Below are 53,717 nucleotides of genomic sequence, written 5' to 3'. Positions count from 1 at the left end.
GATGCTCTGATCGACCTCCTCCACTCCCAGCGGGCAGGCTCATCTATGGTGGCCCCCTGGATGAGGCGGAGTGGCGTTTCTGACAAAATCCACCCGGGCTATGATCGCGACAGGGAAGAGGTGGGAGCATACGGAAGTGGCGGGATTTCAGGGGGCATTCGATGGCGGGATGCGGGGGGACGAGGGAAGCGCCCGTTGATTTTGCAAATTTCCATTGCTTAATAACAACAAATAAAGACCACGTCGCGATGCACGCCCAGATCTGCCTGGTTGCCCCGTTCGTCCAGCTTGCGGAGATTGCCGGAACCGTCCGCAGCACCTGCGGAATAAACTTCGACATCGAGACGGCCAATCTCGAGGAGGCCGTGGCGCTGCTGCCGCGGCTGGAAGCCCGGCACTACCAGGTGCTGATCAGCCGCGGCAGGACCGCCGAGTTGCTGCGCCAGCACAGCGTGCTGCCGGTCATCGACATCACCATCAGCAGCTATGACATCCTGGAGGTGCTGGCCGACCTGGCGGGGCAGCCCTGCCGCGTCGGCATCGTCGGCCATGCCGGCATCATGCGCGACTGCGCGAAAGTCGCCGCCATGCTGGGGATTTCCTTCTACTGCATTCTGTTCGAACAGGCCGACGCGGGGGAATACGCGATGTTGCGCAACCAGGTGCGCGAACGGGTCGCGCGCGAGCCGATCGACGTGATGGTCGGCGACACCATCCCGCAAAGCCGCTTTGGCGAATTGTGCGGGAATTTCCGTCTGATCTCCTCGGGGCCGGAAAGCGTTCGGCAGGCGGTCGAAAGCGCCCAGGCCTTCCTGAACGTCCTGCAGCTTGAACGGGTCACCCGCGACCACCTCTCCACTGTCCTTGACATGTTCGAAAAAGCGGTATTCTCGCTCGACCGGGGCGGGTGCATCACCCACGCCAACCGCACCGCAGCGATGGTCTTCCAGATGAATCGTGCGGAGATGCTGGGTAAGCCCATCGAGGCCGTCGATCCGGCCCTGGCCGTCGCGCGGCAGACCATCGCCGATGGCATCTGGGAAGTGGGCCAGGTGGTGGAAACGCGGCACGGCCGCATGGTCTGCTACCTTTATCCCATCAACGGTAACGGGGCATCCCACAGCATCGTCTTCGCCCTGGAACGGGTGGAACGGCTCTATACGATCGAGCGGCGGGTCCGTTACCAGGAACAGCAAAAGAGCAAGTTCACCGCGACCTACCGGCTGGATGATTACGTCACCTACGACACGGCGATGCAGGCGCGGCTGGAACTGCTGAACCGCTACGCCGGAACCGACGCGACGGTGCTGATCATCGGCGAGAGCGGCACCGGCAAGGAATTGCTGGCGCAGGGCATCCATAACGCGAGCCGGCGTGCCGGGGGGCCCTTCGTCGCGGTGAACTGCGGCGCATTGCCGCCCACTTTGCTGGAAAGCGAGTTGTTCGGCTATGTGGACGGTGCCTTCACCGGTGCGTCGCGCAAGGGCAAGAAGGGGCTGTTCGAACTGGCCGATAAAGGCACGCTGTTCCTCGATGAGATCGGCGAGCTGGACAAGACGCTGCAGACCCGCCTGCTGCGGGTGATCCAGGAGCGCCAGCTGATGCGGCTGGGAGCCGAGCAGGCCATTCCGGTGGATATCCGCATCGTCGCCGCGACCAACCAGAACCTGGAGGAGATGGTGGTCGCCGGAACCTTCCGCCAGGACCTGTTCTTCCGGCTGAATGTCCTGAAGTTCGAAACGCTTCCCCTGCGGATGCGGCGCCGGGATATCATCCCCAGCGCGGTGTTGCTGCTGCGCCGGCATGCGCGCGCCTACAAGACCGACGTGGTCGATCTCGATGCCGGGTTGCGCCAGGCACTGCTGCAATATGGCTGGCCCGGCAATTTCCGGCAGTTGAGCAACATCATGGAGCGCATTGCCATCACCGCCCCGGATCCGGTGGTGCGCCTCGACACCGTCGAGCCCGCGCTAAGCGATTTGCGCAGGCCGCCCGGCAAGCCGCCTGCGCAGTGCGCGGCGTGTGAATTCGCCCAGGACGATCTGGAAGCCGTCCGCCTGCGGATCGTCGCCAAGGTCATGGCCGAGGAAAGCAACTGCAAGAGCCAGGCGGCGCGCCGCCTGGGGATCGATCGGGGCACGCTGAACCGCTGGCTCAAGGAACTGGACGGCAAAGCCCGGCATTAGAGCGACATCGGCCGCACCGGCGACAGCCCGCCGGGCGCTCCAGGGCCTGCTCGGGCCGCATGGGGCGGCCTTACGCTGCCTCGTAATCCCTGGCCGGGCAGCCTGCGGTAAAATACCGCAGGCTGTGTTGCAATTTACCGCAAGGGCCAGAGCGGCGCTGCCGGCCGGGCCGCAGGAATCAGCTATCGGGCGACCTGTCGAGATCTGGCATATCGCTTGCATATTCAGAGGCTGACAATAATCCAGCCGCCGGGTCGCAGAAGGAAAGCCGGAACGCCACGTCACACCACAAATCGTTCGGAAAGATCGCCGTTCCAGATACAGGCGAGCGCCGTTTCTTGACGATTCTTCTAACATCGTACTGCAGTTGTTGCTTCTTAATTCCAAGATTGTGCGACTGTTATACGAATAATAATAAAGATAATTGTTGAAACGGCGGCATATACTGAAAAAATCGAGGAGTACGTTTGTGAAGCAAGTGCCGATCAAGAAGATGATCGAGGCCGTGCCGGGCGGGATGATGGTGGTGCCGTTGCTGACCGGTGCCATCATCAATACGTTCTTCCCTGATACGCCGAAATTCTTTGGCTCGTTCACGGGGGCCTTGTTCACCGGCGGCATGCCGATCCTGGCCGCGTTTTTCGTGTGCATGGGCGCCAGCATCGACGTGCAGGCGACGCCCTATGTGCTCAAGAAGGGCGGATCGCTGTTCCTGACCAAGATCGCGATCGGCGCCGTCTTCGGGGTCATCCTCGGTCATTTCCTGGGAGAGGCGCCGATTTCCGGCGGCATGTTCGCCGGGATTTCGACCCTGGCCATCGTTGCCGCCATGAACGACACCAATGGTGGCCTCTATTGCGCCCTGATGGGCCAGTACGGCCGCTCGCGCGATGTCGGCGCCTATTCCATCATGTCGCTGGAATCCGGCCCCTTCCTGACCATGGTGACACTGGGCCTGGCCGGCCTGTCCGCCTTCCCCTGGCAGACCATGCTGGGCGCCATCCTGCCGCTGCTGATCGGCATGGTGCTGGGCAACCTGGACCGCGAGATGCGGCTGTTCCTGGGCAAGATCGCACCCGGGCTGATCCCGTTCTTCGCCTTCGGCCTGGGCGCCGCGCTTGACCTCAGCAAGGTCTGGACCGCCGGGCTGCTCGGCCTGGGGGTGGGTGTCGCCGTCGTGGCGGTCACCGGCACCGCCCTGTTCATCGTCGACCGCCTGACCGGCGGCAGCGGCGTGGCGGGGGTGGCCGCGGCCTCGACAGCCGGCAATGCGGCGGCGGTTCCCGCCATCATCGCCGCGTCCAATCCGGTTTATGCCGACGCGGCGAAAAGCGCCACCATCCTGGTGGCCGCCTCGGTGGTCGTCACCGCCGTGCTGGTCCCGCTTGTCACCGCCTTCGTCGCCGCCAAATTCGGAACACCGAAAGAGGAAGCGGGGGAGGAGGCGGTCGGCGTGCCAGAGATCGTGCACCCGTGAGCGCTTGCCGGCGACAGGGGCGTGCCCGTCGCCGGCTTCCCTTTGCAAGTACAGCGGCGCAATGCCGGACCAAGGAGGCGCGTTGATGGACAGCACGGTCGAAATCGCCTTTGGGCGCAGCCAGTTGCCGGTGCGGTTGCCGGCCGGGGCCGAACCGACGATCATCCGCAAGGTCGCCCTGGCGAAGCTGCCGGACCAGGCGCTGGCCGTCCGCCATGCCCTGGCGCGGCCGGTCGCGGCCAGACCCTTTGCTGAACTGGCCCAGGGGCGCCGCAGCGCCTGCATCCTGATCTGCGACATCACCCGGCCGGTGCCCAACAGGCTGTTCCTGCGCCCGATGATCGAGGGGTTGATGGCGGCCGGCCTGCCGCCGGAGCGCATTTGCGTGGTGGTGGCGACCGGCCTGCACCGCCCCAATGAAGGCGCCGAACTGGCGGAACTGGTCGGCGACCCCTGGGTGCTGGAGACGGTGCGGGTGGAAAACCACTTCGCCCGCAACGACGCCGACCATGTGGACCTGGGTGCCACCTTGCGCGGCACCCCGGTCAGGATCGACCGGCGCTTCGTCGAGGCCGATCTGCGCATCGTCTCCGGCTTGATCGAGCCGCATTTCATGGCCGGCTGGTCCGGCGGCCGCAAGGTGATCGCCCCCGGCGTGGCGCACCATGAAACCATCCGCACCTTCCACTCGGCGCGGTTCATGGAGGATCCGCTCGCCGTCCAGTGCAATCTCGTGGGCAACCCGCTGCACGAGGAGCAGCTGGAGATCGTCCGCAAGATCGGCGATGTCTATGCCATCAACACGGTTCTCGATGAGGACCGCGACCTGGTCTACGTGAATTTCGGCGAGGTCGTCGCCAGCCATCTGGAAGCGGTCGGGTTCATCAGCGAGGCGACGAAGATCGGGATCGGCCGGCGGTTCAGGACGGTGGTCACCTCCTCGGCCGGCTATCCGCTCGACAAGACCTACTACCAGACGGTCAAGGGCATGGTCACGCCCATGGACATCCTGGCGCCGGGCGGAACGCTGATCATTGCATCGGAATGCTCCGAGGGTTTCGGCTCCGCCGAGTTCCGCGATGCCCAGGCGAGGATGGTCGAACTGGGCCCGGAGCGCTTCCTGGCGACGCTGAAGGCCAAGACCTTTGCGGAAATCGACGAATGGCAGACGGAGATGCAGCTCAAGCCGATGCGAGTCGGGCGCATCCAGCTTTTCACCACCGGGCTGAGCGCGGAGGAACGCCGCATCACCGGGGTGGAGCTGATCACCTCGGTGGAACAGGCCGTGCGCGACAGCATCGAGCGTCATGGCGATCCGGCGGTGGCGGTGATCCCCGAGGGCCCCTATGTGGTGCCGGTGTTCGTCGGCAATGGCTGAGCGCTTGCACATCCATCTCGATGCGGTCGGCGGCGTGGCCGGCGATATGTTCGTGGCCGCCATGCTCGACGCCCGGCCGGATCTTCGCCCGCTGGTGTTCGCTGACCTGGCGGCGGTGATGCCCGCGGATTGCGGGCAGCCGACGCTGACCGAAGGGACCACCAACGGTATCGCCGTCCACCGTTTCACCCTGGCCGGGGCAGGGGGCGGTGCGGCGGCCGGGCGAGGCGGTCACGAACACGGCCACAAGCATGATCATGCGCCTGCTCATGCTCACGCCCATCATCCTGACGCGCACGGCCCCGGCCATGCCCATCAGGATCATCACCATCACGGCGCGGCGTCCGGGTGCGATTTTTCCGCGCTGGTCCAGCGGATTTCCGCGGCATCGCTGAGCCCGGGTAGCGCCGGGCAGGCCATCGCCATTCTGCGCGTGCTGGCCGAGGCCGAAAGCCGGGTGCATCGCCAACCCGTGGAGGAGGTGCATTTCCACGAGGTCGGCGACTGGGATTCGCTGATGGATGTGATCGCCGCCGGCAGCATCATCGCCGCCCTCGGTGATGTCAGCTGGAGCGTTTCGGAACTGCCCAGGGGGCATGGCCTGGTCCGGACACGGCATGGCCTGCTTCCGGTGCCGGCGCCGGCAACGGTGGAAATCCTCAAGGGCATAGGTTTATGCTGGCGCGATGATGGCATCGGAGGGGAACGCGTCACCCCCACCGGGGCCGCCATCCTGGCGCATCTGCTGCGCGATATGGCATGCCGAACGCCCGGCGGTCCCCTGGTGGCCACCGGGACCGGCGCGGGCACGCGGGAGATGGCCGGCATGCCCAATATTCTGCGCGCCCTGCTGTTCGCCGCCCGGCAACCGCCGCAGGATGCCCAGGGGCAGGCGGAGGAGGTCGTGGTCCTGTCCTTCGACGTCGACGACATGACGGGCGAGGAGATCGGCATCGCCGCCGATCGCCTGCGTGCGGCGTGCGGCGTCCTTGATCTCAGCCTCGGCAGCCGGATGGGAAAGAAGGCACGTCCGACCAGCGATTTCCGGCTGCTGGTCCGGCCGGAATGCCTAGCCTCCGTCAGCGAGCGATGCTTCGTCGAAACCTCAACGATCGGGCTGCGCTGGCGGCGGGAGCAACGGGTCTGCCTGCCGCGCATGGCCGAGAGCCTCATCATCGAAGGGCAGAGCCTGCGACGCAAACGCGTGGTGCGGCCCGGGGGGCAGAGTTCCTGCAAGGTGGAAAGTGACGACGTGGCCGGTTTCGAGGGGTTGGTCCGGCGGCGCCGGGTGAAGCGGTTGGGCGAGAACACAGGGGAAAAATGATGACGCTTGCAGACCGGCAGGCTGATCTTGTCTCGGCACTCGACCGCCACGCCGCCCTGGCGATCGCCGTCAGCGGCGGCGTCGACAGCATGGTCCTGACCTACCTTGCTTCCCGCTTTTCCCGGGCCTCCGTCACCGCCGTGCATGCGGTCTCACCGGCGGTCCCGGCGCTGGCGACGGCGCGGGTCGAGGCACATGCGCGGCGGCATGCATGGGCGCTGCGTCTGGTTGACGCGCGGGAGCTGGAGGATCCGTCCTACCGGGCCAATCCGGTCAATCGCTGCTTTCACTGCAAGACCAATCTTTATGCCTGCATCCGCAAGGTGACCAGCGGGCCGATCGCCTCGGGAACGAATATTGACGACCTGGGCGATTACCGGCCAGGACTGGAGGCGGCACGCCAGTACGGTGTCGTGCATCCTTTTGTCGAGGCCGGGCTGCACAAGGCGGACATCTATGCCCTGGCGCGGGCGCACGGGCTTGACGACCTGGCGGCCCTGCCGGCCCAACCCTGTCTGGCCAGCCGCATCGAAACCGGCATTGGCGTCGACGCGACATCCCTGCGCTTCATCGAGGCGACGGAGAACGAATTGGGCGCGCTGCTGCCCGCGACGAGCGCCATAAGATGCCGGATCATCGCGGGCGGGATCTGCGTTGAATGCGCGCCGCTGCCGCAGGACGATGCGCGCGCTCGCATCGAGCAACGCATGCATGAGCTGTGCCGCGCCGATGGCCGGCGGTTCATCGGGATGCGTCCCTATCGGCGCGGTTCTGCCTTCCTGAGGGATGCCGCGGAATGACCGACTTCGTGATCGACTGGGAGCGTGAGAGGCGCACCGGCGTGGCCGAGGCGTTGCTGTGCGCGGGCAAGACGGCGGCGCAGATCGGGGCGATCCTGACTTCCGCCGGTGGCCGCCGCCTGCTGCTGACCCGGTTGAGCGAGGAAAAGTTGGCCGCATTGCCGGCGGCAATGCGCGGCGCCCTCGATTATGATCCGCTGTCATCTACTGCATTTTTCGGCGACAGCATCGTGCCGGACAGCGTGGGGCCGGGCATCGTCTGCGCCGGCACATCGGATCTGACAGTCGCGCGGGAGGCTGCCCGCAGCCTTGCCTTTGCCGGCTATCGGGCACCGGTGATCGCGGATGTCGGCGTCGCCGGGCTGTGGCGGCTGATGCAGCGGCTGGAGGAGATCCGCGGCTTCGCCGTGGTGATCGCGGTCGCCGGAATGGAAGGCGCGCTGTTCAGCGTGCTGGCCGGGTTGGTGGATGCCCCGGTCATCGCCGTGCCCAGCTCGGTTGGCTATGGCGTGGCGGCGGGCGGGCGGGCGGCGTTGCACGGCGCCCTGGCCTCCTGCGCGCCCGGCCTGGTAACCGTCAATATCGACAACGGCTTCGGCGGCGCCTGTGCCGCTATCCGCATGCTGCGGCGCATGGCGCCGGGCGGAGCGCCTTCAGGCTGACTATCAACGGTCAGCCTACAAAAGCGATGGCACAGGCACCCGCGCCCAGGAGGACAACGCCATGAAGATCGTGATCGCTCCGGACTCGTTCAAGGAAAGCCTCTCGGCCATGGAGGTGGCCACCGAGATCGAGGCGGGTTTTCGCGAGGTCTTTCCGCAGGCGAGCTATGTCAGGCTTCCCGTCGCCGATGGCGGCGAAGGCACGGTCGAGGCCATGGTGGCGGCCACCGGCGGCCGACGTGTCGAGCTGGCGGTGACCGGGCCGCTGGGCGAGCCGGTGCCGGCCTTCTATGGCCTGACCGGCGATGGCCGGATCGCCGTCATCGAAATGGCGGCGGCCAGCGGCCTGATGCTGGTGGCGGCCGCCCGGCGTGACCCGCTGCGGACGACCACCTATGGTGTCGGGGAGTTGATCATCGCGGCGCTGGACCAGGGGGCGCGGCGCTTCATCATCGGCATTGGCGGCAGCGCCACCAATGACGGCGGTGCGGGAATGCTACAGGCGCTAGGCGTGCGGCTGATCGACCGTGACGGCCGCGACATTGGCTTCGGGGGCGCGGCGCTGGAAGGTCTCGACCGCATCGACATCAGCGGGATGGATGCGCGGATCAAGGCGTGCCGGATCGAGGTCGCCTGCGATGTCGACAACCCGCTGATCGGTCCGAAGGGGGCGTCCGCCATTTTCGGCCCGCAGAAGGGGGCCACGGCGGAGATGGTGGCGCGGCTTGATGCCAATCTCGCCCATTACGCCCGGTTGATCCGGGGGCAGTTGGGCGTCGACGTGGCGACGCTGCCGGGAGGCGGGGCCGCCGGCGGCCTGGGGGCGGCGCTGCATGGGTTCCTCGGCGCGGAACTGCGCCCTGGCGTGGAGATCGTGACCAATGCCGTGGGGCTGGAGGCGATGCTTGCCGACGCCGATCTGGTCATCACCGGAGAAGGTCGCATCGACAGCCAAAGCATCCATGGCAAGACCCCCATCGGCGTCGCCCGCGTCGCTCGGCGCCATGGCAAGCCGGTCATCGGCATCGCCGGGTGCCTGAGTGACGATGCCGCCGTGGTGCACGACCACGGGATCGCGGCGGTGTTCAGCGTCCTGCACAAGACCTGCTCGGTGGAGGAGGCGCTTGCTGCGGCAGCCGGCAACCTGCGACGCAGCGCGCGAAATGTGGCGCAGGTGCTGCGGTTGGGAATGGGGATTGTCTCATGATGGGGGGCAGGCCGCGAGAGGTGAACCCCGCGCTCAGCCAAGCTGGTGAGCAATTATACCAACCCGCCTAAAGATTCTGTGGTTTCCAGGCAACGTTCCTCCTTCGTGGCGCCCGATCGGAGCCACGTGACCGGAACGACGAGAGCCGACTTGGATGACTACGCGGCTTTGGTGGCGAACGGCGCTGACGATCCGCTGGCATTGTCAAGTTGTCGGCCTATGGACGCGTTTGGTCGCGCCACACGACGTTCCTCGTGTTCACGCTGCGATCTGGACGCACGTCTCCTGTCGTCACACCCGGAAGGCCTCGGCGCGTACACGCCGGTATTGAGCGGCGGTCATCAGATGGCGCCGCGGCCGGAAGTGGCCGTAGATCATGGCGTGCGATGACAGGAAATGCTGAGCCTGCTTCGATGACTTGAACCGCTGCATCTGCCGCTCTCGACGTCGCGTCGGTCGATGTGAGTTCTCCGCTCTGTTGTTCAGGTACCGGCTGCTCCGGTGTTTCACCTCGGGCAGGATCTCGCGGTGCGCGACGCCATAGCTGCGTAGACCATCGGTGATGAGGCGCTTCGGTTTGTACCTGAGCCCAGCGAGCAGGCGCTTGAAGAAGCGCTTCGCCGCGGCCGCATTCCGGCGCCCCTGCACCAGGATGTCGAGCACGACGCCGTGCTGGTCCACCGCGCGCCAGAGATAGTGCAGCTCGCCGTTGATCCGCAGGAAAACCTCATCAAGGTGCCAGGTGTCGCCCGGCTTTGGCCGTCGTCTCCGCAGCTTGCGGGCGAAGTCGGCGCCGAACTTGTGGCACCACTGTCGAATGCTCTCGTGGCTGACGGTGACGCCCCGCTCGGCGAGGAGCAGTTCCACCTCTCGGAAGCTCAGGCCGAAGACATGGTAGAGCCAGACCGCGTAGCTGATGATTTCGGCTGGGAAGCGGTATCCCGGGTAGGTGGCGGGCTCGGAGCTCATCTCGGCAGAATGCCCCAGCCGCATCGTTCCGGCCAGAGGCCGCGAACTTGACAATGCCACCGAAGCGCCTCATCACCGATGGTCTACGCAGCTATGGCGTCGCGCACCGCGAGATCCTGCCCGAGGTGAAACACCGGAGCAGCCGGTACCTGAACAACAGAGCGGAGAACTCATACCGCCCTGCCTATGAACTGATCTCTTTGAGCCACGGATAGGCGGTGAGCGACCTGAGCGTGTCGGGGGTGAGCGCGCACCAAGCGTCAGCGCAAGCCTGGACAATGTCGTCGTAGGTGGCGAACACGCAATGCGAGAGAAATCGTTCTCGCAGATAGAGCCACACACGCTCGACCGGGTTTAGTTCGGGCGCGTATGGAGGCAACATCACCAGGCTGACCCGGTCAGGCACTACAAGATCGCTGGAGGCATGCCAACCCGCACCGTCGAGCACCAGTACGGCCTGCGCATCGGCGGCAAGGCGTGCCGCGAACTCGTCGAGGAAAATCTGCATGGTCTCGGTCGAGACGGGGGACTGTCTCATGATTGGGGGTCAGGCCGCGAGGGCTGCTGGCGGATGCTGATCGTTGGCGATCTGGAAGCGGTTCCTGAAGCCGGGACCGAAGGCACCGTTGTAGACAGCGCAGCGAATTTGCAGCAGAAGATCGGCACCGCGTCGGCTCCAGCGCATCTGCTGCGATTTGTTCATTCGGCGATTCACCAGGAAATTGGCGGTCCCTTCGGTAATGGCCGTCCCAACCCGCAAGCCGGCACGGTGACGTTCGGCGTAATTGACCATCCACTCAGCTTGGCCGACCAGATAGCCGTCCAGCGCCAATAACGCTGCCCACAGCTTGCGCGATGACGGCACGCGTGACGTCCGTTCCGTCGCCTCACTCTGGAAAGCGTGCATGACCTTGCGGATGCGCCCGATGCTGACCTGGGCATCCTTGGCCTTGCCGTTCCACAGACGCCAACGCAGCCGGTCGACCTCCGTCACGATCACGGCCTTTGCCTCTCGCCGTGCCGGTGTGTCGGTCGACAAAGCGCCAGCGGTTTGCTCCAGGTGTTGCAGCCGCATCGCGATGTGAAACCAATCGAGGATGGGGAGCTCGGCGACGCCGCTGGCGACCAGGATCGAGCGCAGACCGGCACAGCCGTCGGTGAAGCCGGTCAGTGTCGTGGCGTCGGTTCGACCGACGCTGTCCAGCCTTTGGCCGATCAGCGTCACAAGATCCGTCTCCGCTCCGGCTACGGATCCGAACACCTGTCGATTGCCCGCGTCGGTCTCAACGTTGCCGACCCTGACTTCCAGATGCCGCTCGGTCTTCTCGCAGCTGCGGATGAACGTCGAGTCCACGCTGATGGAAATCGCCGTCGCTGGCGTTACGGACGGGGCCACCGGGCGATGCCGCAACTGCTCGCCAAGCATCATCGTATGGCGACGCAGGGTCTCGTGAGTCTTGCCAGCCTCAATCGGGAACATCTGCTCCAACACGCCGGTCGCCACGCGGTAGGTCATCAGCGCCGAAAGATGGGCCTGCAGGCGATCGAGTTCAGGAGCCGATCGGCAATGCGACGGCCAGTCAACACCGCCCTCGACCCCGCCACAGCCGCCGCAGCGGAACCGCGGCAGCCGTACGATCACCTGGCCGAACAGGGTTGCAATCCGATGCTGGCGGTAGTCCTTCATGTGACAAGCGCCGCCGCAGGATCGGCAAGTCGGCCGCCGTACAGCATGTTCCCTGGTCTGGGCAGCGACCACCGCGCGCTGGATGGCGGTCAGCAGTTCCTTTGCCTCAGCCAAGTTCAGTGTCTGTCCGCGAGGATCTTGAATTTAGATAATGAGTTACCAGTTTCCTCGTATGTGGACCAAGGAGAACCGAGCCCGCTACGATCGTAGCGGTCTGCGCTATGAGAGCGACCTGACCGACGCTGAATGGGCGTTGGTGGCACCGTTAATTCCGCCGGCCAAGCATGGTGGTGCGACACGCAGTGTCGACGAGCGGGAGATCGTCAACGGGTTGATGTACATCCTGAGCACCGGTTGCCAATGGCGGGCGATCCCGAAGGACCTGCCACCGCGCAGCACGCTGTGGGGCTATTTCGACCGCTGGGAATGGGACGGCACGCTGAAGCGCATCCATCATGCGCTCTACGTGCAATGCCGCGAACAGGCTGGACGTGAGGCCAGCCCGACGGCCGCGATCATCGACAGCCAGAGCGTGAAAAGCGCCGAAAAAGGGGGGAGTCGATCGATCCGCCTGGGTACGATTCGGGCAAGAAGATCAGGGGCAAGAAGCGCCATATTCTCGTAGATACCGAGGGCTTCGTGCTGGAGGCGATCGTGCATGCCGCCGACCTGCAGGATCGCGACGGCGGCGTCCTGCTGTTGGCCACCCTGTTCGGCCTGTTCCCGTTCCTGCGCAGGCTCTACGCTGATGCGGCCTACCAAGGCCCCAAGTTCGAGGCGGCGGTGAAGCGTCTCCTGCGGCAGGTCAAACTGGAGATCGTCCGTCGGGCCGATGCCGCCAACGGCTTTGTGGTGTTGCCGAAACGCTGGATCGTCGAGCGCACGATCGGCTGGCTCAACCGTTGCCGCCGACTCGCCAAGGACTGGGAGAACCTGAACCGCAAGGCGCTCGCATTCCTGCGGCTCGCCTCAATTCGCCTGATGGTCCGAAGGCTCTGCCAAACCGCATGAACTTCTCGGACAGACACTCAGACCCAGATTGGCGATGTCGCGAAGATCAGCCGGCTTCGCAATCTCCATCACGTCCGTGCCCTGGCCATCGCTATCAGCACCGGTCTCCACCAGCCGTACAATCCATGCCACCCGCGCCATCCCACCGAGAGAATAGCGCCATAGATTATCACCTATTTGTTCCCACCCCCAATCATGAGACAGTCCCGCTGGACCTACCTGTATCGTGCGGTCGACAGCCGCGGCCAGACCATCGACTGAGGTGGACCCCGGATCCCGGACAGTCGGATAAGCTTAGTCCGACCGGATATGGAACGACTTGAGATGAGTGGGGAACGAAAGCGCTACTCGGCGGATTTCAAGGCGAAAGTGGCTTTGGAGGCGATCCGGGGGGAGCTGACAGTGTCGCAGCTGGTGAGCAAGCACGGGGTGCACCAGACGCTGATCAACGGCTGGAAGAAGGTAAGCGTAAGCTGATGACCGCCTACCGTGCATTCCCGTAATCGGGGATGGTCTCGCCCACGCGGACGACCAAGCGAGTGTCCATTACCGGTGCAAGTGGACACTTGCGGGAGCGAGGGAGGTTTGGCGAGGATGGTGAAAGAGGCAGCGGGAGCGACGGGTCGAACGGCGACAAGCAGCGGCCGGCGGAAACGGCGGTCGTACTCGGAGGAGGAGAAGCGCCGGATCGTCGCCGAGGCGAACCAGCCCGGTGCGTCGGTCGCGGACATTGCTCGGCGCTATGGAATCAACGCGAACCTGCTGTTCAATTGGAGGCGGCTGTCACGGGAGGTGGCACCGGCCGAAGCTGGGGCGAGCGGGTTGTCGCAGCATCAGCAGCCCAACGGCGTCACCACGGCAACCGAGCCGCCGGCTTTCATTCCGATCGGCATGTTCGGACAGGCTGAGGACGAAGGTCCTGCGCTGATGGCTGCGCCAGGAGCTGTGACTGGCGCTGACGTTCCGTCGCGAGGTCGGACGCCGGCACGGCCGGTGTTGGACGATCGGCCGGGAATGATCGAGATTGACCTGGTGGATGGCACGCGCCTGCGAGTGGACGCTTTCGTCAACGAGCGATCGCTGCGACGCGTGCTCACGGTGTTGAGGGCGACATCGTGATTTCTATCGCACCCGGGACGAAGGTTTACCTGGCCTGCCGTCCGGTCAGCATGCGCTATGGCTTCGACGGGCTGGCGGCACAGGTGAAGCAGGTGCTGGAGGCTGACCCCTTCTCGGGGCATCTGTTCCTATTCCGCAGCAAGCGGGCCGATTACCTGAAGATTTTGCATTACGACGGAACTGGCCTGTGCCTGTTCGCCAAGCGGCTGGAGAGCGGCAAGTTCGTGTGGCCGCCGATCGTGGATGGCGGCATGGTTCTTACGCCTGCGCAACTCGCTTTGCTGCTCGAGGCGATCGACTGGCGGCGGACAGTGGCGCCAGACCTCCCGCGCCGCCCTGTGGCGGTCTGAGGGGCAGAGACAGCAAGAAGCGCTGTACTTCCAGGGCAGGCCGTGGCACCCTCTGGGCATGTCATTGGCCGATTGCCCGCTGCCGACCGACCCGGAGGCGCTGCGCAGCCTCGCTGCCGACCTGCAGGCTGAACTCGCGCGCAAGGAACGCGAGATCGCCGCCAATGCCGCTGAGATTTATGCCAAGACGCTGCACATCGAAAAGCTCAAGATGCAGCTGGCGGCGCTGCGGCGGGCCCGGTTCGGTCGCTCCTCGGAAAAGCTCGACCATGACATCGAGCAGCTCGAACTGCTGATCGGCGAACTCGAGGAGAACGTCGCAGCGGACGAGGCGCGGGCCAAGACGCCCGGTCCGGCCACCGGCAACGCCAACCCCGTGCAGCCGCGGCCGCGTCGCCAGCCGGTGCGCACGCCGCTGCCCCCGCACTTGCCGCGCCAGACCGTCGTCCATGAGCCGGCCTGCACCTGCCCCGGCTGCGGCGGCACCACCTTCAGCCGCATCGGCGACGACGAACGCGAAGTGCTCGAATACGTCCCGGCCAGCTTCAAGGTGATCAAGCATGTCCGCCCGAAGCTGAGCTGCCGCGCCTGCGAGACCGTCATGCAGGCGCCTATGCCGACGCTGCCGATCGAGCGCGGACGGCCGGGGCCGGGCCTGATCGCCCATGTCCTGGTCTCGAAGTTCTGCGACCATGTGCCGCTGCACCGCCAATCGGTCATCTACGCCCGCGAAGGCGTCGAGCTCGGTCGCACCACCCTCGCCGACTGGGTCGGCCAGGCCGAGTTCCTGCTCTCACCGCTCGCCGAGGCGATCGGCTGCCATGTCCGCGCCGGCTCTGTCCTCCACGCCGACGACACCACCGTCCCGGTGCTGGCGCCTGGCCGCGGCAAAACAAAGACCGGTCGATTGTGGACGGTCGTGCGCGATGAAAGGCCGTGGGGATCGGACATGCCGCCGGCAGCATTCTATCTCTACTCGCCCGACCGCAAAGGCATCCGCGCCGAAGAACTGTTGGGCAACTGCAGCGGCTTCCTGCATGCCGACGGCTACACAGGTTTCGACCGACTCTACCGCCCGACCACACCCGGTGGCGACGCGCCGCTGATCGAAGTCGCCTGCTGGAGCCACGCGAGACGCGGCTTCTACGAGGTGCACCACGCCACCGCCTCGCCGATCGCCCTAGAGGCGCTCGAACGCATCGCCGCGCTGTTCGCCATCGAGAGCGCCATTCGCGGCCAACCGCCGGAACGGCGGGTGGCAGTGCGACAGGAGCACGCGACCCCGCTGCTGGAACAACTGAAGGTCTTCCTCGAGACTTCGCTCCGCCAGGTGAGCGGCAAGAGCGAACTGGCCAAAGCGATCCGCTACGCCCTGTCGCGGTGGAAGGCGCTGGCCCGCTACGTCAGCAACGGGCGACTGGAGATGAGCAACAACGCGGCCGAAAGAGCCATGCGTTCCCCGGTCCTCGGCAGGCGCAACTACCTCTTCTGCGGCTCCGACGCCGGCGGCCGTCGCGCCGCCTGCATCTACACCATCATCGAGACCTGCAAGCTGAACAGCATCGACCCGCAGGCCTACCTCACCGATATCCTCGGCCGCATCGCCGATCATCCCATCCAGCGCATCAGCGAACTGCTCCCCTGGCACTGGAAAAAGTAGCCCAGCACCCGCTCGGCGCCGAGGGCGAATACCGCGGTCATCGGCTGACGCTTACCGCCCTCCGTGCGAGGGCGTGGATCGAAACACCGTGATCGCCGGCACGTCGAGCACCTCGGCGATCGTCGCCCTCCGTGCGAGGGCGTGGATCGAAACTTCACCGCGTCCGGTGAGATGCCGGCCGGCTGCGGTCGCCCTCCGTGCGAGGGCGTGGATCGAAACACGCAGCTCTGCGTCTTGCCGACACGGGCGCTGCAGTCGCCCTCCGTGCGAGGGCGTGGATCGAAACCGCTGGGTCAGCAAGGCATGGCACGCCGTTCGCAGGTCGCCCTCCGTGCGAGGGCGTGGATCGAAACATGATCACAGACATCTCTGATGGGGGATACCCAAGTCGCCCTCCGTGCGAGGGCGTGGATCGAAACTGGACAGTTTCGAGATTCGGCCATTAGGATTCGAGTCGCCCTCCGTGCGAGGGCGTGGATCGAAACGGATGCAATGGCGAAACCAGAGTCATCCCTAAGGGGTCGCCCTCCGTGCGAGGGCGTGGATCGAAACTTCGAACAAGGGGCGGCCCCCCTTACAGCCGATGGTCGCCCTCCGTGCGAGGGCGTGGATCGAAACTTCTGATTGGAGTTGTTATCGTAACTCCATCCAAGGTCGCCCTCCGTGCGAGGGCGTGGATCGAAACAGCAGGTAATCCGCAAGCCTCGCACCGTTATCGGGTCGCCCTCCGTGCGAGGGCGTGGATCGAAACAATGATGATGTCATGGTCAATTCGCTCCGGTCGCAGGTCGCCCTCCGTGCGAGGGCGTGGATCGAAACTCGCTGATCACCGGCCCCTCCACGATTTCGGGCCGGTCGCCCTCCGTGCGAGGGCGTGGATCGAAACACGCTCATGCGCTCCGCAGATCCGGGCGCCGGGGCGTCGCCCTCCGTGCGAGGGCGTGGATCGAAACTGCAGCCCCGGCGGGATCGCAGCGGCGCCGGCGGCAAGGTCGCCCTCCGTGCGAGGGCGTGGATCGAAACAGTTCGTCGATCATGTCTTGGAACAGCTCGTCATGTCGCCCTCCGTGCGAGGGCGTGGATCGAAACCCCAGCCCTGGCAGCTCGCCGAGGGCGCGCTGACGTCGCCCTCCGTGCGAGGGCGTGGATCGAAACTCGTGCTACGCCCTCTGAAGGATTCCGTCCTGAAGTCGCCCTCCGTGCGAGGGCGTGGATCGAAACTCGTTGACCCTCTGCTTGATCAACAGTGCATCTGGTCGCCCTCCGTGCGAGGGCGTGGATCGAAACGACTTCCGGGATAACGGATGGGGCTACTCTAACGGCGTCGCCCTCCGTGCGAGGGCGTGGATCGAAACTCGTCAGGACCGACCTGAGCCATGTAGGTCTTATGTCGCCCTCCGTGCGAGGGCGTGGATCGAAACTCTAGTGGCCGAATTCACCTGTTCGATCATTTCGGTCGCCCTCCGTGCGAGGGCGTGGATCGAAACTGGTCAACCACAACCGCCACCTGTGCCGCCATGCTGTCGCCCTCCGTGCGAGGGCGTGGATCGAAACCTGCATCGGCGAACGAGCCCCACGGACATCCATGGTCGCCCTCCGTGCGAGGGCGTGGATCGAAACTCTGCGACAACCTTTATGGATGATCGCAAGCAGCGTCGCCCTCCGTGCGAGGGCGTGGATCGAAACCACTCTGTCATCGAAGGGCGATGAAGGCGAACACGTCGCCCTCCGTGCGAGGGCGTGGATCGAAACCACTCTGTCATCGAAGGGCGATGAAGGCGAACACGTCGCCCTCCGTGCGAGGGCGTGGATCGAAACCACCTGATTGACACTGTAGATTTGGTGCATGGACGTCGCCCTCCGTGCGAGGGCGTGGATCGAAACGCGTCTTGTGCGTCTGCCGTGCATGGAAGCAACGTCGCCCTCCGTGCGAGGGCGTGGATCGAAACTTCCGCATCAAGGAAGACAGTGACAAGCCGCCGCTGTCGCCCTCCGTGCGAGGGCGTGGATCGAAACTTGATCCCGCCGGCGCCGGAGCCCATCCATGCCGGAGGTCGCCCTCCGTGCGAGGGCGTGGATCGAAACAGCAGCCCCGCGCGCACCCCGGATGGTTTCGCGGATGTCGCCCTCCGTGCGAGGGCGTGGATCGAAACTCCGTGCCAGTGTCGACGAGCGCGCCGTAGGTCGTCGCCCTCCGTGCGAGGGCGTGGATCGAAACCGCCGGAAGGCGTTGCCGAAGATTCAGTTGTCGAGTCGCCCTCCGTGCGAGGGCGTGGATCGAAACCACGCCTGCTTGCGGATCATCTGGATGCATCGGCGTCGCCCTCCGTGCGAGGGCGTGGATCGAAACTATGTGACGGTGCGGGTCAGGTTCACCTTGATCAGGTCGCCCTCCGTGCGAGGGCGTGGATCGAAACACGGACGCAAACGGCAACCCGCTCGCTGCAGGGCGTCGCCCTCCGTGCGAGGGCGTGGATCGAAACCGGCCTGGCAAACCGCCTGGGCGTGGCGATCCCGTCGCCCTCCGTGCGAGGGCGTGGATCGAAACTGTTCGGCCGCAGCGAGGTTGCCCACGTCCACGCGTCGCCCTCCGTGCGAGGGCGTGGATCGAAACTCGGCCTGCGCCTGGCGCGCATCAATGCCACCCGGTCGCCCTCCGTGCGAGGGCGTGGATCGAAACGTCAGTTCGTGCTCATCCGGATCGGCAGGATCGAGTCGCCCTCCGTGCGAGGGCGTGGATCGAAACCGTGGGACGATGCGCGCGTGATTGCCCGGTGCCAGTCGCCCTCCGTGCGAGGGCGTGGATCGAAACATCATGACCACGACGTGGGCGAATGCGCTGCGGCACGTCGCCCTCCGTGCGAGGGCGTGGATCGAAACGCCTCATTGGCCTGCTTGTTCGCCTCGAAGCGATGTCGCCCTCCGTGCGAGGGCGTGGATCGAAACTCCTATATGGATTCTCTTATACCAGCCCGCTTAAAGATTGACACACGCCCACTCGCGAGTGCCGATGGAGCGGATGCGATCCGGGTCGTTGACGAGGAAGTCCCAGGCCTGCTTACACGCCTGAACGATCGCCTGGTAGCTGTTCCAGACCAGGCTGCATAGTTTGTTGCTGCGGAGGTAATCCCAGACGTTCTCCATCGGGTTCAATTCCGGCGCGTAGGCTGGCAGGGGAAGCAAGGTGATGTTGGCGGGTACCCGCAGGCCCTTGCTGGTGGCGTGCCACCCGGCGCGATCGCAGACCAGGAGAGCGTGTGCGCCAGGAGCCACCTGTGTGCTGATTTCCTGCAAATGGGCGTTCATGGCTTCGGTATTGACCGCAGGCATGATGACGGCGGCGCCGACGGCTCGATCCGGGCAGATGGCGCCAAACAAGTAGACGGACTCACGGCGGCTGTCGCGCACCATCGGTGGCCGCGACCCGACCGGCGCCCAAACATAGGTCAGCGTCCCCTTTTGGCCGACCCTGGCTTCGTCCTGAAACCAGATTTCTATCGGTGTACCAGCAGTGGTTCCGAGCAGCGCTTCTTTGGCTAAATCACTGAAGCTTTTTTAAAAACGTCCTGCGCCTCCGGGTCCCTCTTGGGATGGAACGGGCGCGGCTTCAGCGGCGTCAACTCAACTCGACTTTGGCCCTTTCGAGGGACATCAAGCCGCATAGGACATCAGCTCGGCCAAGCGCTGCTGCAGGGGTCTTGGATTTTCCGCGGTTCGTGCGCGCGCCCGCCAAGTCGGATAATCGTCCCGCCACAGGATGGGGTTCACTGCCTCCTCTGCCCACAGCACGCGTCTAACGGCGGCGAGGCAATCCGCGAACGTTGGGTCCGGCTTTCTGTACCAGGCAGCGCCGAGCACCGCGAGTTGGCCGGTCCGCGCGGCCATGTCGGCGGCCCACAGCGTCACCAGCGAGAACAGGCTGAGCAGCAACGGCGTGCTTCGGTGGATCGCCCGATCCGACCACTGGCGCTGGGTCTCGAACCCGAGGTGGCGCCGGGCCTCTTGGAAAGTAGGCTCGACCGCCCAGCGCATCGCGTACCATGTCAGGATCTGCAACGCTGACTGCTCCGGATCGGAGCAGACGAAGGCGCGCGTCTCGGCGCGTCCAGCCGGGTCCCTGGTCAGGACCCAGCGCACCGGCATGGTCTTGCCGTGCGCGCTCCACAGCGCCGTGCCGGTCGCGACATCGACCTCCCGCTCCGCCTTCCCATCCTTCGTCCGCCACCCCGGCACGGTCATGCGCTCCCACTTCGTGGCCTTCCGCACCGCCCGCGTGCGCGGCGTCAGTTGCCGGGTGCCGACGACGCGCGACCTGCCTTTCTGGCCTTTCCGGCGTGGCGGCGGCGGGTTGAAGAAGCGTGCGTCCATGCGGCAGCGCGCCACGCACACCGCGCAGTCGCGCAGTGTCCAGAAGAGGTCCAGGCTGGCGTAGGCGCCGTCGCCTACCATCACCAGCCGTCGGCCCGGGCACCAGCGGGCGACCAGCCGCATGGCCCAGGTCGCCTTCTCCGGCAGCGTCTGGTGTCGGCGCTGCCGCCTGACATCGGCCCGTTCCGAGCGGCTCAGAACCGTCAGGAACGGCAACCCCAGTACGCCTGGCGAAGCCGGGCCTGGTCACCACCTGCAGTGACAGCCACCGCAGGCCCGCAACCTTGACGAAGAAGCCGCGGCTCGACCGCACGGCATCGCGGTAGATGCCTTTGTCGCGGATCATGGCGCCGCGCCGACGTTCGACCGAATCGTCCACGGCGATCACCAGTGGCTCGCCCTCCGGCACGAACGCCGTCTGCAGCAGACCAAGCAGGATCCTGGCACCTTGCAGGCCCGACCAGTCCGCCCGCGAGAGGAAGCGGTGGAAGCGGCTGAACCCCTTGTCGGCGGCGCCATCCACCGCCCGCAGGGCCGCGCACACCGTCCGCCGGTTCAGGCACAGCAGCGCTCCCGTCGCCAGCGCCCCCGCGTTCAGCCACGACGGCTGCGTGAACATCGCCGCGAACGGCAGCAGCCACATCTCCATAACCCGGACGTTGCCGGACGCGTCGATCTTCGCCATGACGCTCTCCCCCGTGAGGCCATGCTGTGCCTCTCCTCGGGAGGGAGGATGGGAAATGGTCGGATCGTCAGCAGGGCCGCTGCGCCGCTGGCTCTCTCGTCTGCCCTCGCGACAGCCCCCTGCCAGCCCGGCGTCAGCGCCAGGGTCGCCACCGATGATCCGCTCCGGGGTCCTCGCTCGCTACCGCCGCCTGCGTCAGATCAGCAAGGAACAGCACGCAGCCGTCCTGGACATCATCGCCCACGACGTGCTGCTGGACTGGGCCAGGCGGCTCGACCTGACTGAAGGCAAGGCGGTGGTGCTCGAAAACGACAACGAGCTGACGCTGCCGGAGGATCTGGCCATCTACTTGCCCAGGCTGGGCCGTTCACATCCGCTCGACCGCTATGCCCGGGTCGCACGGTTCACGTCCGACTCCGACGAGGCGATCGTGCTCGCGGCGATGCGCCGGGCATGTTTCTCGCTCTGGCGCATCGAGCGGCGACACCCGGTCACAGGCCTGATCCTGCGCGATCTGCTGCGGGACAAGGAGACCTGGCTGATCGACGAGGCCATGGAGAAGAACGCGCCACTGGGAATGGAGATGGCTGCGCGTCTCCTGCAGCCCGAGAGCTTCGCGATGACCGCCCGTATCATCGTGCCGCTCCTCCCGGACCTGATGACACGTACGGAACTAATGGAAGAGGTGTTCACCAGGGCACCTGCGTTGACGCGCCTCCAGGGGGACACCCTTGCTGGGGACCCGCGTTTCGCGATCGGCGTCTATCGCGCCGCCGTCGCCACGGGGGCGATGGATCGCGTCCGCTTCAAACGCAAATAGGCCCAAATCCATGCGGGCGGCCCCACCACCACACGCCAAAAGCGCCAAAGTCCAGCTCAAGTTGGTGCAGCCATTTGCCCACCGTGCTTTCATGCACCTCCACCGAGAACCGCCGGGCCACTTCCCCTCTGTGCCAATGATGATGAGACAAACGCCCCCCGGAAGTTTACCCTTGAGGGAGCAGGAGAATGTCTCGTGGTTATGCCCAACACGAATGCGCAGACGATGGCGGCCGCTGGCGCCGGCACGCCGGAGGGCCGGAGGCCGATGGTCGTGCCAGCGCCAGCGGCCGCCAATCCCGAGCTTTCTGAGCGTCCCCGGCGCCGCACGTTCACCGCCAAGGAGAAGCTGCACATCCTGCAAGAGGCCGATCGGGCGACCGGTGCGGGCGAAATCGGTGCCCTGCTGCGTCGGGAAGGTCTCTACTCTTCGGCTCTGACCGACTGGCGCCGCCAGCGTGAGGCCGGCATCCTCGATGGTCTCGCTCCGGCCCGGCGCGGGCCGAAGGCGAGCGAACCCAATCCGCTGGCAGCCGAGTTGGCAAAGGCACAGCAGGAGAATGCCAAACTGAGGCTGCGTCTGGAGCGCGCCGAAGCGATCATCGATCTCCAAAAAAAACTAGGTTGGCAAGATTGACTGGCAGGCTTTGTCCTCCAGCTCTGCCAGATAGGCGGTCGGATCACGGCGGAAGCGGGTGCGCATGGTGCGGGCGTGGCGCCGACGATCGAGACGCCGTCGTAACTCCTTCCATCGCTCACGGTCGACGCGGCCAAGATCAGCGCCGTTGGGCGAATGGCGCCTGGTGGCGACGGCGGCGACCAGGCGCGCTTCGCCACGCAGCACGGCCGCGGGTGAGGCCACCTTGCGGCCGGTGGCCCGCCGCTCGTGGTAACGCTGCGAGCCGAACTCATGCTCGAGGTCGTTGTTGGTGCGCGGCAGGCCCAGGACGGCGTAGCAGTGGAACAACCCGGGGCGATAGCTGCGGGTGACCTTACAGAAATGGTCGACGGCGCCGCTGAGGCTGCCTGCGCTGTCACGGTGACGGGCCATGGCGCCGACCAGGCCGTCGAAGCGACGCTGGAGGGTGGCAGCATCCTCGGCATCATGGTTGTTCAGGAGGTGAGCGGCCTTGTGCACCCATGGATAGACCCGCTCGATGTCCGGCCACAACGCGGCCGTCTGCTCCAGACCGCGTTCGATCAGGTCTTGTAGTCGCGCGAGCGGCGGCGTGTCCCCCTTTTTCCGCCACACGGTCCAGGCTGTCCGCCACCGCCTCCAGCCGCCCCTTGAGCTTCAGGCCCGCGGCCGCCAGCGGCGGACGGCCGTCGTCGGTGATGGCACTGCGCACCGCCGCGCAGTAGCCGCGCACCACCTCGGCCTGCGGCTCATCGCTGCCCTCGACGGACCGCTCGATCTGGCGGACGCCGCGAACCCGCTTCTTCAACTCCTTCTTCGCGTGCCGGTCGGCCTCGAAGATCGGCAGCGCCGCCTCGCGCAAAAAGTGGAACTGGCAAAGCTGGTGCGGCACCCCGGGCAGCGCCCGCTCCACTGCCCGACGGATCGAGGTCTGGCCGTCGCTGACCACCCCCACGACCGGCACGCCCACCGCCTCCGTCACCTCCCTCAGCAGCGGGGCGAGGTCCCTGGCCGTGCCGGAGAGCAGGCTCCGCGCCAGCAACACCTCGCCCGAGACGCAGTCGCGCACCACCCACAGGACCTCGTGCCCCACGTCCGGCTGCAAGCCGTCCAGCGCCAGGATCACCCGCCTCTGCTTCGCCAGCAGCGCCCGCAGCCGACGGCTGTCGGTCAACGACGTCGCCAGCAGTTCGTCGTAACGGTCGAGCAGGTTGGTCACGCTCCGCTCGGAGATCTCCAGCCCGCGCGCCCGCAGGGCCTGGTGGATCTCCGGCACGCTGCGGTGGTCGCGGTGGCGCAGCACCCCCGCCAGCGCGATCACGTCCAGCCCAAACTCGTGCTTCGCCAAGGCGATCGAGCCTTCCGCCTCAGGCCGCCAAGGAAGGTCCCGGCGCTCGCAGCCAGCCCGCTCGCAACGCCGAACCTTCAGGCGCAGACGCGTCGGGCCCGCCAACGTCACAAGCGTGCGCTGGTTCTCGTAGCGTACCCGCATCGGGCTGCCGCAGGCCGGGCATGATTCCTGGATAGGCCACAGCACCGTTTCCCGGTCCGGTCGCTCGCGGGGCGATATCCTGGCCATCCGCACCTCCTGAAAGGAAGGTCCACCCCCCAGTCTAGCAGACAGTCAATCTTGCCGACCTAGAAAAAAAGTTTCGGACCTGCTGGGAATACCGCTGGCGCCGATCGAGCGCGACGGCGGGCCGTGATGGAGGCCATCGTCTTCCGCTCGCCCGCACCGGTCACCACGGTGGATGCGTGTGCTGCTCTGGGGCTTTCGCGTGCCGGCGTCTATCGGCGGCGCACTTCTCTGGCTCAGCCGCCGACGGAACGGCAACCACGTCCCGCCTCACACCGAGCGCTGACTGCCACGGAACGGCAAGTCGTGCTCGATCGTCTCCGAGAGCCCCGTTTCGCGGATCTCCCTCCGGCTGAAGTCTACGCCACCCTGCTCGACGAAGGCATCTATCACTGCTCGATCCGGAGCATGTACCGGATTCTCGATGCCCACAACGAAGTTCGTGAACGGCGCGACCAGCTACGCCACCCCGTCTACGCCAAACCGGAACTGCTGGCCGAAGCGCCGAATACGGTCTGGTCCTGGGATATCACCAAGCTGATGGGGCCAGCGAAGTGGACCTACTTCTATCTCTATGTCATCATCGACATCTTCAGCCGCCGGGTGGTTGGCTGGTGCGTCGCCGATGCTGAAAGCGCTGTCCTGTTCAAGGAACTGTTCGAGGACACTCTCGTCAAGCACCAGGTACCACCCGGCCAACTGACCCTGCATGCCGATCGCGGCAGTCCCATGAAGGCCAAGGCCACCGCTCAGCTCCTGGCTGACCTCGGCGTCACCAAGTCGCACAGCCGGCCACAGACCTCCAACGACAACCCGTTCTCGGAGAGCCACTTCAAAACCCTGAAGTATCAACCACGCTTTCCCAAACGCTTCGGCTGCATCGAAGATGCCAGGGAATTCTGCCGTGGATTCTTCACCTGGTACAACCAGGAACACCACCACGTCGGTCTCGGGCTGATGACCCCCGATCAGGTCCATTACGGCCAGGCCGACGACATCCATGCCGCCCGACAGCGCACTCTCAACAGCGCCTTCCAGGCCAATCCCGAGCGCTTCGTCAACAAGCCGCCCGCACCACCCGTCAAACCCACCGCCGTCTGGATCAACCCACCTCAACAGAAGGCTGAACCCGCAAGTCTAAATTAGCCCGCCGGGTGTCTCAAAGTCGTTGACACGTTCCGCTTCCGCTCGCAGGTCCTCGCAGCGCCAGCGCACGACCTGATGCACATCGGGATCAGGTCCCTGGATGACCAGATCTTTCAGCTCGGCTTTCTGCTCAGCGGTCAGAAAGGGTGTGCGGCCGGGGCTGCTGCGCGACTTCAGGCCATCGACTCCCTCATCATTGTACCGCTGCACCCAGTCCCGCAGCGTCTGCCGCTCCATGCCGCTCTGTTCCGCCGCCTCGGTGCGCGAGCGGCCTTCCAGAACCAGCGCCAGCGCAAGCAGGCGGCGCACTTGCGGGCCATCATCACTCTTGGCAGCCAATGCCCGCAATTCAGCGGCTGTGTGGTCCGCCCGCGTAATCGCCAACGCCGCGCCCATGCACTGCCTCCTCCGCGTATCGCCTGGGAACCATCGAATCGAGATCGACCGGGAGTGGCAATTCACAGAAGAGTCAACGTCAAAGCGGGCTGGTATTAGACATCTGTTCCCGCGTCGCCCTCCGTGCGAGGGCGTGGATCGAAACTATAACAACTTGACAACCGGCGCCGTGATTGCCAGTCGCCCTCCGTGCGAGGGCGTGGATCGAAACGAGTATGACCGGGTGATCGCGGTGATTTTGGGCTGGTCGCCCTCCGTGCGAGGGCGTGGATCGAAACTCTTCGGTGGCCACAGTCTCGGCAGTCGAGGCCGGTCGCCCTCCGTGCGAGGGCGTGGATCGAAACCAGGCACCGTCGATCCCGACACTGGTCCCATCCAGTCGCCCTCCGTGCGAGGGCGTGGATCGAAACATGGGCATGGCGATGGTGCCGGCCTCGAAGGAGGGTCGCCCTCCGTGCGAGGGCGTGGATCGAAACACCGGCAACGGGATCCTGATGGTGTCGCCGAGCAGTCGCCCTCCGTGCGAGGGCGTGGATCGAAACCTCGGGCCGGTGCTGCGGCGCGAATTCCTGCAGAAGGTCGCCCTCCGTGCGAGGGCGTGGATCGAAACTGCGCCGGCTGGATGATCGGCGCCATAATGGGAGGTCGCCCTCCGTGCGAGGGCGTGGATCGAAACAAGTGGCCAGGCCAGCGGGTCAAGAACCAGAACGGGTCGCCCTCCGTGCGAGGGCGTGGATCGAAACTCTGCCGTGTTGATCTCCAAACATCCGCTGCGGGTGTCGCCCTCCGTGCGAGGGCGTGGATCGAAACCAGCCTCTGATCGGATGGGGCGGAACAAATCCACGTCGCCCTCCGTGCGAGGGCGTGGATCGAAACAACGTCATGGGCTGGAACGTGCTCATGACCCACGGTCGCCCTCCGTGCGAGGGCGTGGATCGAAACGCTCGGAAGTGGCCGTTACACTCACTGATGGGTGGTCGCCCTCCGTGCGAGGGCGTGGATCGAAACTTAAATTTGCAGCCATTTTTTGGCGACGATCCGTGTCGCCCTCCGTGCGAGGGCGTGGATCGAAACATGAACGAGGTGCGCTGCACTGGCGAGCGCGGCGGTCGCCCTCCGTGCGAGGGCGTGGATCGAAACTTGGTCGGGATGACGCGCAGGTAGCCGCCCTCCGGGTCGCCCTCCGTGCGAGGGCGTGGATCGAAACAGCGCCCCGCTCCTGCTTCAGCAGCTTGCGCAGCGTCGCCCTCCGTGCGAGGGCGTGGATCGAAACATCTACCCGGAATCTTCACGCGCGCGCGCGCGAGGTCGCCCTCCGTGCGAGGGCGTGGATCGAAACATCGGCATCGGTCGGTTCCGGCCTGAGAAGGGAGGGTCGCCCTCCGTGCGAGGGCGTGGATCGAAACTGAGCCAGGGAAGCCGTATTGCCCAGAGCATCGGGCGTCGCCCTCCGTGCGAGGGCGTGGATCGAAACCGCTTCGTCGGCGCCGGTCTGCCGGGCGAGTTCGAGGTCGCCCTCCGTGCGAGGGCGTGGATCGAAACAGGGTTGATGGCAGGTTCAACGTCTTATTGATCCGGCCTGGGCTGTCTTGGAATGAGGCAGGGCTGCGCCCAGGTCTGGCTGATGAAGCACCTGGACATGCGGAGCTTGGCGCCTGCGGCTCAAGAGGAGCGTCGTCGGCAGGTGATCGGGCTACGGGAACGTGGCTTGACCTACGCTGAAATTGCCGCGCAGGTTGGGCTGACCAAGAACGGCGTGTTCGACATCTGCAAGCGCTTCCGAGCGCGTGGGATAGCGGGGTTGCAGACCGGCCCGCGCGGCCCTGCGCCGGGGACCGGACGGTTTCTCGCGGCGACACAGGAAGCGGAGATCCGCAAGCTGATCCGCCGCGGCACGCCGGACGTCTATGGCCTGCCGTTTGCGCTGTGGAGCCGGGCGGCCGTGGCGGCCCTGATCGAGCAGCGCTGCGGCGTGCGTCTGGCGGTACGCACGATGAGCACCTACCTGGCGCGCTGGAACTTCACCGCACAGAAGCCGCTGCGGCGCGCCTATGAGCAGCGGCCCAGGCAGGTCCGGCACTGGCTGGAGAAGGAATACCCAGCCATCCAGGCGAAGGCGCGGCGACAGAAAGGCGCGATCTTCTGGGGCGACGAGACCGGCCTGCGCTCCGACGACGTGCGCGGCCGCGGCTATGCCCCGCGCGGCAAGACGCCCGTGGTGCGCCCTTGCCACAAGCGGGCCAATGTCGGCCTGATCTCGGCGGTGACCAACAAGGGCGAACTGCGTTGGATGGTGCTCGACCGGGGTATCACCGCTACACTGCTGATCACCTTCCTCGAGCGCCTGATCCGCGATGCCAGGAGCAAGGTGTTCCTCATCCTCGACCGTCTGCCAGTCCACCGTGGCCGAGCTGTGCAGGACTGGCTGGCGGGGCGGCGTTCCTAGATCGAGGTGTTCCACCTGCCCGCCTATAGCCCAGAACTCAATCCGGACGAGGGACTGAACGCCGACCTCAAGCAGAGCATCCCGCGCAAGGCACCGGCCCGCAGCCGGGAGGCGCTGAAACGCAACCTCATCGGCCACATGCGCAGGCTCTCCAGGCTGCCAGCCCGCATCCGAAGCTACTTCCGCCACCCCACATTCCGCTACGCCGCCTGATCCAAGATCGCCCAGGCCGGATCAATAGGGTTCCGCGTCGCCCTCCGTGCGAGGGCGTGGATCGAAACCTCCAGTTGACCACGAACGAAGGATTGGAGCGTGTCGCCCTCCGTGCGAGGGCGTGGATCAAAACCCGAGCGCGTCGCTTACCGGATGGCGCTGAATGCGTCGCCCTCCGTGCGAGGGCGTGGACCGAAACCTGCAACAGCTCCAGCGCTTCCTGCAGGCCCTCTGTGCCAATGACGATGAGACAAACGCCCCCCGGGGGTTTACCCTTGAGGGAGCAGGAGAATGTCTCGTGGTTATGCGCAACACGAATGCGCAAATGATGGCCGCCGCTAGCGCCGACACGCCGCCGCGCGCCGCCTGGTTGCCGAGCGCGCAGGCGACAAAGGATTTGTCGGGTCCGTGTTCAAGGTTCCAGCTCGCACCTCGAAGCATAACCGGAGATCGACGATGGCTCCCCCCCCTTGGGGGGCCCTCGGCTGCTACACCACGGTCTGGGACACGGCCCCAGGGGGTGCCGGTTTCCTGCGTGATCCACCGCCGCTTTCCAGCGTGGTGAGGTGCCGGTTTCGAGCGTGATCCACAGCCGGTTTGCTCCGTGCTGTACATGCTCCGCTAGGAACTTGTCCCGCAGCACTTCCAACTCGGTGCGCAACCCAGCCGCATTGGCTGCCCGGTCCTGTGCCAGGCGGCCGAGGAATGCCCGGGCTGCGATGCCATGATTTGCCCGCGCGGCCGCCTGCAGGTAATCGGCAAACGATACCGGATCCGGTTTGCCGTGGAGGTCCTGGAACACCCCCATGTCCGCGCCCGCGTCAGCCGGCAGGTTCACCAGCCGCACCTCGAGCCCGGCCATCACGCGCTTTCCAGCCTCACCCATCTTCTGCGCCAGCGTGATTTCGCCGGTACTCAGGAACAGGGCCCGCCACGACTGGCGCGGCCGTGCGGCACCGTTGCGGGAAGCACGTTGCTTCCCGGCCTCGTTGGCCAGCATGTAAACCACATCCCCGACCTCGCGCCCGTCAGCCTGTCCCATCTCGTCCAGAATCAGCAAGGTGTCGGTGGTCTCCGCCGCGATGCCCTCCAGGCCGTTCGCCGTGCCACGCCACGGATGCAACTGTGCGTCGGCGGTCGGCTTGCCCCAGACGCTCGCTGCCACCACAGCCGCCGTGCTCTTGCCAGTGCGCGAGGCACCGACTAGGTGCAGCCCGCCGGATGACTCGCCCAACACATCCAGCAACGGGCCGGCGAACGCTGCCGCGAGGAACAGACCTAACAGGGTGATGGCAAGGATTCCTTCCACGAGTTCACACAGGGACCGCTGCCGCGCTCTGACGTGACGGTTACAGGCGGGGCGGCACTAATGGCAGCAGCGGGGGCGACCAATATTTGGTGCCGGAAGCCATGCGCGATGACGGCGGCGGCACGCTGATTGCGCCACAGGGTTGCGGCACGATTATAAGCCCAGAAAACGGGCCTCCTCGCCACGGTGCGCAACCGTGCCGGAAACGCTCGTTTGTGGAACGATTGGTGCACGCAGAGGCGTCCATGAAGCAGGCCGGGCGCGCCGATCGCCCAGCTACAGCAAGCCGCCGATCATAGCCGTGCCTGTGTGAACTCGTGGACGGAATCCTTGCCATCGTCCAAAATGCTCTAAGCGCGCAATGTGGCCGCCGGCTCGTCTTCCCCGGCAAGGAGCCGCTGCCGGAGAAGGCTGCATCGCTCGCGAAGCACGCGGACGCCATCGGCGACCTCTGCCCGCATCGCGGCGGCGCCCACAATCTCGGCCTCGCGCCTGTCGAGATCCGCAGTGGCTTCGGCGATCGGCACGCGGGTGAACTCCACGATGGCTCTGTCGAGGGCCGCAGCTTGGTCTTTGGCCGCGCCGACGAAGGCGTTTCGAAGCGTGATCCGCATTTGCGAAAGCAGGCGCTCCCGTTCAGCCTTCTTGCTCTCCTCGCGTGCCTGAAGGCCGAGATCGATTAGGAACGCTGCGACTGGCATCCACTTGGCCGCGTTTCCCGCAAACCTGGCTAATTTGCCCGCCGTCTTCGTCGCTCCCCACGGCTTGAATTTGTGGCCGATGAATTTGGCAACCTGAAGGACGACTTCCTTGACAGCGTCAGGGCTTTTTGCCGCCGTCTCGAGCCCTTCCTTGACTGGCGACACCGCGCCTTTCAGCAGCTTGAGAGTGAGCGTCCACTCCCCGGGCCTGCGGGCCGTGATCTCCACAGAGGCCCGCGCAGCCTGGTTCTCGCCGGACCTGCTCAGCCCGGAGGTCACCTCCGCGCTACGCCGGTCAGCGGCGGCCATCGCTTCCTGCACGTCGGATTCCGCTGCAGACCAGATGGACTCCATCTCTGCCTCGGCCTGGCCCAGCGCCGCGTCGTAGATCTTTCCGATGTCGTCTTCGGTTAGCACGTCCGTCACCTGCGCGAGGGCGTGCTCTGTCTGTGACATCACCGCTGAGTGGGCCCGCTTCGCGCAGGTCCCGCGGATCTCGGCCAGCCGCGCATGGAGTTCGGCCAGCACGCGGCGCTGACGCCGCACCATCTCCACGCCGACGCGGTCATCCTCGGTCTGCGTCTCCGCCCCGACGACAGCATCAAGCGCCTCGTCAGCGATCTGCAGCGGCGTGCGCAGCCGCCCCATCGCGCCGGACTGCTCGACGAAGGCGTTGATGCCGGTCACGAGCTCGTCGATTCGGCTCTGCCGCAAGAATCGCGCCTGCAGCTGCTCTGTGGGCTGCTCCGCCGCCTGCAGGAACTTCGCTGCGGCGCAGAGGAAGATCGGCACGTCCTGATGAGGGCCGAGGACCTTCTGGACCTCCGCCAGCAGCGTCTCCTGCGGGTTCGTCTCTCGGTCCATCTTGTTGATGACGATCGCAGTCTTGCCGACAAGTCCCATGCCTTCCGGGTCGAGGACGAAGCGGAGGTGGGTCGCCAGCCGCGGGTTGAACAGCTCGTTGGTTACGACGAAGAGGACCAGGTCCGCGCACACAGTCGCGCGGCGCGAGATGCCGTCATGCGCGTTGGGACCGCCATCCGCCTGGATTCCCGGCGTGTCGGTGAGGTGAAGTCCCCGCCACTCCACGGATTGCTCCTCCGTGGTCGCCACGTCCGCGTCGATGAGGACATCGGCACCGGTGAGCGCCTTGATGATGGACGACTTTCCGGCGCTGAACTCGCCGATCAGGGCGATGCGCAGTGGAGCCTCGAAGCGCAGCCTGCGCAAGGCGTCGGACAGGCGGGCGTCTGTGGCTTCCTTCCCGGGCGGGGCCGCAAGCGTGATCAGCCCCGCGGTGTCCGCCAGGATCCCCTCGGCTTCCCGGAAATAGGCCGAATACAGGAGCGTCATGCCACTTCCTCCAACATGATGCGCATGTCCAGCAGGCGCTCGGCGAGCTGCAGGTTGCGCCCGTCCGGGCCCGCGAGGGCCGCGACGTCCATTCCTTGGGGCGGCGTGGCGGACACGCCGCCGTCGCGCCGCAGCTGTGCCCTGCAGCCTGGAACTCCCAGCGCACTCTGGATCCGGTCCTTTGTGGTGCCCTCGACGTCAACGGCGTCCACCGCGACAACTCCGAGCGCTCCCGCGATCACGGCGGCGGGCGTGCCGCCCGGGCCAAAGCAAAGCTCGAGCGCGTCCGCCTCGTCCTCGCACTGCCGCTCCAGCAGCACCTTCGCCCTGTAGCCGGGCGAGAGGACTGCGCGGAGAACACGCACTCTGCCGTCCGCACAGGCCGGCACGCACGTCCGGAAAACATCCTCGGCGACGCTGGAAGTCGTGCGGTCGGTGGCCGCGTCCAGCTCGGACAGGCAATTCAGGACGGCCTCGGCCAGCGCGGCGGCTGACCGGCGCACCGGCGTCGTCGCGGAAATCGTCATTTGCTCGCAGCCTGAACGAGTGCCGGCGAGCCACCTCTCGCATTCCTTCTCGACGGCCTGGTGGTCGCGCCACACGCGTTGCCGGAGCTGGGCGACGATCTCGCTCTTCTTTTCGAAGAGGCCCCGCTTTGTGGAACTCTCCCACACGTCGGTTCCCTTCCGCGTGATCTCCTCGGCGGCGGTCGCCACAGTGGCGGTAGCGACCGCCGCCGCGGCCAAGGCCACCCAGCCTGTGGGGTTCCAGAAATTCGCGATACCCCATATGGCCAAGGCTCCGGCGCCGCTGCCTGCTACGGCCCGCGCCCCCGCGCGGACATACTTGTTCCGCTGCGACGCTGCCGTCGCGTCGTGGTACGCGTCCAGAAGCCCACCGAGATCCTCCGCTCCAGCCGCCGAGTGCTCGAAGGCAGCCGCGCGCATGTCCTCCGCAAGCTCGCTGGAGAAGTCTTTGGCTGCCTCCGACAGGAACCAGCTGCCTGCGTTTGTCACCTCGTTCTCTTCGAGGAGGCGCTGCCACCGTCTCTGCAGGTCGGTGCCGCGTCCCGCCGTCGAGATCACCTCGTCGACAACGCCGGGGATCCCGTCGCTCGCCGCCTGGAATCTGCCGCGGAGCGCCGGGAAGCGGCGCTTGGCCTTGGCCTCGGCCCGGCGCGCGCCGGCCCTGATGGCCGCTTCCAGATCCCTGCACTGGTCGGCCAATTGCTGGAAGGCGGTCGCGAACGGCAAGAGCTCCTCGCGCAGCGTCCAGACATGGCTGAGCAGAAGGTCCCGCGGAGCACGCAGGCGAGCTGGCAGCGCTTCCCCCGCGATGAACGACGCAAGCCTTCCCTCCACTTCCCTAAGGCGGCTGCCACGCTCCAGCCGCAGGCGGCGCTCCGGGTCCCCCTCAGGGCCGGCGGCGCAGCGCCCCATCCATCCGGCACGCGCGTGCACGGGAAGAATCCTCGGCGGGGGCATCGAGAAATGGCGTTGCAAGTATCCGGCAATGCGCCGGCTGTGCCCGTCAATCTCCTGGCTGCGGAAAACCGATGCCGGAGACTGTTCGAGAAGGTCGAGATCCTCGTCGTTAGTCTTTACGTTGAGGATGACTGTGATCCCCTTGCCCTGTGTCCGGATGAGCCCGAACCGGGACAGCTCATCCGCGGTCGCTTTGTCATCGGTCAGCACGAAGAAGATATGGTCAGCTCTCTCCACGTGGGCTTCCGCCATGGCGGCGAGCGCGTCGCCCTCATAGCCTTCGATCCCAGGAGTATCGATGACCCTCAGGGTCGGGACAGCGGGTGGGCCATCTCCGTTCCCAGCGGGAAAGTAATAGGAGGTAACCTCGGTGGTTGTGTGCTGGCGGCCCTTGCCGATCGCCCGGCCGTCGCCGTGCACGAGCGCCTCCATGAGCGTGCTCTTGCCGACCCTCGTGCGACCGAACAGCAGAACCGTGACGTATCGGGCGTCGTCCCTGAGGTACGAGAACGACCTCCCGAGCCTGTCCGCAGTGGTGGCGATGAGATCCTCAAGGCTCCGGCTCGCTGCCTCCCGATGCGACATGAGCGCCGACGTCAGCTGCTGGGCCTGCTCGTTGTTGTCAGGGACCGCTATGACCTGTCCGCGGGCGAGCCTTCGGGCGAGCGCGTTGAGCGCCTCGAGAACCGTATCGCGGTCTGGAACCGTTCTGTCCAGCGCGTCGACCGCGGCCTGTGCCGCCGCTGCAAGCGATTCCTGTATGAGAGCCGTCTCCATTACGCCGGCATAATATCGACGTGCCGATAAGCCGCAAGCGTTGCGACCCTAGCATTACAGTTGCATTTTTCGTTTCAGATGCGAGCGTTGTGCAGCGGCTTGGTGGGCGCGTCGCCAGAGCGACCAGGCGATAACGTGTGCGGGCTGGATGCGTCGTTGCGCAAGACGTGTGGCGACGCGTCGGATTTCCTGCATGGACCAGCGGATGAGCTCGGCAGGTTTGTTGCTGTCCGCAGGATTGTTTTTGGGGGTGGCAGGCAGTTGGCATGGTGGCGGATGGTCGCCAGCATGGCGAAGGCAAGCATCACCAGGGAGACGTGGCGGTGCCAACCGTGCCAGGACCTGGTTTCGTTGTGGTCGAGACCGAGCTCGTTCTTCGTGGTTTCGAAGCTGTCCTCGATCGTCCAGCGCTGGCCTTCGACGGTCACCAACCTCTCGATGCCGGTTCCGGCCGGGCACCAGGTGGTGAAGTAGGCATATTCGCCGTCGGTGATGTTGCGCCGGATCAGCAGACCGCGGGTCCAGAGCCCACTCTGGCTATCGTCGTATTCGGCCGCCTTGAGGTCGGCCAGTTCAAAGTAGGCCCAGTCATAGAGCCGCGCTCCCTTGGTGCCCGCGCCCGCCGAGAGGCGCTTCCAGGCGGAGGGGGCAAGATCCTTCGCAATGTCTTCGGCGGTGCCCGATATCTCCGGCTTGCCGATCCAGGACTGGAAGGTCTGGTTCGATTTGACGCCGAGCACGTAACCCTTGCCCGCCTTGCGCAGCGCCATCTCGATCTCGCCCACGCCGTAGACCGTATCCGCCGCCACCCAGGCAAACGGTACGCCTGCGGTAATGGCTCGCCTGATCATCTCCATCGCCAACCGCGGTTTGGTGGCAAAGCTCACCCCGGGCGGCACATGCGCGGCCGTAAGGCGCGCCGGGGAGTCGGTCCAGGCTTTCGGCAGGTAGAGGGCACGGTCGATGAAGGCGTGGCCATGGCGCGACACGTAGGCGGCGAACACCCCGATCTGGCAGTTCGTGATCTTGCCCGCCGAGCCGGTGTATTGCCGCGCCACCCCGCAAGACGACTTACCCTGCTTGAGGAAGCCGGTCTCGTCGATCACCAGCACCGCTTCCGGGTCGGCCAGCGTCTCCAGCGCATAGTCGCGTACAATGTCGCGCAAGGCGTCGGCGTCCCAGCGACCACGACCGAGAATGGCCTGTTGCCGCCAGGGGCCCGAATCGCCTGCCGCCTCGGCACGCATCCAACCGGTCTTGCGCCGCTCAGGCCCGAGCAACCCATCCAGGAACTGCCCCGCAGAGGCCGCCACCCGGTCCTGCGTGAACAGAGAACGCATGCGGGCTTTCACATCCCGCAGCGACGACGCCCAGAGTTCGAGCGTCGTCTCCATGCCTGCACTGCTCATCCGTTCCTCCCACCAGCGCATCACACATGGAGAGGGAACAGAAAAAAGCAACTGTAATGCTAGCCGGGAAAATTCATGAGAGTTGGCGGGCACGGGGACAAGCCGCTGATTTGATGTAGGAATCGGGTGTCGACGCCAACTCCCATCCGATCCCGGACGCACCATGCCCGCCATCACCGAGCCTACCCCCATCCTACCCGGCCTGTCACCGATCTGCGGGCGACCGATTGAGGCGCGGTTCGACGCCGCGCTGATGTCCTCCGATGGCGGCCTGCTGGTACTGCGGGAAGTCGAGCAGCGCCTGGGGATCGCCCAGCGCCTCGCCGCCTGCATCCATGACCCGCGCACGCCGGGGCGCATCGTGCATGGCCTCGACGAGATCCTCCGCTTCCGCATGCTGATGATCGCGGCGGGCTACGAGGGCGGCAACGACGCCGACAGCCTGCGCGCCGACCCGCTGTTCAAGTTGGCGATGGACCGGCTGCCTGAACATGGCGACCTGTGCTCGCAATCGACCGTCTCACGCACCGAGAACCTGCCCGACCGCCATGCCCTGCTGCGCATGGGCCGCGCCATGGTCGACCACTATTGCCAGAGCTTCCGCCAGGTGCCGCGCACGCATTGTGCTCGACATGGACGACAACCTTCGATGCCGTGCATGGCGGCCAGCAGCTTCGCCTGTTCAACGTCCATCACGAGGAATACGGCTTCCAGCTCATCGTGGTGTTCGACGGCGAAGGGCGAATGATTGCCACCCTCCTGCGTCCAGCCAGTCGCTCAACCGGCCGAACGATCGTGTTCTGGCTCCGGCGCCTGCAGGCGGGGCACCACGAACAGGCGGCAGGTATCGGCTTCCGTGTTCACACGCGGCGACTCTTCGGGCGGAACGAAAGCGTTCCGGATGCTGAACCTCGGCTTGCGGCCACCATTTCACGTCCAGTCGTTGCCGTACTGGATTCAAATGTCGCGCAATATGGCTTGGCGGGCAACCGGACGTAAGCAAGGGAGGCTTGCCCTCATCCGTTGTCCTCACCCACTCCAAGGGGAACAGCTCCAGTGAACCGGGACAGTGTCATACCAGCCGCCCAAAGTGTTGACTCTTATGTGAGTTTTCGAATTGGCGTTGGTTTGGTTCACTCTGGTCGTCGGGTCAAACGACGGGAGGGGGCATGGGCCGGGCGGTGACGATCACGCGACGGGAGTTCGATGCGGCTGACCTGCGGCGCGAGGCGTCGCGCACGCGGGATGGGCGTGTGTCGTGTCGCTTGCTGGCACTGGCGATGGTCCTGGAAGGCGCTTCACGGGCCGAGGCGGCGGCGGCCGGCGGGATGGACCGGCAGACGCTGCGGGATTGGGTGCACCGCTATAATGCGGAGGGGATTGCCGGACTGGCAGACCAACCGCGCGAAGGCCGGCCACCTGTGCTGACAGCGGAACAGATGCAGGAGCTGAAAGCGCTGGTGGTGGCTGGTCCGGAACCGGAACGCGACGGTGTAGTTCGCTGGCGCTGCATTGACCTCCGCGAGCAGATCGCCGCCCGCTACGAGGTGGACATCCATGAGCGTACGGTTGGCAAGCTGCTGCATCGGCTGGATCTGGTGCCCCTGAAGCCGCGGCCTTGCCATCCCAAGAAAGATGCTGATGCCCAGGAGGCTTTCAAAAAAACTTCGCCGACCTGGTAACCGCAGCGCTGCCATCGGGTGCCGCCGACAAGCGGATCGAGATCTGGTTTCAGGATGAAGCCAGGGTCGGACAGCAAGGTACGCTGACCTACGTTTGGGCGCCGCGTGGTTCGCGTCCGGTGGCGGTACGCGATAATCGTCATGACTCGGCCTACCTCTTCGGTGCCATCTGCCCCGAACGAGCTGTTGGCGCCGCGATCATCATGCCGGCGGTCAACAGCGAAGCCATGGCCGAGCATCTGATCGAGATCAGCCGTCAGGTGGCACCCGGCGCGCACGCTGTGTTGGTCTGCGATGGGGCCGGGTGGCACCAGCCCAGCCAGCGTCTGCCCGTTCCCGACAACATCAGCCTGCTGCGCCTGCCAGCCTACGCGCCGGAATTGAACCCGATGGAAAACGTCTGGGAATATCTGCGGGCCAACAAGCTCAGTCTGCGCGTATGGAACAGCTACAATGCCATCCTGGCCGCGTGCCTGGATGCCTGGAACTTTCTGATGGCTACCCCACACACCATCAGGTCCATCACTCACCGTGCCTGGGCATCGGTCAAAATTTAAGGCGGCTGGTATCAGCTCCACAGACAGCCACCCGTCCACGATTGCCTCCACGATATCCGCAACGACCAGTAGAGCCATCTTTTGGTAAGACAGCCAGCAGCAATGCCATCAGCCAAGTCGGTCAAAGCGTGATCCGCTCCACCTCATCGAGCGAGACCTGTTCGCCGCGGCGGTCATAGAGCTTGGTCGTGCGCGCGCTGGCATGGCCCGCCATCGCCTGCGCATGCTCCAGCAGTCCGCCATTTTCCAAATAGGCGGTGATGCCGCGCGCCCTCCAGGAATGGCAGCCGATCCGGGTGGCGACGCCGGCGGCCGTGGCCCGGCGCCCGATCATCCTGTAGACGTCGGGCTGCGTCATCGCCGCCGCCGTCAGCCGGCCCGTCCGGCCCGCGGCGGTGCGGAACAGCGGGCCGCGTGTGTCGGCCTCGATCCCGGCCGCCGCGAGGTAGGCGTCGAGCCAGTCCTGCAGCGCGTGGTGGCAGGGCATCTCGTGATACCGGCCGCCCTTCTCGCGCAGCCGCACCCACCAGCGCCGGCCGACGGGGTAGTAGTCGCCGACGCGCATCGCCGTCGCCGCGCCCACCCGGGCGAAAGTGTAGAACAGGGTGCCGATCAGCGCCCGGTCACGCAGCCCGACGACGCCGTCGGTCGGGATGGCGGCGAGCAGCGCCTTCGCCTCCTCTCGCGTCGGCATCCGGGTCTTGCCCTTGGCCACGCTGTGCTTCGGCCCGTGCACTGCGGCGGCGGGGTTGTGCGGCACCACCTGGCCGACCACCAGCCAGTCGAACAGCATCCTGATCGCCGCGAGCCGCTGCTTTACGCTCGGCGCCGACAGCCCCGCCTGACCGAGGCTTTCGACCCAGACCGCCACGTGCATCGGCCCGATGGCGGCCAGCGCCAGGCCGTGCCGCCCGCACCAGCCGAAGAAATCCGACGCCGCGCGGACGTAGGCCGCCCGCGTGTTGGCGTTGCGGATCTGCGCCGCGAAGAACTCCACGTAGCGCTGCACGACCGCCTCGCCGGCGTCAACCACGAGCCCGGGCACGACCGACGCTCCGGGGAAGGCAGGGGAGCGGTGGTCGGCGAGGACCAGGTCATGCGCCATCGGACGGCTCCCGATCGCGGTCGCCCATCCGCGTCGGCGGTGCGTCCCGCCGCTCGGCGTTGTAGGCCGCGAGCTCGGCGTCGATATCGACATCCGTCAGGCCGGCGGCGCGCGCCGCGGCCTTGGCTTCGGCGATCGCCTGCGCCAGCTCACCCGGCTGTGCAGGTCGGTAGGACCACCGCGCGATCATCGGTCACCTTCCGGCTCACCCCGGCGCGCACGATCCGCGGCAAGCAGCGCGTCAAGCAGGGCCGGCGCGTGGCGGAAGTTGGTGGCGCGCAGCGCGGCGAAGGCTGCGGCCAAGTCGAGCAACCCCTCGGCCGCGGCGTCGGCCAATACACCGAGGGTGCCGGTGACCCGGAAGCCTTGCTGGCGTGCCACGGCGACCCCGGCGCGGTCGTCGATCAGGAGCAGCCCGGCGCCGAGGGTGTGCGCCAGCGCGATCGCGGCGCGTTCGCCGGGATCCAGTCGCCGCAGATCCTCGGTCGGCTCGGCAGAGTCTGGATGCACCGCGAGCCAGGGCGGCGGGGCGGCCGCCCATGCGCGCACCGCGTCCGGCGCATTCGGGTGACGCAGCTCGTCGGCAACGGTCGTGGGGACCGACACTGCACCGAACAGCCGGGGCAGCACCTCGATGTGGCCGATGAGGACGAGGTAGTGCAGCGGACCCGCGTCCGCGACGACGATGCCCGGCACGGCTCAGGCGCGGAACGCTCGCAGGTCTTCGAGGTCACGCTGGAGGTCCTCCGGCGTCACCGGCTCGTAGACGCCGCGCGTCTTGAGGAAGGCGTCAAGCTCGTGGCGGGTCGCGATGCCGAGGGTCTGGCGCAGCTCATAGGCCGTGAGGGTGCCGACCTGGTAGGCCCGGATGGCGAGCGCCTCCAGGGCTTGGCGGTCGAGCGCGGGACCGGGGCCGCCGAGCTGGTCGGCGAGCACGGCCGGGATGTGCACGGTCACGATGCGGGCGTCGTCGGGCATGGGGAGCCTCCAGGGTCGGACCCTACCTGCGGCGGTGCGCCGGGGCAAGGCTTAGCGCATTATAAAGGACGTTATCATGCGTGACATCCGGGAGTAAGATGATGCCCTGAAGTTGCAGGGGAAGAATGATGGCGCGTCCAAGCTACACCCCGGAACTGATCCACGAGCTGCGCCTTCGGGTGATCTCTCATAACAAGGCCTGCCAGGGCCCTCCTGTGAAGCTCAATGAACTGAAGATTCGCTACACGCGGGCGTTCAGCCACACCGGTCAGCACGACAAGGCACTGGCGAAAATTGATAGCTACCTTGCGGGCCTTGCCAAGGCTGCAGATAATTCTTCGGCAATTTTGGAACAGCTGGCTATCAATTATCTTGGTATCGCGTTAGCCGGTGCTGCTTTGCAAAACGTACTGGCCAACACCGCGCGCTACCGCGCAGGGCATGAAGCCTATGGCCGCCCTGCCTCGCGACGTGACAAGCTGGAGGCAGCCGCCAAGGCGGCCCGGCGCCTGCACGCTCACCTCCTGGACATAGATCCGCGACTGCTGCTGCAGGCGATCGGGCCGGCACAGCTGCCGCTCGACGGTCGTCCGCCCGAGACCGTTGAGTTGGAAGGCTTGAAACTCACCAAGCCGGTCTTCAGTCGTGCTCCGGAGCTTCTGGAGCGACTGGGCATCTGCCTGGACGTATTGGGCAGTTTGGCGCGGGGACTGCCGGATGTGGCGGCCGCTCAGGGTGAGATACGCCGTGGCGCTCCAGAGACGCCGGATCCACTGATGTTTGGGATTGAAGGCCTTGCCCACCTCTGGGCACGGCACCACGGTGCGCCGCCGTCCACGGTCAGCGCGAAGCACGGCCAGTTCGGCGCCTTCGTGTTCGATGCGCTGGCATTGCTAACCCCGCCCTTTCACAGAGCTGAGATCGGCACGGCTCTGCGGCATTTCGGGGAAGCGAACCGCCAACGGGCCGCTCAGCACGAACAGTAGAAGCACGAGCAGTCTGAATTGCCGCCGACGAGTTTTCCTGAATTTCTGCAGCGCTATTCACTGGCGGGCAGCTGGGCGCGGCGCGATCGATGACCCATGCCAACCGCACGCTCCCGCCCTGTCCGCAGGCCTCAGGCCGAAACCGATGGTATGCAAGGTCATGACGTGCCGCTGGGCGCTGTGGCGTTTCCTAGCTGGCCGGCATCAGCACCACCGATACGCCGCGGCTCATCACGGCGGAGTCGGTCGGCCGGCGCAGGGGCTCCGAGCACCCAGATCAGCAGCCGCAATTTCTACCGTTTCGACAAGACCGAAGATGTGCTGTTCAGCTTAGTTGCTGCTGGTCCGGCCATCTCCAAAAGTACCGCTCAGTGGCAGTGAAGTCTTCCGCTCTACGTCGCAGGCCACGCGCTCCTGGCGGCCGGCGAAGCGGCATGCCGGTCCAGGAACAGAGCAATGAGCGTGCGGGCGATGCCGGAGCGATGCCCGCACCGGCGAGTCCACCGACCGGTGGCGAGAGCACCGCGGCGCCGGCAGCAGCGCCGGCGCTTCCGGCGCTGCTGCCGGCGCGTGAGGTGCGGCGGATCTTCGGCCGCTCCGACCGGACGATCCGACGCTGGATCGAGAGCGGGGTGCTCGTGCCGGTGCGGCTGCCGGGGTGCCGTTCATTGTTTTTCCGCAGCGACGACATCGCGCGGCTGCTGCAGGTCCGGCTGGCCGACGCGGCGCTGGCGCGGGCTGGTGCTGCGGGAGCGGCGGTACGGAAACCATAAGGAGGAGCCTGCAGGTTTCATTGCAGATTTTTACTGAAGAGTTTTGTTGCTAATACGTAATTAGTGATAGCGTCACCCGTCAGTTGAACTGGATGTCGCCGGAGCGCAAGAAGAACTGCCCGGGCGTGAATGGCTCAGTCGCGGCCGCGAAGGGTGGTTCTGGTATCGGGATCCGGCTGCTGAGCCGGCGGACCCTCCCTTGCCGCCATCGCCCCCACCCAAGCCCGTTGCGGTGAATCCTGTGCCGCCGGTTCAGCCGTCCGTTACGCCATCCACGCGGGCCGAGCCCTTGCCGCTGTCGGTTGCCTGGTTTCGCCAGAACCTCGACACCTACCGTGATGCGGCCATCGACAATCCCACGCCCGAGAATGTGCGGCGTTTCCTGGTCCTGCAGCGAATCATGATGGACAAGTCAACGGCGTTCCGGCGGACCTTCCAGGAGGTGATCGCCACCACGCCGGCGCTCGACGCCAATACCGAGCGGCCCCTGGACAGCGTGGGCGCCAACACCGCCAATGAGATCGCCAGCGCCGCAACCCAGATGCTTCTGCGATCACTGGCCCAGACGGTCGGCCTCGTCTACTTCTTTCGTTCCGATTGCCCGCTGTGCGGCACGCAGGTCGAAAGCCTGGAGGCCGCCCAGCGGCTGTACGGCTTCACCGTGCTCTATGTTTCGCTCGACGGGAAACCCATGCCGAGGGTGCCCCTGCGCGCATGGGCTCCCGACGCGGGGCAGGCGCAGCGCATGGGCGTCAAGGACGCGCCGGCGCTCGTGCTGATGCGGCCCCCCAGCGAATTCCTGGTCCTGTCCGAGAGCGTTCTGAGCCTGCCGGCGATCGCGGAGCGGACGCTGCTCCGTGCCCGCCTCGCCGGCTGGATCAGCGAGGATGACTACCGGGCAACACGCCCGGTGCGGGAACGGTCCTTCCTCTCTCTGGTGAACGGCATCACACCGGACCTGCTGGAAGACCCGGAAAAGTTCTCTGGCTACATCGCGGCCCGCATGGAAGACAGCCAATGACGGTGCCATCCCCCAGACCGGCAGAGATGCGGAAGCAAGTGCACCGGTTGGTCGTCTTTCTGGTACTGGCATGGTCAGTGCCGCGCGTGGCGATGGCCGATCTCGCGCATGAGATGGACAGCATGTTCAACGCCATGGCCAGTGCCACGCCACCTTCCGTGTTCAGCACAGCCCGCCGTGGTGTGATTTCGGGGGGTGGGGTCGCGGTCAGCAACCGCATCGTCAACGCCAACCTCGTCTCGATCACGCCGCCCTCCTTCAAGGCAGGGTGCGGCGGTATCGACTTCTTTGCCGGGTCGTTCTCGTTTATCAACGCCGCGCAGTTCGAGGCCTTGCTGAAGGCCATTGCGTCCAATGCGTCGGGATACGCGTTTCAGCTGGCCATGCAGGCGATGTGTCCGACCTGCATGAATACAATCGAAACGCTGGCCCGGAAGATCCAGGAATGGGTGTCCAAGTTCAGCAACAGCTGCCAGCTGGCGCAGGGCATCGTTAACGATGCTGCCAGCGCCTTCACGGATCAGGACAACACCAAGGCCTCACTGATCGGCATGGTGCGGGGTGTTGCCAGTGACGCCTTTGACGCATTCTCCACGACCTCGGGGAGTAACCCGGTGGAGCGCGTGCTCTCGGGCGCGCCGACGGACGCCGCCAAACGGATCCAGGGCAATGTCACGTGGCGCGCCCTGAAGAAGCAGAACGCCAGCGCTTGGTTCAACTACGGTGATACCGCGCTCCTGCAGATCCTGATGAATATCGGTGGCACCGTGATCGTTGGCGATCTCGCCGACGATACCGAGGGGGCCGGAACGCAGAACCTGAACGTGAAGACGATCACCGGGCGCGCTGACCTGATCGAGTCCCTGATCGATGGTGGGATAGTGTCGATCCTGGCCTGCGACACCACGGATGAGGATGGTTGCCTCAATCCGGCCGCTTCCACGGTCAGGATTACCGGGTTCAAGACGATGATCCTGAACGCGTTCGAGGGGACATCCGGCTCGGGTGGGATTATCGACAAGGTCGGCGGCGGCGTGGCGCTCACCAACGATGAGCAGGCGGTCCTCGGCCTGTTGCCGAATGGACTGGGCGGGCTGGTCATTCGTCTGTCGTCGAAGAGCAAGGACGCCGCGAAGAGCCTGGTTGAGGACACGGCGCCGCATATCGCCGGTCTGATGGCCAAGAGCCTCGTCCATGACATGCTCCGCGCGGTACGGGCGTCCGTCGCGGTGTCGCAGGATACCCGCGCCAAGGACGTGGCGGCGCTGATCGAGCAAAGCTGGGTCGCGGTGCGCAGCGAGGAGCAGCTGCACCAGGCGCGATGGGGCAGCCTGACGACGGTGGTGTCGACCTACCAGAGCCTGATGGGGGCCACCATGCTGCTGCCGCGCGGCTTCGGCAACGCCATCACCAATACCGGTATGGCCCGCTGACAATGTGGACCATCTACGCCATCGGCGACACGGCGTTTCTGCAGCAGATCCTGCAGGGCATCGTCATGCTCACGGGGGGCGGCGACTACATGGTCACCGCCCGGATTGCCACGGCCATCGGCGCGCTGGTAGTGATGTTCCGCAGCCTGCGCGCTGGCGGCCTGAGCATCGACTTCAAGGAACTGCTGATCGCCTTCATTCTGTACGGCCTGGTGTTCGCCACGCCGGTAACCGTGGCAATCGAGAGCGTGTCCACTGGCGCGGTCGTGACCCAGGCCGGTGTGCCGGTGGGCTTCGCGGCAAGTGGCTCCTTTCTCTCGCTGCTGGGCATGAAGCTGACCGAGCATTTCGAGACGGCGTTCTCCACGCCTTCGATGCTCCAGCACGGCTTCCAGGCCTCGCTGGAAACCATCAAGAAGGTCCGCATCCACACCATGAGCGTCAGCAATTTCGGCGCTGCCAACGCGCCGGTTGCGGGGGCGGATGTCTACAGCAGCTGGGTCAACTATATCTCCGAATGCACGGTCCCGGCGATCGAGTTGCGCCTCACCAGCGTCGAGGCGATCATGCGGAATCCGAGCTTCGTCGCCGCGCTCGAGCTGAACTCCAGCGTGAACGGCACGGAGATCTACATCGGCGGCAGCCCCACCAACACCGACTGCGCCAACGCGTTCACGCAGCTTCGGAATTTCACGGCAACGAGCTTCGTCCCACAGTTCCTGGCCCAGATCGCTCCCGTCCTGGGAGGGCATGCCGGGTCGTCGGCGGAAGCGGTCACCATCATCTCGGATGCGCTCAACGGGATCGGTCTCGGCACGACCAGCGTGGTCGATTTTGTCATGACCAGTGCATTGGTGCCAATTTTCCTCGACGCATTGGCGCAGTCCGCTGAGTCCACATACAGCGCCTCATATGCCACGATGATCGCCGACGCGGCCCGGAACCGGGCCGCGCAGTGGATGGGACAATCGTCGCTGTTCAGCATGTACGTGCAGCCGATGATGACCTTCATCGAAGGCTTCCAGTACGCGCTGATGCCCCTGGTCATGATCATGCTGCTGTTCGGCACCGGCGCGCTGCCGATGCTCGGGAAATTCCTGGGAGGTCTGCTCTGGATCCAGCTGTGGTATCCGCTGCTGGCCCTCGTCAACCTGTTCGAGCATATGGCGCTGACCGGCTCCATGAGCGCCATGGTTGGTGCAGGCAATGGCATCCTGAGCCTCGCGGGCACGCTGCAGGCGGATCAGGCGCTTCTGGCCTGGATCGGCGTCGGCGGGATGATGGCGAGTTCCGTTCCGATGCTGGCGGCGGGACTGGCCTATGGCACCTGGCATGGCATCGATGCGATGGTCGGGCGCATGGCTGGGGGTGAGACGCTGCGGCCGGATGTTGCCGCGCCGCGCGACATCGGCCAGCAGTACAGCAAGGTGTCGCTGGCTCCCCTGAGCACCATTGATCCCACATTGGGTCTGCACCAAACCGGGTCCGAGCGTGTGGACCCGGCGATGACGTATTCGGCCGTTGATTCGAACCGGGTGGAGAGTGCGCGTTCGGTGGCGGAGACGGCGACCAACGATTTCCGGAGCCGTCTGGCCAGGGTGGTCGGCAACAGCTTCAGCGTGGATGAGCGTGGTGGCCACTCGGAATCTGCTGGCCAGTCATGGTCGGCATCGAGAACAGAAGCCTTGGCGAACTCGATTTCAGGTGTTGCATCGCTCGCCGAGCGAATCAGTACGTCAGCTCAGGTGGATAAAAACGTGGCCATGGGTATGGCCATGGAGGGGGCACTTTCCGCTAAACCAGGCATGGGCATGGGCGCCAGCGGAAGCGTTAGCCTCACAAATAGAGAGGGAGTCTCTGAGTCACAAAGAGCCGCGGCGGAGCGCGCCATTAGCCAGGCATTTACTGAAAATCCTTCTCTTCAGAGTTCTATGGTTGCAAGCGCCGCCAAGGATCTTCGCGACAATCGTGAGCACTCGGTCTTCGCGAGCCGAAGCCAAAGCGAGCAGCGCGCTCTCGAGGAATCGGCGGCACGCAGCTTGAGCGCCACCGAGGCTTATCAGCAAGCGGCGACGAAGACGGTCAGTGGCGGCGCGACATTGACCGAGTCCGCGCAGGCGGCCGTGAATGCAGTCCGGGTGGCACCTCGCGCGCGTGAGGCCTTGACGGCTGCGGTCGCCAGACACGGCGTGGGAGCCCGGGCAATCGCGCTGGCCAATCAGTACGGCCGTCAGTGGCGTGCCCGCTATGGTGGCGCAGGAGGGGCGGAAATCATGGGCCAGCTGGTAGCTCTGGGGGCGTACGACACCTCGCTCAATGGCCAGGATTCCGTGTTACGGCGCGCTTCGTTCAATGGGGTGATGAGTCTGGCGCTTGGGGGGGCGCGGCCATTGCCGTCCGGCGCTGAACGGAATGCGGGTGTTGCGCCCGGGATCTCTCTGCCCTCCACGCATCTTGGTGGGGGCATCGCCGGCGCGGTGACGGCCGAACTCACGGGCGCCGCTGCGACGGTCGGTCGCGTCACGGAGAGCACATTGCGCGCACGCCATGAAGTCGATAAGGACGGGCAGCGTGAACGAGGTGCCGAACTTGCCGCGCCAGTCGCCAACGCCTTCGTCAAGGGCAATCAGGTCCAAGGCGAGCGGGACCGAACGCCGGGCGCGGGTGAGCAGACCCATGGCGCCCTGGACCGTGCGGGAGAGGTGCTCGGCGGGGTGAGCAGTATGGTCGGCGGGGCAGTCAGCGGAGCCATCAGTGGCGAAGGTGCCGGAGCAGGCGCGGTTGGTGCCTTGGAAAGCAGATATGGTGAACGTATTCGGCACTACAGAGAACAAGGCCGGTCTGGCGGCCTGACGGAAGCCCAGGCTGAATATTTTGGGTATGCGAAGGGGCTGGGGGCATTTCCAGGCCGGTCAATGATGATCAGCGAATATGCCGACCGGGTCAGAGCCGAAGCCATCGGCGCCCGAATGGATCCTGAGCAGGTTCTTGACCGGCTTGATGCTGCGGCGCAGGTTGCAGATGCTGGTGGTGCGACACGTCGCTTCCAGACGCTGGCGGAAACCAACAGGCTGCACGGGTTGATGCCGAGTGGATTCATGCCAGGGTCAGCGATGGATCGTGCCGCACGGCGTGCGACCAGCAGAGGTGTTGCGCCGTAAAGAGAGGCAAATTGGATGATGATCGAAATTTCAAGCGTATCAATTTGCCTTTTTGTCGTGGTCAAAATCTGACGGATGGTGCCCAGTGCCAGGAGCCGCTATGGGTGGAGAGCGGCGGTCCATCCACGGTGCGGAGATCGGCCACTCCTCCTCCCAAAGCGGACATTCAGAGGCTCGACCTGGCAGCAGCCACCGGCAGGCTTTGGCCAGAAGCCGACACTCGATCAAATTCCTCCGCCCCTCTCTCTGCCCTTTAAGAAGCAAGAGCCACGTTCAATCATTCAATTCGACCAGATGCGCCCGAGACAGCCCGGGCTTAAACGGATCGCCAAAATACTGCGTTTCGCGGGCGACCTTTCCGTCGCTGAATTCCATGATGCTCACGGTGTAAGACGGCACGCCATCATAGCTGAGCACAAATTCGGTAACCCAGAGGTCGCCGTCGCCGATGATCCGCTGGACGGCGAAGCGCTTCTCGTTCGGCTGCACCGTTCTGCTCTCTTGAATCTTGCCGCGGCCGCGAATGCGTTCACCTGACTGCGGATAGTGGAGCACCGCATCCTCGCTGTAAATCTCATGCTCGACCACAAAGTCGTTCGAATCGGATGCGGCCCAGTGGCGTTCGAGCGCAGCCCTTATCCCGCGATTTTCCATCTCAATCTCCCGTGCCTGCCGCGGCATTACAGCAACCTGATCGCGCCAAGCACATCATTGTTCCCTACACGGTTAGCACATGCGCTGAGATACGCGCTGGGTCACAGGATCGATGGCTTCGTGCCAACACCGGACTTTGGCGGGCCGGGCTTGAAGGTCCGAGAAGGGTCGGTAGCGGGCAGACAGTTTCGGCCACAGGGCATCAAAAAGCGACATTGCTTCAAACCCCAAGCTCCCAACAGGAGCGGGACGCTTTTATTCATTTTCAAATGGAATCGTCAGTTTCGTCTCGTTCGTATCGACCACGAACACTGCAAGAAGCCTTGCTGGCTTCGTCTGGCTGGCGTTGGCGCTGATGCCGTGGCGGTCGCCGGGCAGCTCGGAGAAGCTCTGGCCGGCATTGTAGGTGCTCACCGGTCCGTCGTTGACCTGACTGCGGATCGTCCCATCAAGCGCGGTCGCGTAGATGAAGGCGGATTGAGGATGCGTGTGACCAGGGGAGTAGCCGCCCGGCCCGTATTCGACGAGCACGCCCTTGATGCTCTTGCCGGGAACGTTCGACAACTCGTGCTGGTAGACGAGGGTCACCGTGGCGTTCTTCGACTTCGGCGTATCGGCGAGGGCGCCGCCGAGCGGCAGGGTGGCGACAAGCAGTGCACCGACGATGCGTTTCATGGAACCCTCTCCTTTGATTGGCGGATGCGGGATCAGGCTGCGGCCTGTGAGCGGCGGAGCCATTCGTCGAAACCGATGCGGCCGAGGCGCGCCTCGCCCAACGGCACCAGCGAATGCTCCTCGACCCGGCCGCCGAAGTACCTGGCCTCCGGGTCGCTCACGACTTCACGCGGGTCGTCGACCGCCTTCAGATAGCGGACGACGAATTCGTTGAACGGCGCCCGCTCCGGACCGGCGATCTCGACGATGCCGTTTCGCGGCGGCGCGAGCGCCACCTCGGCGACAATGGCAGCAACGTCGTCGGCTGCAATGGGCTGGAACAGGCCGGGCGCAATCCTGACCACATTGGCATCCGCACCCGAATCCGCAATGGCACCGAGGAATTCCAGGAACTGCGTCGAGCGGACGATGGTGTAGGGGATGCTGGAGGCGACAATCTGCTTCTCCTGGACGACCTTGGCGCGGAAATAGCCGTTATCGGGCGTCCGGTCGGCTCCGACGATGGAGAGCGCGACATGGTGCCGGACGCGGGCCACGACCTCGACCGCCCGCAGGTTACGGGTAGAGGTTTCGAAAAATTCGAGCACCGCCTTGTCCTCGAAAGAAGGTGAATTGGCGAGATCGATGACAACCTGCGCGCCGGCCATGGCCTGGTTGAGCCCCTCGCCGGTGATGCTGTTGACGCCGCTCCTGGGCGAGGCGGCGATCACTTCGTGGCCGCCCTGACGCAGAATGAGGACTGTCTTTGAGCCGATCAGGCCGGTGCCGCCGTTGACGACAATCTTCATGGTTTCCCCCTCCGAAGGCCGGAGACCCGAAACGGGCCTGATTGCGTCCTCCCGAATGTTGCGCGGGTGAGACGGCAACCCCTCCAACCAGCTTATTGACGCCCATCCACTGCGAGTAGTGTCAAATACCTTCCACAATCGTCGCCCCCTGGGTGCAAGTCATGATTTTTGCCATGATTTCATATTACTGTGCATTATAAGTTGCAGTCGGCCAGATTGGATCGCGATTTATTGTTGCGGGTCCTTGCCCAGACCGGCGACATCCTCGTGACCGGCAGGCTGCCGTCCGGCACGCTGGGGATGAACTTCCCCTTCGGCGAAGCTGGCTGGAGTGCGCAGGCTCTATGCGGACGGCCGGGCTATCTTCCTGGCCAGGACGCGTGGGGGAAATTCGATGCTGCCCACTGCGTCCGATTGCAACGGGTACCTGACATGACCGAGCAAGGCAATGAGGCGGGTTCGACCAATCTGCCATCAATGGCGAACCAGGATGCTGCGGCTGCCGCCGGCACGCGTTCCGCCGAAACGCTGCCGACAATGCGCCGTATGCCGCCAGAGGCCTGGAAGGCCGGGCCGAAGCGAAAGCTGCTGGCCGCTGTGCTCGGTGTTGCCGTGCTGGCAGGACTCCTCGTCACCGGCCTCCCGTGGATCAGGGAGATGCTCAATACCGTCTCGACGGACGACGCGTTTGTGAACGGGCACGTGACCTTCGTTGCGCCCCGCGTGGGGGGACAGGTTTCCCGCGTCCTGGTGGACGACAACAACCGTGTACACAAGGGTGATCTCCTCGCCGAACTGGACAAGGAGCCGTACCGGATCGCGGTCTCCGGGAAGCAGGCCGCGGTCGATACCGCCAAAGCGGATCTGCAGGCCGCCACCGCGGCGGTGCGCGCGGTCGAGGCGCAGGCAAGGAGCCGACGCTGGAACCTGCAACGCTCCGTGCAGGATGTCGAGGGTCAGGTCGCCCTGCTGCACGCGCGGATCGCCGCCGTCAACAAGGGCAAGGCCGCATTGGCGCTGGCGCAGGTGGAATTTGATCGGGCGCAGCAGCTCGTCGGCCGGGCCGACGTGCCGCGCGCGGTCTATGACGAGCGGCAGGCAGAGGTGACGAAGGCGGGGGCCGACCTTGCCCAGACCCTGGCCGAAGTCCACCAGATCCGCGTCTCGCTCGGCTTGCCGGCCCAACCCGAGGGGGGCGGCGACCTTGGCCAGGTGCCGCCCGATCTCGACGAGACCTTTTCGGCCGTCCTGCAGGCACAGGCGGAGCTTATCCAGAGCGCCGCCCAGCTCGGCATCGTGCACGCGTTCGGCCAAAGTCCGAAAGCCATGCTCGACGAATTCGAAAGCCTGGGCGACATCGACAGGACGTTCGCGCGGTTCACGGCGAACGCGCCGGCGGTCAAACAGGCGGAAGCGAAACTCGAAGCCGCGAGGCGCGATCTGGCGCAGGCCGAACTGGATCTGCGCTACTGCGATATTACGGCGGAACTTGACGGCGTCGTCACGCGGCGCAACGTCAATGCGGGCAACTATGTCCAGGTCGGCCAGAACCTGATGGCGATCCGCTCGCTCGATGAAATCTGGGTGGACGCCAACTTCAAGGAAACCCAGTTGCGCGACCTGCGCATCGGCCAGCCGGTCGAATTGCGGACCGACATGTACGGCGGCACGCATATTTTCAAGGGCCGGGTCTCCGGCTTCACCATGGGAACCGGATCGACCCTGGCCTTGCTGCCGCCCCAGAACGCCACGGGCAATTTCGTCAAGGTGGTCCAGCGCCTGCCGGTGCGGATTGAACTGGTCGATTACCATGCCGACCGGACGCCCCTGTTCATCGGCACCTCGGTGGTTCCCTCCGTCCACATCAACGAACCGCCAACCGGACCCGATGCCGGGAAGTTCCTGCAGGCCTTTTCCGCGCGCTCCCCGGGGGGCGGTCCGGCTGCCGGCGGGGCGGACCCGGGGAAATGAGCGGGGCAACCCTATCGCCGGCCCTGCGGGATTCCCGGCCCCGCCAGGGGGTGAACCCCTGGATCGTCGCCGCCGCCGTCGTGGTGCCGACCTTCATGGAGGTGCTCGACACCACGATCGCGGTCGTGGCGCTGCGCTATATCGCGGGCGGGCTGTCGGCGACGGTCGATGACGGTGAATGGGTCATCACCAGCTACCTTGCCGCCAACGCGATCATCCTGCCGATCACCGGCTGGTTGATCGCGCATCTCGGGCGCCGCACTTACTTCCTGCTTTCGATCGCCGTGTTCACCCTCGCCTCGGGGCTTTGCGGCATGGCCACCGGGCTCGGGCAACTGATCCTGTTCCGCGTGCTCCAGGGTCTTGCCGGTGGGGGTTTGCAGCCGTCGAGCCAGGGCGTGCTGCTGGACGCCTTCCCGGTGGAGCGGCAGGGCATGGCCATGACGCTGTTCGGCCTGGCCGCGCTGATCGCGCCCGTGGTCGGCCCGACGCTCGGCGGGTGGATCACCGACAGCTATTCCTGGCGATGGGTGTTCTGGATCAACGTCCCGGTCGGCCTGCTGGCCCTGGGAGCCTGTGCCATCACCCTCCGCGATCCCGATTACCTCACGGCACAGCGCAAGGAACTGCGGAAGCGCCCGTTCAGCTTCGACGGCATCGGCCTGTCGCTGCTGGTCGTCGTCATTGTCTGCTGGGAGGTGATGCTCAGCAAGGGCCAGGAATGGGACTGGCTGGGGGATCCGTTCTGGCGGGTGCAGACACTGGCGGTCCTGTTCGCCGCGGGCCTGGCCGGGCTGGTCGTCTGGGAACTGCGCCATCCGAGCCCGGTGGTCAATTTCCGGCCCCTGGGGGAGCGGAATTTCATCGCCTGCTGCATCATCATCTTTTGCGCCTATGCGGTGCTGTATGCCGCCAGCACCTCGTTGCCCGCCCTGCTGCAGTCGCTGTTCGGCTACGATGCCCTGAGCGCCGGGCTGGTCATGTCACCGGCCGGCTTCTTTGCCGTCCTCGCCATGCCCCTCGTGGGGCGCATGCTCGGTCGCGGCACCGATGCGCGATGGGTGATCGCCGCCGGTCTCCTCACCATGGCCGCGGGAAATTACTGGATGTCGCAGATGAACCTGGATATCAGCCCGGGGCAGGCCGTCTGGCCGCGCGTGGTGCTGATCCTCGGGCTGGCGCTGTGCTTCGCCCCGGCCAACGTGGCGGCGTATCTCTATACGCCGGTGGCGCTGCGCGGGGCGGCGGTCGGTTTGCTGAGCCTGCTGCGCAACGAGGGGGGCAGCGTGGGCACCTCGCTGGCCCAGACGATGCAGGAGCGGCGTGACCAGTTCCACAGCCTGCGTCTTGGTGAATCGCTCGATCCCTTCAACGCCACGGCACACTCTTTCCTTGATCAGGCTTCCGGGCCGTTCCTGCAGCAGACCGGCGATCCGGTCGCCGCGCAGCAACTGGCCTTGCAGGCGCTCGCAAACCTGCGCCAGCAACAGGCATCGGCGCTCGCTTACTTCGATGTGTTCTGGGTGTTGGCCGTTGTCATGGTCGTGCTTGTGTTCGTTGTGTTTCTCATGAAACGCTCCGTCGCGGAGAAAGGCGCCCGGATCGGATCCGAGTAAGGTGAGCACCTGCCGCGCCGCGTGATCCTTTTCGGAGAATCGATTCCTTCCATTTCAAATCGTTGCGGCTCGCCAGTTCGACCGGGTCGTGTTCTGGTGGCAGCTCTGGGGAGATGGCCTTGACACCCGGACGGGAGGGCTTCCGATCACCAGGAGGGAGAGCGACATGGCTCGACTATTGTCGGTGAATGTCGGACTTCCGCGCGACATCAAGTGGAAGGGGCGAATTGTCCATACCGGGATCTGGAAGGACCCGGTGCGAGGCCGCTGTCGGGTCGGCCGGTTGAACCTGGACGGAGACGGTCAGGGCGATACGGCCGGACATGGCGGCGAGCAGCGCGCGGTGTTCGTCTACCAGATCGAGTCCTATGGCTATTGGCAGGAGCAACTGGGGAGAACCGACTTCGTTCACGGACAGTTCGGCGAGAACTTCACGATCGAGGGATTACCCGACAATGCCGTGTGCATCGGCGACCGTTATCGGATCGGCAGCGCGCTGTTCGAGGTCACTCAGCCGCGCGTGACCTGCTATCGCGTCGGCATTCGCATGAACGAGCCACGGATGCCGGCGCTGCTGACATCGAGCGGACGTCCCGGATTCTACGTCCGCGTCCTGCAGGAAGGCGAGGTGGGTGCCGGCGACGAAATCGTCAAGGTGGGAGAGGCGATGGAGCGAATGACCGTCGCAGAGATCAACGCACTTCTCTATTTGCCCGATCATGCGCGCGACCGGCTGGAGCGCGCACTGCGGATCGAAGCGCTTTCACCCGGGTGGCGCGCATCGTTCGAGGCGTTGCTGCGCGGCCAGACAAGCGGGAGCGGCAACGCGGGCCTCGCGCCGGCAGCCGCCGCGTATCGGGCTTCGCCAGGATTTCGAAGGCTCGCCGTGACCGCGATCGATCAGGAGTCGGCGGATGTCCGTTCCCTGACGATGCAGAGCCCGGACGGTCAGAAGCTGCCGGAGGCGCTGCCCGGCCAGTACGTGGTCGTGCGGCTGCAGCCGGCCGCCGGCGCTCCCCCGCTGTTGCGGAGCTATTCGCTTTCGGGTCCCCTTTCGACGGAGCGCTATCGGATCAGCGTGAAGATCGAGCCGAACGGAGCGGCCGGGCCCTACCTGCGGGACCATGTCCGGGTGAACGACGTTCTCGAGGTCAGTTCGCCCCGAGGC

Annotated in this window: 39 protein-coding genes, 8 pseudogenes and 2 CRISPR repeat arrays (1 of these 49 only partly in view); of the genes and pseudogenes, 27 read left to right on the top strand and 20 right to left on the bottom strand. The window is 65.5% G+C overall.

Going from position 1 to position 53,717, the window contains the following annotated elements; all coding sequences use genetic code 11:
• Positions 1-248: 248 nt before the first annotated feature.
• The 7 genes from NBY65_RS31605 (at position 249) to NBY65_RS31575 (ending at position 9,034) form a co-directional block, all read left to right on the top strand.
• Complete coding sequence (locus NBY65_RS31605) at positions 249-2,186, top strand: sigma 54-interacting transcriptional regulator (protein ID WP_162530885.1); 1,938 nt, start codon at positions 249-251, stop codon at positions 2,184-2,186.
• A gap of 469 nt (positions 2,187-2,655) precedes the next feature.
• Positions 2,656-3,663, top strand: a complete 1,008-nt coding sequence (locus NBY65_RS31600; protein ID WP_150045473.1) for a 2-keto-3-deoxygluconate permease — start codon at positions 2,656-2,658, stop codon at positions 3,661-3,663.
• Between the two features lie 85 nt (positions 3,664-3,748).
• A complete protein-coding gene (locus NBY65_RS31595; protein WP_203330740.1) occupies positions 3,749-5,041 on the top strand; it encodes a nickel-dependent lactate racemase family protein in 1,293 nt (430 codons plus the stop codon).
• On the top strand, positions 5,034-6,365 hold the full coding sequence (gene larC, locus NBY65_RS31590; RefSeq protein WP_150045471.1) for a nickel pincer cofactor biosynthesis protein LarC: 1,332 nt from the start codon (positions 5,034-5,036) through the stop codon (positions 6,363-6,365). The genes NBY65_RS31595 and larC overlap by 8 nt, the downstream gene beginning before the upstream one ends.
• A complete protein-coding gene (locus tag NBY65_RS31585; RefSeq protein ID WP_150045470.1) occupies positions 6,362-7,165 on the top strand; it encodes an adenine nucleotide alpha-hydrolase family protein in 804 nt (267 codons plus the stop codon). Before larC ends, NBY65_RS31585 begins: the two co-directional genes overlap by 4 nt.
• The gene (larB, locus tag NBY65_RS31580) at positions 7,162-7,827 is read left to right on the top strand and encodes a nickel pincer cofactor biosynthesis protein LarB (RefSeq protein WP_150045469.1); all 666 of its coding nucleotides are present in this window, start codon (positions 7,162-7,164) and stop codon (positions 7,825-7,827) included. Before NBY65_RS31585 ends, larB begins: the two co-directional genes overlap by 4 nt.
• A 61-nt stretch (positions 7,828-7,888) precedes the next feature.
• Positions 7,889-9,034: a glycerate kinase gene (locus NBY65_RS31575; RefSeq protein ID WP_150045468.1), complete on the top strand. Its 1,146-nt coding sequence runs from the start codon at positions 7,889-7,891 to the stop codon at positions 9,032-9,034.
• Positions 9,035-9,325: 291 nt separating this feature from the next.
• Here NBY65_RS31575 and NBY65_RS31570 read toward each other — a convergent pair whose 3' ends face one another.
• A complete protein-coding gene (locus tag NBY65_RS31570) occupies positions 9,326-10,003 on the bottom strand; it encodes an IS6 family transposase (protein WP_150045467.1) in 678 nt (225 codons plus the stop codon).
• Here NBY65_RS31570 and NBY65_RS34235 point away from each other — a divergent pair.
• Positions 9,961-10,185, top strand: a pseudogene (locus NBY65_RS34235) (DDE-type integrase/transposase/recombinase); the annotation flags it as partial. The gene NBY65_RS31570 and the pseudogene NBY65_RS34235 overlap by 43 nt on opposite strands.
• 2 nt (positions 10,186-10,187) lie before the next feature.
• Here the strand turns inward: NBY65_RS34235 and NBY65_RS31560 are convergent.
• Complete coding sequence (locus tag NBY65_RS31560; RefSeq protein ID WP_150045466.1) at positions 10,188-10,541, bottom strand: transposase; 354 nt, start codon at positions 10,539-10,541, stop codon at positions 10,188-10,190.
• Between the two features lie 9 nt (positions 10,542-10,550).
• On the bottom strand, positions 10,551-11,804 hold the full coding sequence (locus tag NBY65_RS31555) for an ISKra4 family transposase (RefSeq protein WP_284347531.1): 1,254 nt from the start codon (positions 11,802-11,804) through the stop codon (positions 10,551-10,553).
• 58 nt (positions 11,805-11,862) lie between these two features.
• On the opposite strand from NBY65_RS31555, the gene NBY65_RS31550 reads away from it, so the two are divergent.
• The 5 genes and pseudogenes from NBY65_RS31550 to tnpC all read left to right on the top strand — a co-directional run bounded on the left by NBY65_RS31550 (position 11,863) and on the right by tnpC (position 15,830).
• Positions 11,863-12,701 (top strand): IS5 family transposase gene (locus tag NBY65_RS31550; RefSeq protein ID WP_250266038.1). Its coding sequence is split into 2 segments (ribosomal slippage): positions 11,863-12,247 and positions 12,247-12,701, totalling 840 coding nucleotides; the frame shifts between segments, so codons are not numbered across the junction.
• Between the two features lie 324 nt (positions 12,702-13,025).
• Positions 13,026-13,163, top strand: a pseudogene (locus tag NBY65_RS31545) (transposase); the annotation flags it as partial.
• Positions 13,164-13,295: 132 nt separating this feature from the next.
• Positions 13,296-13,820 carry an IS66-like element accessory protein TnpA gene (gene tnpA / locus NBY65_RS31540; protein ID WP_150045778.1) on the top strand — a complete coding sequence of 175 codons (525 nt, stop codon included), beginning with the start codon at positions 13,296-13,298 and terminating at the stop codon, positions 13,818-13,820.
• Complete coding sequence (gene tnpB, locus NBY65_RS31535; protein WP_150045777.1) at positions 13,817-14,170, top strand: IS66 family insertion sequence element accessory protein TnpB; 354 nt, start codon at positions 13,817-13,819, stop codon at positions 14,168-14,170. The genes tnpA and tnpB overlap by 4 nt, the downstream gene beginning before the upstream one ends.
• A gap of 58 nt (positions 14,171-14,228) precedes the next feature.
• Positions 14,229-15,830 (top strand): IS66 family transposase, encoded by a 1,602-nt coding sequence (gene tnpC / locus NBY65_RS31530; RefSeq protein ID WP_150045776.1) that lies wholly within the window; start codon positions 14,229-14,231, stop codon positions 15,828-15,830.
• A 53-nt stretch (positions 15,831-15,883) separates the two neighbouring features.
• Positions 15,884-18,776: a CRISPR direct-repeat array (repeat unit 32 nt; unit sequence GTCGCCCTCCGTGCGAGGGCGTGGATCGAAAC).
• A 30-nt stretch (positions 18,777-18,806) separates the two neighbouring features.
• On the opposite strand, the gene NBY65_RS31525 is transcribed toward tnpC, so the two are convergent.
• From NBY65_RS31525 to NBY65_RS34225, 4 genes and pseudogenes are all read right to left on the bottom strand, one after another.
• Entirely contained in the window at positions 18,807-19,355 is a 549-nt protein-coding gene (locus tag NBY65_RS31525; protein ID WP_150045775.1) for an IS630 family transposase, read from the bottom strand.
• Positions 19,356-19,366: 11 nt separating this feature from the next.
• Positions 19,367-19,492 carry a winged helix-turn-helix domain-containing protein gene (locus NBY65_RS34230; protein ID WP_150045774.1) on the bottom strand — a complete coding sequence of 42 codons (126 nt, stop codon included), beginning with the start codon at positions 19,490-19,492 and terminating at the stop codon, positions 19,367-19,369.
• Positions 19,482-20,414, bottom strand: a complete 933-nt coding sequence (locus NBY65_RS31520; protein WP_250265868.1) for an IS701 family transposase — start codon at positions 20,412-20,414, stop codon at positions 19,482-19,484. Before NBY65_RS31520 ends, NBY65_RS34230 begins: the two co-directional genes overlap by 11 nt.
• A gap of 100 nt (positions 20,415-20,514) precedes the next feature.
• Positions 20,515-20,817: pseudogene (locus tag NBY65_RS34225) on the bottom strand (transposase); the annotation flags it as partial.
• A gap of 220 nt (positions 20,818-21,037) precedes the next feature.
• Here NBY65_RS34225 and NBY65_RS31515 point away from each other — a divergent pair.
• Positions 21,038-21,703, top strand: coding sequence for a hypothetical protein (locus tag NBY65_RS31515; RefSeq protein ID WP_150045835.1), 666 nt, complete (start codon positions 21,038-21,040; stop codon positions 21,701-21,703).
• Positions 21,704-21,898: 195 nt separating this feature from the next.
• Positions 21,899-22,324 (top strand): annotated as a pseudogene (locus tag NBY65_RS31510) (helix-turn-helix domain-containing protein); the annotation flags it as partial.
• On the opposite strand, the gene NBY65_RS31505 reads toward NBY65_RS31510, so the two are convergent.
• Positions 22,322-23,831 (bottom strand): ISNCY family transposase gene (locus NBY65_RS31505; RefSeq protein WP_250266037.1). Its coding sequence is split into 2 segments (ribosomal slippage): positions 22,322-22,934 and positions 22,933-23,831, totalling 1,512 coding nucleotides; the frame shifts between segments, so codons are not numbered across the junction. The pseudogene NBY65_RS31510 and the gene NBY65_RS31505 sit on opposite strands and share 3 nt — an antisense overlap.
• Positions 23,832-23,981: 150 nt before the next feature.
• Between NBY65_RS31505 and NBY65_RS31500 the strand changes: the two are divergent.
• Positions 23,982-25,061: pseudogene (locus NBY65_RS31500) on the top strand (IS3 family transposase); the annotation flags it as partial.
• Here the strand turns inward: NBY65_RS31500 and NBY65_RS31495 are convergent.
• A complete protein-coding gene (locus tag NBY65_RS31495; RefSeq protein WP_150045821.1) occupies positions 25,053-25,457 on the bottom strand; it encodes a helix-turn-helix domain-containing protein in 405 nt (134 codons plus the stop codon). The pseudogene NBY65_RS31500 and the gene NBY65_RS31495 sit on opposite strands and share 9 nt — an antisense overlap.
• Before the next feature lie 113 nt (positions 25,458-25,570).
• A CRISPR array of direct repeats spans positions 25,571-26,999; the repeat unit is 32 nt; unit sequence GTCGCCCTCCGTGCGAGGGCGTGGATCGAAAC.
• An 82-nt stretch (positions 27,000-27,081) separates the two neighbouring features.
• Between NBY65_RS31495 and NBY65_RS31490 the strand changes: the two are divergent.
• A pseudogene (locus NBY65_RS31490) lies at positions 27,082-28,116 on the top strand (IS630 family transposase).
• Positions 28,117-28,528: 412 nt separating this feature from the next.
• On the opposite strand, the gene NBY65_RS31485 reads toward NBY65_RS31490, so the two are convergent.
• From NBY65_RS31485 to NBY65_RS31470, 4 genes and pseudogenes are all read right to left on the bottom strand, one after another.
• Complete coding sequence (locus NBY65_RS31485) at positions 28,529-29,425, bottom strand: DUF927 domain-containing protein (protein WP_408895596.1); 897 nt, start codon at positions 29,423-29,425, stop codon at positions 28,529-28,531.
• A 350-nt stretch (positions 29,426-29,775) separates the two neighbouring features.
• A complete protein-coding gene (locus tag NBY65_RS31480) occupies positions 29,776-31,479 on the bottom strand; it encodes a GTPase domain-containing protein (RefSeq protein WP_150045789.1) in 1,704 nt (567 codons plus the stop codon).
• A complete protein-coding gene (locus NBY65_RS31475; RefSeq protein ID WP_150045790.1) occupies positions 31,476-33,740 on the bottom strand; it encodes a GTPase in 2,265 nt (754 codons plus the stop codon). The genes NBY65_RS31480 and NBY65_RS31475 overlap by 4 nt, the downstream gene beginning before the upstream one ends.
• A 230-nt stretch (positions 33,741-33,970) precedes the next feature.
• Positions 33,971-35,149, bottom strand: a pseudogene (locus NBY65_RS31470) (IS701 family transposase); the annotation flags it as partial.
• A gap of 172 nt (positions 35,150-35,321) precedes the next feature.
• Between NBY65_RS31470 and NBY65_RS31465 the strand changes: the two are divergent.
• A pseudogene (locus NBY65_RS31465) lies at positions 35,322-35,965 on the top strand (transposase); the annotation flags it as partial.
• A gap of 353 nt (positions 35,966-36,318) precedes the next feature.
• A protein-coding gene (locus NBY65_RS31460; protein WP_150045196.1) for an IS630 family transposase occupies positions 36,319-37,388 on the top strand; the annotation gives its coding sequence in 2 pieces (ribosomal slippage) (positions 36,319-36,805 and positions 36,805-37,388; 1,071 coding nt in all).
• Positions 37,389-37,509: 121 nt separating this feature from the next.
• On the opposite strand, the gene NBY65_RS31455 is transcribed toward NBY65_RS31460, so the two are convergent.
• Genes NBY65_RS31455 through NBY65_RS31440 form a run of 4 tightly spaced genes read right to left on the bottom strand, consistent with a single transcriptional unit; the run spans position 37,510 to position 39,471 of the window.
• Complete coding sequence (locus NBY65_RS31455; RefSeq protein WP_150045197.1) at positions 37,510-38,493, bottom strand: tyrosine-type recombinase/integrase; 984 nt, start codon at positions 38,491-38,493, stop codon at positions 37,510-37,512.
• The gene (locus tag NBY65_RS31450) at positions 38,483-38,683 is read right to left on the bottom strand and encodes a hypothetical protein (protein WP_150045198.1); all 201 of its coding nucleotides are present in this window, start codon (positions 38,681-38,683) and stop codon (positions 38,483-38,485) included. The genes NBY65_RS31455 and NBY65_RS31450 overlap by 11 nt, the downstream gene beginning before the upstream one ends.
• A complete protein-coding gene (locus NBY65_RS31445) occupies positions 38,680-39,189 on the bottom strand; it encodes a DUF3368 domain-containing protein (protein ID WP_203330723.1) in 510 nt (169 codons plus the stop codon). Before NBY65_RS31445 ends, NBY65_RS31450 begins: the two co-directional genes overlap by 4 nt.
• A gap of 3 nt (positions 39,190-39,192) precedes the next feature.
• Complete coding sequence (locus NBY65_RS31440) at positions 39,193-39,471, bottom strand: UPF0175 family protein (protein ID WP_150045199.1); 279 nt, start codon at positions 39,469-39,471, stop codon at positions 39,193-39,195.
• 125 nt (positions 39,472-39,596) lie between these two features.
• Between NBY65_RS31440 and NBY65_RS31435 the strand changes: the two genes are divergently transcribed.
• The 5 genes from NBY65_RS31435 (at position 39,597) to NBY65_RS31415 (ending at position 46,845) form a co-directional block, all read left to right on the top strand.
• The gene (locus tag NBY65_RS31435) at positions 39,597-40,457 is read left to right on the top strand and encodes a hypothetical protein (protein ID WP_150045200.1); all 861 of its coding nucleotides are present in this window, start codon (positions 39,597-39,599) and stop codon (positions 40,455-40,457) included.
• A 434-nt stretch (positions 40,458-40,891) separates the two neighbouring features.
• Positions 40,892-41,230: a helix-turn-helix domain-containing protein gene (locus NBY65_RS31430; protein WP_150045201.1), complete on the top strand. Its 339-nt coding sequence runs from the start codon at positions 40,892-40,894 to the stop codon at positions 41,228-41,230.
• An 88-nt stretch (positions 41,231-41,318) separates the two neighbouring features.
• Positions 41,319-42,251, top strand: coding sequence for a conjugal transfer protein TraF (gene traF, locus NBY65_RS31425; RefSeq protein ID WP_150045202.1), 933 nt, complete (start codon positions 41,319-41,321; stop codon positions 42,249-42,251).
• 47 nt (positions 42,252-42,298) lie between these two features.
• Entirely contained in the window at positions 42,299-43,684 is a 1,386-nt protein-coding gene (locus NBY65_RS31420; RefSeq protein WP_162530857.1) for a conjugal transfer protein TraH, read from the top strand.
• A gap of 2 nt (positions 43,685-43,686) precedes the next feature.
• Positions 43,687-46,845 carry a conjugal transfer protein TraG N-terminal domain-containing protein gene (locus tag NBY65_RS31415; RefSeq protein WP_162530858.1) on the top strand — a complete coding sequence of 1,053 codons (3,159 nt, stop codon included), beginning with the start codon at positions 43,687-43,689 and terminating at the stop codon, positions 46,843-46,845.
• Positions 46,846-47,118: 273 nt separating this feature from the next.
• On the opposite strand, the gene NBY65_RS31410 is transcribed toward NBY65_RS31415, so the two are convergent.
• From NBY65_RS31410 to NBY65_RS31400, 3 genes are all read right to left on the bottom strand, one after another.
• Positions 47,119-47,499, bottom strand: coding sequence for a nuclear transport factor 2 family protein (locus NBY65_RS31410; RefSeq protein ID WP_150045205.1), 381 nt, complete (start codon positions 47,497-47,499; stop codon positions 47,119-47,121).
• A 255-nt stretch (positions 47,500-47,754) separates the two neighbouring features.
• Positions 47,755-48,174: a cupin domain-containing protein gene (locus NBY65_RS31405; protein ID WP_150045206.1), complete on the bottom strand. Its 420-nt coding sequence runs from the start codon at positions 48,172-48,174 to the stop codon at positions 47,755-47,757.
• 32 nt (positions 48,175-48,206) lie between these two features.
• Positions 48,207-48,962: an SDR family oxidoreductase gene (locus NBY65_RS31400; RefSeq protein WP_150045207.1), complete on the bottom strand. Its 756-nt coding sequence runs from the start codon at positions 48,960-48,962 to the stop codon at positions 48,207-48,209.
• Between the two features lie 201 nt (positions 48,963-49,163).
• Between NBY65_RS31400 and NBY65_RS31395 the strand changes: the two genes are divergently transcribed.
• The 3 genes from NBY65_RS31395 to NBY65_RS31385 all read left to right on the top strand — a co-directional run.
• Positions 49,164-50,933, top strand: a complete 1,770-nt coding sequence (locus NBY65_RS31395) for an HlyD family secretion protein (RefSeq protein ID WP_203330724.1) — start codon at positions 49,164-49,166, stop codon at positions 50,931-50,933.
• Positions 50,930-52,549, top strand: a complete 1,620-nt coding sequence (locus tag NBY65_RS31390; protein WP_150045208.1) for a DHA2 family efflux MFS transporter permease subunit — start codon at positions 50,930-50,932, stop codon at positions 52,547-52,549. The genes NBY65_RS31395 and NBY65_RS31390 overlap by 4 nt, the downstream gene beginning before the upstream one ends.
• A gap of 166 nt (positions 52,550-52,715) precedes the next feature.
• A protein-coding gene (locus NBY65_RS31385) for an MOSC and FAD-binding oxidoreductase domain-containing protein (protein WP_150045209.1) crosses the window boundary here: on the top strand, positions 52,716-53,717 show its 5' portion. It continues 756 nt past the right edge of the window; 1,002 of the gene's 1,758 nt are visible here — the first part of the coding sequence; its start codon is at positions 52,716-52,718; the stop codon falls past the right edge of the window.

This window comes from Rhodovastum atsumiense (genome assembly GCF_937425535.1).
Classification (GTDB): Bacteria; Pseudomonadota; Alphaproteobacteria; order Acetobacterales; family Acetobacteraceae; genus Rhodovastum; species Rhodovastum atsumiense.
This window is presented reverse-complemented; position numbering and strand designations above follow the sequence as displayed.

Excerpts from the sequence above, each read along its gene's own strand:
- NBY65_RS31605 (WP_162530885.1), top strand. The coding sequence starts at position 249 with ATGCACGCCCAGATCTGCCTGGTTGCCCCGTTCGTCCAGCTTGCGGAG.
- NBY65_RS31595 (WP_203330740.1), top strand. The coding sequence starts at position 3,749 with ATGGACAGCACGGTCGAAATCGCCTTTGGGCGCAGCCAGTTGCCGGTG.
- larC (WP_150045471.1), top strand. The coding sequence starts at position 5,034 with ATGGCTGAGCGCTTGCACATCCATCTCGATGCGGTCGGCGGCGTGGCC.
- NBY65_RS31585 (WP_150045470.1), top strand. The coding sequence starts at position 6,362 with ATGATGACGCTTGCAGACCGGCAGGCTGATCTTGTCTCGGCACTCGAC.
- larB (WP_150045469.1), top strand. The coding sequence starts at position 7,162 with ATGACCGACTTCGTGATCGACTGGGAGCGTGAGAGGCGCACCGGCGTG.
- NBY65_RS31575 (WP_150045468.1), top strand. The coding sequence starts at position 7,889 with ATGAAGATCGTGATCGCTCCGGACTCGTTCAAGGAAAGCCTCTCGGCC.
- NBY65_RS31570 (WP_150045467.1), bottom strand. The coding sequence starts at position 10,003 with ATGAGCTCCGAGCCCGCCACCTACCCGGGATACCGCTTCCCAGCCGAA.
- NBY65_RS31560 (WP_150045466.1), bottom strand. The coding sequence starts at position 10,541 with ATGAGACAGTCCCCCGTCTCGACCGAGACCATGCAGATTTTCCTCGAC.
- tnpA (WP_150045778.1), top strand. The coding sequence starts at position 13,296 with ATGGTGAAAGAGGCAGCGGGAGCGACGGGTCGAACGGCGACAAGCAGC.
- tnpC (WP_150045776.1), top strand. The coding sequence starts at position 14,229 with ATGTCATTGGCCGATTGCCCGCTGCCGACCGACCCGGAGGCGCTGCGC.
- NBY65_RS34230 (WP_150045774.1), bottom strand. The coding sequence starts at position 19,492 with ATGCGGCTTGATGTCCCTCGAAAGGGCCAAAGTCGAGTTGAGTTGACG.
- NBY65_RS31515 (WP_150045835.1), top strand. The coding sequence starts at position 21,038 with ATGATCCGCTCCGGGGTCCTCGCTCGCTACCGCCGCCTGCGTCAGATC.
- NBY65_RS31495 (WP_150045821.1), bottom strand. The coding sequence starts at position 25,457 with ATGGGCGCGGCGTTGGCGATTACGCGGGCGGACCACACAGCCGCTGAA.
- NBY65_RS31480 (WP_150045789.1), bottom strand. The coding sequence starts at position 31,479 with ATGACGCTCCTGTATTCGGCCTATTTCCGGGAAGCCGAGGGGATCCTG.
- NBY65_RS31475 (WP_150045790.1), bottom strand. The coding sequence starts at position 33,740 with ATGGAGACGGCTCTCATACAGGAATCGCTTGCAGCGGCGGCACAGGCC.
- NBY65_RS31455 (WP_150045197.1), bottom strand. The coding sequence starts at position 38,493 with ATGGCGCATGACCTGGTCCTCGCCGACCACCGCTCCCCTGCCTTCCCC.
- NBY65_RS31450 (WP_150045198.1), bottom strand. The coding sequence starts at position 38,683 with ATGATCGCGCGGTGGTCCTACCGACCTGCACAGCCGGGTGAGCTGGCG.
- NBY65_RS31440 (WP_150045199.1), bottom strand. The coding sequence starts at position 39,471 with ATGCCCGACGACGCCCGCATCGTGACCGTGCACATCCCGGCCGTGCTC.
- NBY65_RS31435 (WP_150045200.1), top strand. The coding sequence starts at position 39,597 with ATGATGGCGCGTCCAAGCTACACCCCGGAACTGATCCACGAGCTGCGC.
- NBY65_RS31430 (WP_150045201.1), top strand. The coding sequence starts at position 40,892 with ATGCCGGTCCAGGAACAGAGCAATGAGCGTGCGGGCGATGCCGGAGCG.
- NBY65_RS31415 (WP_162530858.1), top strand. The coding sequence starts at position 43,687 with ATGTGGACCATCTACGCCATCGGCGACACGGCGTTTCTGCAGCAGATC.
- NBY65_RS31410 (WP_150045205.1), bottom strand. The coding sequence starts at position 47,499 with ATGGAAAATCGCGGGATAAGGGCTGCGCTCGAACGCCACTGGGCCGCA.
- NBY65_RS31405 (WP_150045206.1), bottom strand. The coding sequence starts at position 48,174 with ATGAAACGCATCGTCGGTGCACTGCTTGTCGCCACCCTGCCGCTCGGC.
- NBY65_RS31400 (WP_150045207.1), bottom strand. The coding sequence starts at position 48,962 with ATGAAGATTGTCGTCAACGGCGGCACCGGCCTGATCGGCTCAAAGACA.
- NBY65_RS31390 (WP_150045208.1), top strand. The coding sequence starts at position 50,930 with ATGAGCGGGGCAACCCTATCGCCGGCCCTGCGGGATTCCCGGCCCCGC.